Source organism: Paraburkholderia ferrariae NBRC 106233 (genome assembly GCF_000685035.1).
Lineage (GTDB): Bacteria > Pseudomonadota > Gammaproteobacteria > Burkholderiales > Burkholderiaceae > Paraburkholderia > Paraburkholderia ferrariae.
This window is the reverse complement of sequence record NZ_BAYB01000002.1, coordinates 172,238-227,415: the sequence shown is the minus strand read 5'-3', so window position 1 is coordinate 227,415 and position 55,178 is coordinate 172,238. Positions and strand designations below refer to the sequence as shown.

Genomic DNA, 55,178 nt, shown 5'->3' with positions numbered 1-55,178 from the left:
CGCGAAGGCTTCGCAGGATAGCCAGGCATCGGCCTGATAAGGCGCGACACCCGAAGGGTTGTGAAACCACACGCCGCCCTCGCCGCGCCCGTGCAGCAAGATCAGATGGCCGCCCTGGCGCGCGTTGGGCCGCTCGGGGCGGCGAATCTCGGGACTCACCGAAACGATCGCGAGGGTGTCGGCCGCCAGCCGCGCGGCAGTCGCCTCGATCGGCTCGTCGGTCATCACCTCCACGCGCACGCCGAATTCCGCCTCCACCCAGCCGGCGAACGGACGGTAAATGAGCCCGTCCACGCCGCCATCTTCCCTCACGCGATACGCGCCGTGCCGCAAGGCGGCTTCGAGCAGTTCGGCGCGCGTGCCGCGCGCAATCCCCCAATAGTCGAGCGCCGATTCGAGGCAGGCGAGACCGCACAGGCGTTTCGCCCAGAAACGGTAGTCCTCGGGCGCGGCGAAACCGCTGCGGCGCCATTGCGGGTCGCCGCACGGGTCGGCGCCTTCCTCGGCAATGCGCGCCACCCAGTCCGGGCTGCCCCACTGGCTGTAATACGGCACACCATGGTGCCGCAGGGTCGATGTGTTCTTGAGCAGGTTCAAAGGTGTCGGGCGTGCCCCTTGCGTCTCGAACCGGACGGCAGATGCCGGCACGCGCAAAAGGGAAAAAAGGAGAACCGGGAAAACCCTGATCTTCGCAGCGAGACAGATTCGCCGCAACAACTCAGGCGGCTATTCTGAAAGCCAAACGTTTCCGCCCCCAAAATTGTCTTACAAAAAAGCACGAACATCGGTAATTTATGCGTTTAGAATATTATTCAGTTGCATGCGGCCGGTAATACCGCCACGGAGACCCCAGGGCAACGCCAGGCAACACACCATATAACTAGCCAGAAACTGAATCCACGCTTCTCCCAAGGCATGTCGAACGCAGGACACTCACCCGACTCGGTCACGGTTGCGGAGCGCGTGCGCGAGCTGATGAGCCGCCACGGCATCGGCAAGCGCCAGCAGACAACCGAACTTTGCCGGATCCTCAATCTGAGCTTCTCCCAGGGGCACCGCAAACTGCGCGGCAACAGCCCCTGGACACTCGCGCAAATCAAGAAGGTGGCGCAGGCGTTCGACGAGCCCGCGGGCCAGCTTTTCGGCGCGCAGCTGCTCGACCCCGGCATGGTGGGCGCGAGCGCCCAGGAAGCGCTCCTGTGCGTGAGCGCGGCCGAGCTGCCCTGCACCGCCTGGATCGGCGTGCCGCTCGAAGCGGGCAGCCGCCCCGAATTCGTCGCGTACGAAAAACAGGGGCAGTGGCGTGTGGTGCGCCCGGAAGCCTCGCTCTTCTACCAGAACGCGCGCGAAGTCCACAAGATCGAGATCTACCCGCGCCGCGCGGAAGCCGACAAGCCGCTGATCGCCGTGGTGGACGACGACCGCGCCTCCGCCGACAACCTGCGCGACTACCTGGAGCACAGCGGCTACGCGGCCCAGGCGCTGTACGGCATCGCGGCCTTCGAGGAAGCGCTGGACCACCAGGTGTTCGACGGCGTGGTGATCGACTGGCTGTTCGGCAGCCAGACCGCCGCCGACGCGATCCGCCGCGTGCGCGCCTCCGAAAACCCCGATGCGCCGATCTTCGTGCTGACGGGCGAACTGCTCACCGGCAAGGCGAGCGAGTCGGAGATCAGCGAGGTGGTGCGCCACTACAACGTGGCGTGCTATGAGAAACCGGCGCGCATGGCGATCCTCGTCGCCGATCTCTCCAAGCGGCTCAATCGAGGCTGAGCGGCGGGGCGGCCGGTGCCGCGCGCCTCGCGCGCGCCCGTTGCATGCCTAGCGCGTGCCCGTTGCGCGCGGCGCGGCCAGCGCGCGCTGCAGCGCGCCGCGCAGCTCTTCGTAGTGCACGGGCTTGGTCAGATATTCGAAGAACGGGCTCACGTTGCCGCCTGCCGTGAGCGCGGCCACGTCCGCGCTGACCGCGATGACCTGGGGCCGCACGCCGGTGAGCGCGCCCGCGTCGAGCCCGGCGAGGAACGCGTAGCCGTCGCGGCCCGGCATGTGCAGGTCGAGCAGCACCACGTCGCAGGGCTGGGTGGCCACCAGCGCGAGCGCGCTGTCGGCATCCTCGGCATCGAGCGCCGCATAGCCCATATGCGCCGCCATTTCGCAGAGCGACTCGCGCACGAGCGGATTGTCGTCCACCACCAGCACGCGCGGCCGGCCGGGCGCGCCATCGCCCGCGCGCGCGAGCCCGCCGGCGGCCGGCACCGCCACCGGCACGACCGGCACCGTCACGGTGAAGGTCGTGCCCTCGCCCACGCGGCTGTCCGTTTCGATGGTCCCGCCGAACAGATCCACGAGCCCCCGCACGATGGCAAGCCCCATCCCCGCGCCCTCGTAGCGGCGCGAGCGCGATGCGTCGAGCTGCGTGAATTCCTTGAAGATGAGCGGAATCTGCTCGGGCGGCACGCCCGGCCCCGTGTCGCTCACCGCAATCGAAAGGGAACGCCCGGCGAGCGCGAATTCGATGCGCACCTTGCCGCGCGCGGTATAACGAATCGCATTGGTGACGAGATTGTTGGCGATCTGGCGAATGCGGTGCGGGTCCGACACGATCGGCTGCGCGGGCCCGCGCCACGCGTGCTCGAACGCCAGCGAGCGGGCGTGCGCCGCGGCTTCGTTCTGGTCGGCAATCGACTGCAGCAATTCGCGCGGATCGAACTGTTCCTCGCGCAAATCGAGCTTGCCGGCGCCGAGACGCGCGTAGTCGGTCAGGTCCTTCATCTGCGTTTCGAGCTGGCGCGCGGCCGTCTCCAGCCGCAGGATCACCTTGCGGTCCGCCTCGGTATGCGTATTCAGGCCGAGCAGTTCGATCGACGAAACGATGGCATGAAGCGGCGTGCGCAACTCGTGGCTGATCATGCCGAGGAACGCGTCCTTCGCCATGCTCGCCTCGCGCGCGGCGCGGCTCGCCTGGGCCTCGGCCTCGAGCGCCGCGCGCTGCTGCCTCAGGAGACGCGTGCGCCGGTAGCCGTTCATCACGAGCAGCACGGCCGCCGCCGCAAACAGCGCGATCAGCACGATAGCCGCCGCAAACAGCTCGCGACGCTTGTCGATGAAGTCGCGGCGAATGTCTTCGCGCTCGGTGATATCGGCGTAGCGGCGGTTCAGCGAGAGGTCCGTGACCTCGGCCCAATGCTCGCGCAGCACGTTCGCCATCGGCACGGCGCGCGAGGGCGCCCCCGCCAGGGCATCGAGCTGGGCGTCGAACGGCGCGATCGCCGCCTCCAGCACGGCCAGATCGCGCTGCTGGCGTTGCATGAGCGCGGGCATGCCGTTCAAGGTGAGCGTCGAACCGTTCATGACGTTCAGCTTGGATTGCAGCACCGCGTAGCGCAGCCGCACGGTTTCCAGATCGCTGTCCACGCCGTCGGCATAGAGCATGAGCTGGGTTTCGAAGCGCGCGTAGGCGATCTGCAGTTGCGCGGCATCCCAGTACAGGCCGTCGTAGCTGCCCGTGAGGCGCTGAACCACGCGCGGATCGAGCAGGTTCGCGTACAGCAGATAGCCGACGGCCGCGACCGGCGGCGCGAGCGCGACGATCCAGACCAGCACCTGCACGAACCGTCGCAGCGGACGACGCATCACGCCCCGCTCATGGTTTGATGGTCATCGACTTGATCTGCCAGGCGAACTTGGCGTCGCCCGCGGAGCCGTCGAGCTCCAGCGGATACGCGTCGCGCGGATAGATCAGGAACAGCGGGCCGAAGTTGCTGACCTGCAGGCGCTTGCCGTTCATCGCGTAGGCGAGCACCGCGCCATAGCGCCCGGCGTCGGCCACCGGCACGGTAACGGTGTAGTCGTCGAGCGCGTGGATCTCGATCTCGCTGCCGTAGGCGCCCACGGCCTTGAGCACGTCGGAGAGGAGCGGCCCCGTGAAGGTGGAGCGCGGCGTCCAGGTGGTGGAGGTGGAAATCGCGTGCGTGGGCAGCTTGAGCAGTTGCGCCTCGCTGAAGTGATACGACGTATGCGCGGTATTGTTCGTCACGTGCACTTCGCCGTCGATATCGAGCGCGAGCGGCACAGCCGGCGCGGCATGCGCGGCGGCCGCGCCGGCGGCCAGCACCACTGCGGCGGCATGACGCCGCCAGCCTACAGGTCCCCACATGACTTTCATTCCCCTTGCGCGCACGGTGATGCGCTTATTCATCGGCTAACTGGATGGTTTTTTGTTTGCCGCGCGGGCGTCGTGCGCCCGCGCCGCCCGGCGCGGCAGCAGGCCCGCGCGAGCATAGGCATAATATCGTCAAACATTGAACCGACAATAGCCGTCGCGGCTGCGCCACGGGCGCGGCCCGGCCATTTTTGCGCCGCTATTTCCGCTTTCAAAGAAGAGATGAACAAACCCGTCGTGCCGCTCACCTACGAACAACTCGATCACTGGGTCGAATCGCTGCAGCCGCTCCTCGTGGCGGAGGCGTTCGCCGCCGTGATCGGCATTCTGCGCGGCGGCGCGCCACTCGCGCTGATGGTCTCGCACGCGACCGGCGCGAGCGTCGCCTTCCTGCGCTACGACCGCGCGACCCGCGAAGTCCGCTGGGACTCCACGCTGCCACTGCCGGAGCCCGGCTCGAAAGTCCTGCTGTGCGAGGACATCGCGGGGCGCGGCAACACGCTCGTGGATTGCATTGCCTTCCTGAGCGAGCATGGCCTCGTGGTGCGCACGCTCACGGGCGCCTACGACGACCTCTCGCGCCTGCGCCCCGATTACTCGATCGACGCGAGCGGCTATTTCGCGCTGTTCCCGTGGGAGCGCCAGGCCTACACCGACCGCTATCGCGCCGACTGGACCCGCGACGGCACAAAGGAAGGCACGCTGATGGCGGACGACCACGAATACGCGGTGTACGCCATCGACCTCGACGGCGTGCTGCTGCCCGACCTGCCGCTCGCGCGCTACGACGAGAATCTGGAAGAAGCGCTCGCCGAGCGCGACGCGCTGCTGCCGTTCGAGCGCATTCCCGGCATCGACCTGAAGCGCACGCGGGCCATCATCACGGGGCGGCCCGAGATGGACCGTTTGCGGACGCGGGACTGGCTCGCGCGCCATGGCTTCGGGCACCTGGAACTCGTGATGCGCGCGGCCCACGAGCACGACGACACGCCTTCGGGCGCCGCGGCGCACAAGGCGGCCGCGGCGATTCGCTGCGGCGTCACGCATTTCATCGAAAGCGACCCGGTGCAGGCGATTTTCATTGCGCAGCAGGCGCCGCTCTTGCGCGTGATCTGGTGGAACGCGCATACGCGCACCGGAACGCTGATCGGGGCTTCGGCCTGGAGCTAGGCTCGCGCGGTTTCCCCGAGCATCCCCGCCGCGCGCTGCGACGCCACCACGATCAGCTTCATCGTCGCGCGCGTCGCGCCGACAAACAGCTTGCGCGCCGCCCGCTCGTCGAAGGCTTCGAAGTCCACCTCGGTGAGAATCACGCACGGCGCGGACTGCCCCTTGAAGCGATACACCGAGTCGAGCAGCACGTCGCCCTCGCGATACTGAGGATTGCCGAACAAATCGTATTGCCCCGTGAAGCTGCGCAGACGGTGCGGGCCCAGGTGGTCGAGCGCCGTGAGCTGCGAATGCTCGCGCCCGCGAAACGACAGCACGACGATGTCCTGCTTGCGAAAGCCGAGCGCCAGCGCCTGGGTGATCGCGCGCTTGGTGGCGGCGGCCACGGGCGATTCAAACGACAGCCCCGCGGACACCCCGGCGGCCGGCTCCGCCGACGACTCGGCCGCCCCGGCGCCCGCCCGCTCGTCCCAGGTCGAAAGCGCGACCTCCGAACCGTCGAACGGACTGCCCGCCGCAAGCTCGGCTATGGCGGGCGCGGCCGGCCCCGCGGCCTCGCGCAGAAACGCCAGGATGTCGCGCGGGCTGCGGTAGTTGGTGCTCTCGCGCAACACGGTCCAGCCGGGCAGCGCCACCGGCTCGCGCACATAAAGATTCTGCAGCGGGTCTTCGAGCCACCACCACGCCGCCCCCGGCGCCAGCAGCCGTTCGAGCGCCGTCACCCACGCCTGCTGAAAATCCTGCCCTTCGTCCACGATCACCGCGTCGAACTGCCAGCGCGCGTCGATGGGCGCCTGCGCGAAGCGCCGCTCCAGTTCATCGAACACGTTCCGGCCTTCGAAATCGGGCAGATGCCCGCCATCGCGCGCCACCCAGTCGCAAAGCTGGTGATAGTTCGCCACCTTCGCGCCTTCGGGCGCGACCTTCGCGATATGGTCCGCCAGCGGCCGGTTGAAGCACACGTAGAGCGTGCGCTGGCCGCGCGCCACGGCGTCTTTCATGACCTGCACCGCAAGCTGCGTCTTGCCCGAGCCTGCCGTACCGATCACGCGCAGCCGGAACGGCGCGAATTCGAGCCGGCGCGCCCAGGCGGCCAGGCCGCCCGCGAGCCGCGTGACGAGCGTGCCCGCGGCGCCGACCAGCGCGCTGGCGTCGGGCGCGAGCGACAGCTCGTCGGCGAGGAAGTGGTGGATTTTCGCGGCGCACGGCAGACGCGCCTCGTCGGCGGGCAGCGCTTCGAGCACGATGGCGACGAGTTGCGACTTGCGCGCCGCATCGACGATGCGGGCCGGATTCACGCCCGCAATCGCCGGATTGCGCACGACGTGGTCGGGGCAGTACAGCAGTTCTTCGAGCCAGTAGGTGCCCGCGCCGAACGCGGCGGTAAAGCGCCGATGCAGCCCCTCGACCGTGCGCGCGAGCGTCACGGCCACGTTGCGTTCGGTCTGCAGATGCGCCTTCACGAGCCCCGCCGGTGTCTCGCGCAGAAAGCCCGTTTTCTGCTCGACGATCATCACGCGCCCCGCCGGGCTCACGATCACGAAATCGACCTCGCCGAACACGGAAAAGCCTTCGGAAAGGCGCGTCCAGTGCACGCCGTGATAGACCGTGTAGCCTGCCGGCAAGCCGCGCTCGAGGAGCGCCAGCGTTTCGCGTTCGCGCGCGGCGGCGCCAACGGCTTCGAGATGCTGCCAGTTATCCGGGACGATGCGGGCCATGAGCGATCCTCGCTGCGGTTTTCTGCGGCTATTCTAGGGCGTGTCGCGCCGGCATAGCGGCCCCGCGCAATATCTTCCGGCAGGGAACGCGCCGGATCGTGTATCGTTTCGGCCTGCGCAGCCGCTGCGTTTTCAATCCCTTCAAGAGTCAAGGAGAGTGCACCAGATGATCACGATCTGGGGACGCCCCAATTCGGTAAACGTCCAGAAAGTCCTGTGGTGCTGCGACGAACTCGTGGTGCCGTTCCAGCGCATCGACGCGGGCCTGCAGTTCGGCCGCGTCAACGAACCGGAATTCCTCGCGCTGAACCCCAACGGCCGGGTGCCGACTCTCGTCGACGGCAATTTCGTGCTGTGGGAATCGAATTCGATCCTGCGCTATCTCGCCATGGAATACGGCTCGTCGAGCCTGCTCTATCCCGCCGAGCCCCGGGTGCGCGCGCTGATCGAGCGCTGGCTCGACTGGTCGATCAGCACGCTCGCGCCCGCCGAACGCCCGCTCTTCCAGGCGCTCGTGCGCACGCCGGCGGAAAAGCGCGACATGGCCAGGGTCGCCGACGACCTCGATCAGGTCGCCACGCTGTGGAAGCTGCTCGACCGCCATCTGCAAGGGCGTTTCTTCCTCGAAAACGAGCGTTTCTCGCTGGCCGATATCGTGATCGGCTCGTTCGCGCACCGCTGGTTCGGCCTCGAAGGCATCGAGCGTCCGGCGCTGCCGAACCTCGAACGCTGGTATCAGCGCATCGCGCAGCGCGAGGGCTTCCGCAAGTACGTCGGAGTGCCGCTGACCTGATTGCGCCCCGTGGATGGGCCGGGCACGGTCCACCCACGGCGCAAAACCGGCCCAACCGTAGCCCAAGGCCGGCCCGGGCGCGGGTTCGGCGCGCCCCGTATAATCGCTTTATGAAGACAGCAAAACCGGCCCCGCACGACCACGGCCACCATCACGAGCACAGTGGCGACGATCACGCGCACGCCCACGGCGGCGCGGGCGGCGTACAGCCCGCCTCCCTCGAGGCCGCGCTCGCGATGGCGGAAGTCTATTGCCGCGAACGCGGCGAGAAGCTCACGCCGATCCGCCGCAAGGTGCTGGAGTTGCTGCTGGCCTCGGGCCGCGCCACCAAGGCGTATTCGCTGCTCGACGAAATGCGCCAGATCCACCCCGGATCGGCGCCGCCTACCGTCTACCGGGCGCTCGACTTCCTGCTGTCGGCCGGCCTCATTCACCGCATCGAGTCGATCAACGCGTTCGCGGTGTGCCACGACCTCACGCAATGCCAGCACGGGATACTCGTGGTCTGCCAGCAGTGCGGCAACGTGACGGAACTGCACGAGCCCAAGCTGCGCCAGGCGCTCGTCTCGCAGATCGAAGCGGCGGGATACCGCCTCGAAGGCGACGGCATCGAATTGAAGGGTATTTGCGCGCAATGCCAGGCTAGCCAGGCCAGCCAGGCCGCCCAGCCGGCCGGAGCGGCGAACGCCGACGCCTCCGCCTCCGCGAAAACGGCTGCGACTTCCTGAAGCGGCCGGCCGGAGCGGGCGAGCCGAGCGGACACGCCGATCCGGCCCTGCAAGGCACGGCGCCTCTCACCCGGACTGACCCGGACCGATCTCGCCCACCGTCTACAGCGACTGCCTCGCGTCGATCGCGTCCCGCAACAAGGTCACGAGCACCTCGGGCTGGGCCGGCTTCGTCATGAAATGCTGGAACCCTTCGCCGATACTGCGCAGGCGCCAGCTTTCGTCGGTGTGCCCGGTCAATGCCACCGCGACGGCGGGGGCGTGATCCCCGCGTATCTCGTGGTCGCGCAGACGCTGAATGAGGTAGAAGCCGTCCATGCACGGCAGGTCCAGATCGCAGACCACCGCATCGGGCAGCAGTTCGAGCACAGCTTCGACGCCGGCTTCGGCGTCTTCCACCGCCACGACGTGCGCGCCCTCCGACTCCAGCAGCGAGGTGAGCGACGCCCGGCTTTGCGGATCGTCTTCGACGAGGACGATGGTCGCCCGGTCGAGTTTGTGTACTGCGTTCATTGTCTAAGCTTGAATCTTTCTGTCCGTCTTCGTTCGTGAAGCACGCCGCGCCAGGCGCGAAGGGCCGTCGCGGGCCGCACTCACTGCGCAAGTTTAATGCCGCTGCCTGCCGCAGGACGTGTTCTCCCCCACCCTCGCCTCAACCTTCCTGCGTCTTCCGTTTACCGGTTTTTGCAAAGGCTTCGAGCGCGCGCTGGCGGGCAAGCTCGTGTTCGACGACGGGATGCGGATAGTCGTTCCCGAGCTTCACACCGGCCGCTTCAAGTTGTCGCGGCGAAGCCTTCCAGGGCTCGTGGATCAGCGCATCGGACAAGCCGGCCAGCTCGGGCACCCATTGCCGCACGTAGGCGCCGCGCGGATCGAATTTCCGGCCCTGCAAAACCGGATTGAAGATGCGGAAATACGGTGCCGCATCCACGCCCGACCCCGCCACCCACTGCCAGTTGGCGGGATTGCTGGCCGGATCGGCATCGACGAGGGTGTCCCAGAACCAGCGCTCGCCCTCGCGCCAGTCGAGCAGCAGATGCTTCGCGACGAACGACGCCACCACCATGCGCACCCGGTTGTGCATCCAGCCCGTGTGCCAAAGTTCGCGCATGCCGGCATCGACGAGGGGGTAGCCGGTCAGGCCGCGCTGCCAGGCCCTGAGGCCTGCGGGGTCGGTGCGCCAGGGCATGGCGTCGAATGCGGGGCGCAGGTTGCGGGTGGCGAGATCCGCGAAATGGAAGCGCTGGTAATGGCTGAATTCGCGCCAGCCCAGCTCGCCGGCAAACTTTTCCGCCGCGGCCGAGCGGCGCGCCGACGGCTTGCCGTGTTCGGCCGCCCGCAGCGCGGTCCACACCTGGCGCGGCGAAATGGCCCCCACGCTCAGATACGGCGAAAGACGGCTCGTGGCGGGTTCGGCCGGCATGTCGCGCTCGTCGGCGTAGGGGTCGAGGTGGTCGGCGAGGAAATCGGCAAGGCGCGCGAGTGCGGCCTCTTCGCCCGCCGGCCACGCCGCGCGCAGCCCCGCCGACCAGTCGGGCGCGCGTGGCGCCAGGCCCAGATCGTCGAGCTTGACCGCGTGTTTGACCGCCGCTGCCGGTAGCCGTTGAAAAATCATCCGCTCCGGCTCGCCCATCGGCGTGGGCGGATCGCCCTTCAGCCGGCACGCGCGCCAATACGCGGTAAAAACCTGGAAGGGCTGCCCCGACTGGTTGAGCACCGTCCAGGGCTCGTTGAGAAGCAGCCCGTTGTAGCTTTCGACCTCGATGCCCCGCCCGCGCAGATCGGCCTTGATCGCGCCGTCGGTTTCGCGCTCGGCCGCGCCGTAGCGGCGGTTCCAGTACACGGCCCGCGCGCCGGTGGACTCCACGAGCGCGGGAAGCACGGAGGCGGCGTCGCCTTCGAACAGCGCGAGCCGGCCGCCGCGCGCCGCAAGCGCGGCTTCGAGCGCCTGCAGCGACACGTGCAGCCACCAGCGCGCGGCGCCGCCCGGTGCGCGCTCGCCCGCGGCGTGCGGATCGTGGATATAGGCGCAGATCAGCGGCTGGCCGGTAGCGGCCGCGTGCGCAAGCGCGGGATGGTCGGCGAGCCGCAGATCGTCGCGAAACCAGACGATCACGGGAGCAGACTTCGACGATGACGGAGACAGACCCAACCTCGACCGGAAACGAAAACGCGGCGCCGCCCGGGATGGGTCACGCCATCGGGGACGCAGCGTAGCATGGGCCGGTGACGCGCGGTCGATAGCCGCACGGCGGGCGCGGAATCGGTGGGCGGCGCGGCAACGCGGGCGCCCTGCTGCAACGGCGCGGCATCCCCCCAAGCCGCGATTCGATCACGGATTTTCCGGAGTGCGCGTACTACCGGACGAAGTAACCGGCGAAGTAACCGGCGAAATACCGGACGAAGTAACGGCCTGCCCCTGCGGCCCGATCCCCTGCGGCCCGATCCCCTGCGTGACGAGCGCGATGGCATGGCGTGCGATCTCGTTCGGGCCGAGCTGGCGCCGCGCCGGGTCGCTGCGCCAGATGCGCGTGGTCGCGAGCGGCAGCAGCGCGAGGCCGAGCAGCGACTGAAACAGCAGTGACGGTTCCAGCGCCGGATTCAGGCGCCCTTCGCGCTGCCAGCGCGCGATCGCCTCGTGCGCCGCCCGCTGGTGCGACTGGCCGAAGCGTTCGTGCATGCGCTGGCGCAGCAGCCCGCCTTCGCTGATCACCTCGCGCACCCACAAAGGCGCGAACCAAGGATAGCGCGCGCCCACTTCGACAAAGCGCTCCGTAAGCAGCGTGAGCGCGGCAACGGGATCGTCGGGATGCGCCTCGAAGATGCCCTCGGTGGCTGCGCGCAGCGGCACGAAGCGCTCGTCGATCAGCACGTCGATCAACTGGTCGCGCGTCTTGAAATAGTAGTGAACCATCGCGGGCGTCATGTCCGCCGCGCGCGCAATGGCGGCGAGCGGCGTATCGAGAATGCCTTGCCGCGCAAAGAGGGCCAGCGCCGCCTCGATCAGCCGCGTGCGCTGCTCCGCCCCGCCCGGGCCGCCGCTCGGCCGGCCGGGACGGCGGCCCGAGCGCGCTTTGGCCATGCCGGTGTCGTTCCCGGCGGATTCCTGGGAAGCGGCAACGTCGGGGATATCGGGCTCGTTCATCTCTCGTTACGTTTCGGACTTTGACTGCGCATCGGATTTCTCCTATATTAATCGTCAAGTTAATTAATTTCAAGATAACCCCACGTCCATGGAACCCACCACGGAACGCCCCCTGCCGGTCCAGGGCGATGCCGCGCCTGCGGCCGATGCCGCCCATGCGGCACAAGCAACCGCTGGCACCGGCCATCCGCCGGTCCGGCTCCTGTTTCCGGCGCTGATCCTCGTAATGCTGCTCGCGGCGCTCGACCAGACCATCGTTTCGACGGCGCTCCCCACGATCGTCGGCGAACTGGGCGGCCTCGACCGCCTTTCGTGGGTCGTCACCGCCTACCTGCTGACCTCGACTATCGTCGTGCCGCTCTACGGCAAGCTGGGCGACCTGTTCGGGCGCAAGATCGTGCTGCAGGCCGCCATCGTGGTCTTCCTGATCGGATCGGCGCTGTGCGGCGTGGCGCAGGACATGATGCAGCTGATCGTGCTGCGCGCGGTGCAGGGCGTCGGCGGCGGCGGCCTCATGGTCGTGACGATGGCGGCCATCGGCGACGTCATCCCGCCCGCGCAGCGCGGCAAATACCAGGGGCTCTTCGGCGGCGTGTTCGGGCTCGCCACGGTGGTAGGGCCGCTGCTTGGCGGCTTTCTCGTCGAGCATCTGTCGTGGCGCTGGATCTTTTACATCAATCTGCCGCTCGGCGCGGTGGCGCTCGCGGTGATCGGCGCCGTGTTCCGGCCGCGCACCGCGCATGTGAAGCACGTAATCGACTACATGGGCGCCGCGTGGCTGGCGGGCGCGCTCACCTGCCTCATCCTCTTCACGAGCCAGGGCGGCACGATCCTGCCGTGGACTTCGCCGCAGCTCTGGCTCACGTTGCTGCTCGGCTGCGTTTCGGTGGCCGGCTTCATCCACGAGGAACAGCACGCGGTCGAGCCCATCATGCCGCTCGAACTGTTCCGCCATCGCACTTTCGTGCTGTCGAGCCTGATCGGTTTTATCGTGGGCGTGTCGCTGTTCGGCTCGGTGACCTTCCTGCCGCTTTATCTGCAGGTGGTGAAAGGCTCCACGCCTTCCGGGGCCGGCATGCAGATGCTGCCGATGATGGGCGGCGTGCTCGTGATGTCGGTGATCACGGGCCGCATCATCAGCAAGATCGGCAAGTACCGCATGTTCCCGATCGCGGGCACCGCGCTCGTCGGCGTGGCGATGGTGCTGCTCGCGCGCCTGCAGATCGCGACGCCGCTCAATCAGATGTATATCTACATGGGCCTGCTGGGCTGCGGGCTCGGCATGGTCATGCAGGTGCTGATCCTCGCGGTGCAGAACGCCGTGGAATTCCGCCACATGGGCGTGGCCACGTCCGGCGCCACGCTGTTCCGCTCGATCGGCGGCTCGGTGGGCGTGGCGGCGTTCGGCGCCGTGTTCTCGCATGGGCTCAGCACGCGGCTCGAAAAGGTGCTCACGCCGGATGTCGAACTGCCGCAGCCGCTCACGCCCGACGTGATCCACCATCTGCCGCCCGTGCTGCATGCCCAGTACCTCGACGCCTTCGCGGGCGCCTTGCATAGCGTCTATCTCGCGGCGGCGTGCGTGGTGGTGCTCTCGTTCGCGCTTGCCTGGCTGCTGCAGGACATTCCGCTGCGCAAGCACCAGTGAAGCGCCAACGCGCGCCCCGGCACTTCACGCCGTTAGCGCGCTCCGCTCCATCGCGCGCTGCAGCGTGTCGTACACCTTCGGCCGGTTGCATTGCGACACGTTGAATCGCAGAAAATCGCCCGCGCTGTGCGCGACGCTGAACACGTTGCCGGGCGCGAGCACCACTCCGTGCGCGAGCGCCTCGCGCGCCACCTGCGCGGCGTCGAGCCCATCCGGCAGGCGCGCCCACACGAACAACCCCGCCTGCGGCTGCGTCCACGCCGTGATCCCCAGCGCGGCGAGACGCCTGAGCGTTTCGCCCATCGCGTCGGCCAGCCGCGCTCGCAGCGCGTCGAGATGACGCCGATAGGTGCCGTCCACCAGCAGCCGGTGCACGAGATCGGCCGCGACCTCGCCGTTGCCGAACGACACGGCCAGCTTCAGATCGACGAGCGCTTCGCACCAGTCGGCACGCGCGGCGATGAAGCCGCAACGCACCGCCGCCGACATCGTCTTCGAAAAGCTGCCGATGGTGACGACGCGCGAGAGGCCGTCGAAGGCCGCGAGGCGCGGTGCCGGTTCGGTTTCGAAGTCCGCGAAGATATCGTCCTCCACGATCAGCAAATCGTGCTCCTCGGCGAGCTTGAGCAGGCGGTGCGCGACCGTGGGCGAGAGCGAAGCGCCCGTGGGGTTGTGGATTGCCGAGTTGGTGACGTAAAGGCGCGGCCGGTGCTCGATCAGCGCGCGCTCGAAGGCGGCGATGTCGGGGCCGGCGGGCGTGTACGGCACGCTCGCCACGCGGGTTCGATGCGCGCGCAACAAGGCCTGGAAGTTGAAGTAGCAGGGATCGTCCACGAGCACGGTGTCGCCCGGCTCCAGCAGGAAACGGCACACGAAGTCGAGCGCCTGGGTGCCGCCGTCGGTGAGCACGATCTGCTCGGGCGCGGCCTCCACGCCATGCTGGGCGAGGCGCCAGGCAAGCTGCTGGCGCAGCGCGGGCGAGCCGAAGGGCGTGGCGTATTCGGCCAGCGGGGCGCGCGGGTCGCGGGCAAGCGAGCGCAGCGCGCGCCGCACGGCATCGTGCGGCAGCCATGAGGGCGGCAGCCAGCCGCAGCCGGGGCGCAGCGCGTTCGGGTCCGCTTCGAGCGACTGGCGCGTGAGCCAGAGCGGATCGATCTCGCGATCCAGACGCGGGCCGAGCGCCGCGAGCGCGAGCGGCGGCGCATGGCCCGCCACGAAGAACCCGGAACCGCGCCGCGCCACCAGCACGCCTTGCGCAACGAGCCGTTCGTAGGCTTCGACCACCGTCGATTTCGATACGCCCAACTGCTCGCCCATGGCGCGGATGGACGGCACGCGGGCGCCGGCCGCGAGCGCGCGCGCCGCGATGCGCTCGCGCAGCGTTTCCATGACGCGTGCGACCCGCGTGAGCGCGCCGTCTTCCCTCGCCTGGGATGGCGCAAGGCCGGTGTCTGCCATCTTCCTCTCTCCCGCCGTTCCCTATCTGTACCCGGTATGTACCCGGTATGTACCCGGTAGCTGTACTGCTCCGCGATCAGTACAGTTTATCGAAATTGTACTGATCTGTAGCTTACCCGCTAACCCTCCCGCGCGCATCATCGTCAGGCTATCCCGGCCATCCGGCTGTCTTCATCGCTGCCCTTCGTCGCCCGACCCATGCGCAAATCCCTCGATTCCACCACCGACGGCTGGCTCTGCGGCCTCGCCGGCGTCCTGATCTTCAGCGGCTCGCTGCCCGCCACGCGCGTGGCCGTGCTGGGCCTCGACCCGCTCTTCCTCACCGGCGCGCGCGCCACCATCGCCGGCGTGCTGGGCGCGCTCCTGCTGGTGCTGCTGCGCGCCGCACGGCCCGGGCGCCGCGAGTTCCTGCCGCTCGTCGTCGTGGCGCTCGGCGTGGTGGTCGGCTTTCCGCTCCTCACCGCGCTCGCGCTGCGCCACGTGAGTTCCGCGCACGCCATCGTGTTCGTCGGCCTGCTGCCGCTTTCCACGGCGATCTTCGGCGTGCTGCGCGGCGGCGAACATCCGCACCCCGCCTTCTGGCTGTTCTCCGCGCTCGGCAGCGCGGCCGTGGTGGCGTTCGCGCTGCGTCACGGCGTCAGCGCCTCGCCGCTGGGCGATGCGCTCATGCTCGGCGCGATCGTCGTCTGCGGGCTCGGCTACGCCGAAGGCGCCCGGCTCTCGCGGCGGCTCGGCGGCTGGCAGGTGATCTGCTGGGCGCTCGTGATCTCGCTGCCCGTCATGCTGCCGCTCGCCATCGCGCTGCGGCCCGCCTCGTTCGCCGCCGTGGGTGCGCCCGCCTGGTGGGGACTCGCCTACGTGTCGCTCTTCAGCATGCTGATCGGCTTCGTATTCTGGTATCGCGGCCTCGCGCTCGGCGGCATTGCCGGCGTCGGGCAACTGCAGCTGCTGCAGCCGTTCTTCGGCTTTCTGCTCGCCGCGCTCGTGCTGCACGAAGCCGTGCCGCCCGCCATGATCGGCGTGACGGCCGTGGTGATCGCCTGCGTGGCCGGCGCGCGCCGCTTCGGCCGGACCACCCCCGCCTCCGCCCCGCGGCCCGCCCGCGCCGCCGCCCCGCGTGCGTGAGGCGCGCATTTTTGACACGCTTTGCATCCGCGGCCGCGCGAGGCATAGTGGATGACGCCTTCGCAACCCGGACTCAAGACGCATGAACGCACCTCACGTCGCGCAGCCGCTCCTGCGCGACGCCACGCCAGGCGACTTCCCCGCGATAGCCGCGATCTACGCCCACCACGTCCTGCACGGAGCGGCTTCGTTCGAAGAAACGCCGCCCGACCTCGACGAACTCCTGCGCCGCCACGCCGCGGTGCGCGGCCAGGGCCTGCCCTGGATCGTCGCCGAACTGAACGGCAAGGTGGCCGGCTACAGCTACGCGACGCCCTACCGCCCGCGCGCCGCGTATCGCTACACCATCGAAGACTCGATCTACATCGACGAATCGTACCGCGGCCTCGGGCTCGGCCGCCTGCTGCTCGAAGCGCTGATCGCGCGCTGCGAGAACGGGCCGTGGCGGCAGATGATCGCCGTGATCGCCGACCCGCGCGGCGGCTCGCTCGCGCTGCACCGGAACCTCGGCTTCGAGATGATCGGCACGCTGCACGCGGTGGGTTTCAAGCACAACGAATGGCGCGATACGACGCTCATGCAGCGCGTGCTCGGCGCCGGCTCGAGCACGGTGCCCGAAGCCTGATCGCGCGCGGCGCGCACCGCCCAGCCGCTGCGGGCCGCCCCGCGCCCGTAAAATAGATCCTTTCGTCTCGTGCCGGCGACAAGGACTCCCTCATGCAATCTCTGCTAGACCACATTCACCCGTCCAACTGGAGCTTCCTGTGGGACGCGCTCAGCGCCTTCGCGATGCGCCTCGTGGCCGCCGCCGCGATCCTGTGGATCGGCTGGTGGGTGGCGCGCCGCATCGGCCGCTGGTTCGCCGGGCAAGGCAGCATCGACGCGACGCTGCGCCCCATCGTGCGCGACTCCGCCAAGTGGAGCGTGCGCATCGTCGCGCTGATCGGCGCGCTCTCGCAACTGGGCATCCAGACCGCGAGCATCGTGGCCGTGCTCGGCGCCGCGGGCCTCGCCATCGGCCTCGCGCTGCAAGGCACGCTGCAGAACATCGCGGCCGGCATCATGCTGTTGCTGCTGCGCCCCTTCAAGGTGGGCGACTACATCGACGGCGGCAACGGCAACGTGGCGGGCACCGTCGAGGAAGTCAACCTCTTCACCACGCGCCTCACCAAGCCGGACGGCATCTGCGAGTTCGTGCCGAACAGCGCGCTCTGGAGCAACTCGATCCGCAACTACAGCCGCAATCCCACGCGGCGCCTGGACCTCGAAGTGGAGGTGTCGGTGCGCGACGACGTGAACCGCGCTATCGACGCGCTGCGCGCGCTGGCCGACGCCGATCCGCGCGTGCTGCGCGAGCCCGCGCCGCAGGTGATGGTGAGCCGCTTCGACGACAGCACGGCGGTGCTCAACATTCGCGTGTGGGCGAAGACCGACGTGTTCTGGGACATGCGCTGGGATCTGTCGCGCAAGGTGCGCCAGACGCTCAACGACGCGCAGTGCTCGCTGCCGCTGCGCACGCGCGAGCTGCATATCGTCCAGACGCCGCAAGAGCAGCACAGCCCGCAAGCGGCCCAGCAGCAAACGCATTGAAGCGGTACGCGCGTTACCCGACGCCACGCCGACGTCAGCAGACACCACGCCGACGCCACGCGGCACCACGCCGACGCCACGCGGCACCACGCAGCACCAACGGGGCTGCTAATATCGCCTGAACCCGGCGCCCGTGCGCGCCGCCCGACCCGCGCCCGCTCATGATGTCGAACTCCCTGCCGCACGCGCCGCAATGCCTCGCGCCGCGCTTCGCCCGCCATGGCGCACGACCATGCGCACGACAGCGCGCACGGCGATGAAGACGCTTGCCCGCCGCCTGCGCGGCTTCGCCACGCATATCGTGCCGCACGGCTATCTGGCCATGCTGCTCGTGATCGACGGGCTCATGCTGGTGCACCCCGTCGTCGAAAAGGCCCTGCAGCACGTGCGCGGAGGCTGGTTCCAGGACTGGATCACGCTGCTCGACGCGTTCGGCCTGCTCGCGCTGCCGCAGGTGGTGATCGCCGTGGGCCTCGCGATCATGGCGATCGGCATTGCGCTGCGCGCCCGCGTGGCCTGGGTGCTCTCGCTGCTGCTGCTCGCCGCCGCGGCGTTCCTCAGCCTGCGGGGCGACTATCGCAGCGTGCCGCTCTTCGCCTTCACGCTGCTGCTGGCGGTCGCGCTCCTCGTCTACTGGCGCCGCTTCGACCGCACGAGCCTCGCCGCGAGCTCATTGTTCGCCATCCTGAGCATCGGCTCGTTGATGATCTACGCGGTGTTCGGCTCGCTCTATCTGGGCAAAGACTTCGACCCGCCCATCCAGAACTTCGTCACGGCGTTCTATTTCTCGATCGTGTCGATGTCGACCGTGGGCTACGGCGACATCGTTCCGCACTCGGACACCGCGCGGCTGTTCGCGGCTTCCGTGATCGTGCTCGGCATCACCGTGTTCGCGACGTCGATCAGCGCCGTGGCCGGCCCCGTGATCGGCGGCAAGCTGAAACATATCGTGAAGGGAGGGATTTCCAACGTGACCCGCAAGAACCACTACCTGATCGTCGGCGTCTCGCCGCTCGCGCACAGCGTCTACGCGGGGCTCAGGAAGCGCGGCTACGCCGTCACGGTGATCGTGACGCAGAATGCGCCGCACAGCTATCCCGAGAATGCCGACATTGTCGAGGGCGACGCCAGCGACACCGCGACGCTGCACAAGGCGAGCGCGGAAACGGCGCTTGCCGTACTGGCGCTGCGCATGGACGACGCCGAAAACGCCTTCGTGATCCTCGCCATCAAGGAACTCGCGCCGAAGGTGCGCACCGTCGCGCTGGTGAACGACAGCCGCAATCTGCAGCGGCTGCGGCTGCTGCAGCCGGACATGGTGTTCTCGCCGCAACTGCTGGCGGGCGAACTGCTCGCACGCACGCTCAACAACGAGACCATCGACAACGATCTGATTTCGCACCTGCTGTTCGGCCATTCGGAAACCCCGCAGCCGGCGCAGCCCCCCGCACCGGCCGCGCCTTCGGCCTGAACCCTGCCCGCAGCATGCGGACCGCCGGACCCGGAGCGCAAATAGCGACTATCACGCCCGCGCACGCGCAAGGCCGCCCGCATCGCCTATGCTCCTGAATCGGTAAAAGTGCGGTAAAAACGCGGCCCGTGTGCGCGCTTTGCCCGCAGCGCGTTCGTCCCGCGGCGAACGGCGCCATGGCATCCCTTCGTCCGTCCTGTCCTCATTCGCATGTCCGTCCACGCGCAAGCCCGCGGCGATGGCGCCGCGCTGCGCACCGTACTGCGCAGCGTCGGCCAGATCGTCCTGCAACGTCACGCCGGCACCGGCGCCTGCCTTGTCGCCGCGCTCGCGGTATGCGACCTGCGTCTCGCCTGCGCCGCGCTGCTGGGGGCGACGGCCGCCAACGTCTGCGCCGTGCTGGGCGGCCACGCGGACGAAGCGATCCGCGACGGCCTCGCCGGCTTCAACGGCGCGCTCGCGGCACTCGCGGCCTTCACCTTGATCGGCGATACGCCCACCGCCACGGCCGTCGCGCTGCTGGCCGCCACGGCCAGTGCCTGGATCGGCGCGGCGCTCGCCCCGCGCCTCGCGCGCGCGGGCCTGTCCGTCTACTCCACGCCGTGCCTCATCGCCACCTGGGTGTGGCTCGCGCTAAGCGCAGGCGCCCCGGCGGCCCCGCCCGCGCCGGGCCATGCGCTGACCGCGCTGATCGATCCGGGCTGGGCCGCGGCGCCCCACGCCGCCAGCTTCGGCTTGCGCACGCTCGCCGGCGTCCTGAGCGGCGTGGCGCAAAGCGAATTCGCCTCCGGCGCGCCGGCCGGGCTGCTCGTGGTGGCGGGGCTCGCGCTCTCATCGCGGCGGGCCGCCGGCTTCGCGCTGCTGGGCGCGGCGCTCGCAAGCGGCCTCGAACTGGCCTGCGGCACGCCGCTTTCTGCCTTCGACGCCGGCCTGACCGGCTTCAACGGCGCGCTGGCCGCGCTCGCCACGCTCACGCTCGGCACGCGCGCCGCAATCTGTGCGACGATGCTGGCCGCAGCGCTGCATCTCGCCGCCGTCCACTACGGGCTGCCCGCCCTGACCGCGCCCTTCGTGCTCGCAAGCTGGTGCGCCCACGCTACCGCGCGCGGGCTTCGCGGCGGGCGCCGCGACGCGGCTCCGGCGCGCGCCGCCACACACGAACCGCAAGAGACGGAGACGCCCGCGCGCGCCGGCAGCACGCGCACCGCCCCCTCCGCCCTCCGCTGACCACCCGGGAAGGAGCCGCCATGTCATTCGCCCACCGCCCCACCCGCACGGCCGCCGAAACCGGCCCGCGCTCCGCCGCCGAACAGCGGTTGCGCGTCGATCTGGCCGCCGCCTACCGGCTCATCGCGCTCAACGGCTGGGACGACCTCATCTACACCCATGTCTCCGCCGCGATTCCCGGCGAGCCCGGGCGCTTCCTGATCAACCCGTTCGGCCTCGCCTTCGACGAGGTGTGCGCCTCGAACCTCGTGAAAATCGACACGGAAGGCCGCATCGTCGGCCCGAGCGACCATCCCGTAAACGCCACGGGCTTCGCGCTGCACGCGGCGGTGCACCTCGCGCGGCCCGATGCCGTCTGCGTCATGCATCTGCACAACACGGCGGGCATTGCCGTGTCGATCCAGCGCGACAGTCTGCTGCCCGCCTCGCAGCATGCGCTGCGCTTCTACGGCCAGCTCGCCTGGCACGACTACGAAGGTCTCGCCTTCACGCCCGCCGAGGGCGGCCGGCTGACCGCGAACCTCGGCGACCGTCCGGCCATGCTGCTGCGCAACCACGGCACGCTCACCACGGGCCGCACCATCGCCGAGGCCTACGTGCTGATGGCCACGCTCATCAAGGCCTGCGAAATCCAGTTGCAGGCCCAGGCGGGCGGTGTGCCGCTCGTCGTACCGCCGGCCGAGGTCGCCGCCCGCACCGCCGAACAACTGCGCGACGGCGGCGCGGTCGAAGGCGAGCTCGAATGGCCCGCGCTGCTGCGCAAGCTCGACCGCCTCGACCCGTCGTATCGCGATTGACTCCTTCACCCCACTCATCACGGAAGACAACCATGCCGACTTTCCATATCGAACTGTTCGAAGGCCGCACCGTCGAGAAGAAGCGCGAACTCGCCGCCGCGCTCACGGAAACCACCTGCAAGGTGCTCGGCTGCGAGCCGCAAAGCGTCGACATCCTGTTCGTGGACGTGAAACCCGAGAACTGGGCCACGGCAGGCAAGCTGTGGAGCGATCCGCGCTGAGCGGCAGCGTCCCTTCTGCCGCTCGCCTATCCTTAAGATTCCTTAGTATTGCCTCACGCGATCGTCCCGGCCCCGGCGGCACCGGGACGATCCCGCCTCATCCCTGCCGAATCCGCACCTGGTCAGATTGACGCACCCGCGCGGCTGCGCGGTGTATTGACGCACATCGGCGCCGCACTCCCCGCACGCTTTCCTCGCCCCCCTTGCGCATTAGTTGATTTGAGTCAATGCGTTAGCGCATAACCGTGCGTCGCGGCGAGGTCGGCCTGCGACAAGCGAGCGCACGCCGCAGCGCAGCAAACGCGCCGCCATTGGCCTACGCTTACGCCCATCTGCACGACACGCAGGCCGCCTTCCGGCATCGCCCGTCGCGCGGAACCCTACGGCACGCAAGCATCAGGCACGTACATGGACACGTCACTCTCGGCCTTCGATCTGGCCAGGCTGCAATTCGCTTTTACCGTCTCCTTCCATATCGTCTTTCCCGCGCTCAGCATCGGGCTGGCAAGTTTCATCGCCGTGCTGGAAGCCTGCTGGCTCAAGACCGGCAAGACCTGCTACAAGGATCTCTGCCTCTTCTGGTCGAAGATCTTCGCCGTCGCGTTCGGCATGGGCGTCGTCTCCGGCGTCGTCATGAGCTACGAGTTCGGCACCAACTGGTCCGGCTTCTCCGCCTTCGCCGGCCCGGTAACCGGCCCGCTCCTCATGTACGAGGTGATGACCGCGTTCTTCCTCGAAGCCGGCTTCCTCGGCATCATGCTGTTCGGCTGGAACCGCGTGAGCCCGCGCGCGCACTTCGGCGCGACGCTCATGGTCGCCATCGGCACGCTCATCTCCACATTCTGGATTCTCGCCTCCAACAGCTGGATGCAGACGCCCCAGGGCTTCGAGATCGTGAACGGCCATGTCGTCCCCACCGACTGGTTCAAGATCGTCTTCAACCCGTCGTTCCCCTACCGTCTCGCGCACATGGCCATTGCCGCGTTCATCGTCGCCGCGCTCGTGGTGGCGGCGACCGGCGCCTGGCATCTGCTCAAGGGGCGGCGCGATCCGGCCGTCAAGACGATGTTCTCGATGGCGCTCGCCCTCCTTCTCGTGCTGGCGCCCGTGCAGGCCTTCGTGGGCGACGCGCACGGCCTGAACACGCGCGAGTATCAGCCCGCCAAGATCGCCGCGATCGAAGGACTCTGGGACACCGAGCAGGGCGGCACCGCGCTCAATCTCTTCGGTATTCCGGACATGCAGGCCGAAACCACGCGCTATGCCGTTTCGGTTCCGCACCTGGGCAGCCTCATCCTCACGCATAGCTGGGACGGCAAGATCAGGGGCCTCAAGTCGTTCCCGCCCGACGAGCGCCCGAACTCGACGCTCGTGTTCTGGACCTTCCGCGTGATGGTTGGCCTGGGACTCCTGATGATCGTGCTGGGCGCGCTGGGCGGGTTCCTGCGCCGGCGCGGCACGCTCTACGAATCGCGCGCATTCCAGCGCTTCACCTTCGCCATGGGGCCGACGGGCTTCGTCACGCTGCTCGCGGGCTGGATCACCACCGAAGCCGGCCGCCAGCCGTGGGTGGTCTATGGCGTGATGCGCACCGCGCAGGCCGTGTCGCCGCTCACGGCGCAGCAGGTCAGCATTTCGCTGATGGCGTTCGTCTGCGTGTACTTCCTCGTGTTCGGCACCGGCATCTACTACATGCTCAAGCTCATGCGCCACGGCCCCGCGCTGCCGGGCGAGCCGGGCGGCCGCGCCGCGGCCCCCGCACTGCCCGGACACCAGAGCGCGCGCCGCCCCCTGTCCGCCGCCGATCAGCTGATCGACGCCTGACCCCGGAACTTCGATCCCTCCTCAAGCAAGCGTAAAGAGGCAAGCAAAATGGATGTCACCGTCATCTGGGCTGCGATCATCGCGCTCGGCGTGTTCATGTATGTCGTGCTGGACGGCTTCGATCTGGGCATCGGCATCGTGTTTCCGTTCTTCCCCGAAGAGCACGAGCGCGACCTCATGATGGACACGGTCGCGCCCGTCTGGGACGGCAACGAGACCTGGCTCGTGCTCGGCGGCGCGGCGCTCTTCGCCGTGTTTCCGGTGGTGTATGCCACCGTGCTTTCCGCGCTCTATCTGCCGCTCGTGTTCATGCTCGCGTGCCTGATCTTTCGCGGCGTGTCGTTCGAGATTCGCGCGAAGGCCAACCGCACGAAGCATCTCTGGGATCTCGCCTTCATCGGCGGTTCGACGGGCGCCGCGTTTTTCCAGGGCATCGCGCTCGGGGCTTTCCTGCAAGGCATTCCCGTCGCCGACGGCCGCTTCACGGGCGCCCCCTTCGGCTGGCTCACGCCGTTCAGCCTGCTCGCGGGGCTCGGGCTCGTGGTCACCTATGCGCTGCTCGGCAGTTGCTGGCTCGTCGCCAAGACCGAAGGCGACCTCCAGCGCCGTCTGCACCGGCTGGTGTGGCCGCTCACCATGGTGCTGCTCGGCTTCATCGCGCTCGTGAGCGTGTGGACGCCGCTGCAGGACGCCAACATCGCCTCGCGCTGGTTCGACGCGCGGCTCTTCTGGCGGCTCGCGCCCGTGCCGCTGCTGGTGCTGGCCTGCGCGTACTGGATGCATCGCGCCGTGCGGGCGCGCCATCACAACACGCCGTTCATCGCGGCGATCGGCCTCGTGGCGCTCGGCTATCTGGGGCTGCTCGTGAGCCTGTGGCCGTATGCGATTCCGCAAAGCCTCACGCTCTGGGAAGCGGCCGCGCCGCGTTCGAGCCAGATGTTCACGCTGGTCGGCACGGCGGTGATCCTGCCCGTCATTCTGGCGTACACGACGATGGGTTACTGGGTTTTCCGCGGCAAGGTGCGCCATGGCGACACCCATCACTATCATTAAGCGCGCCACGCCGCGCCGCGCACTGCCGGGCTGGCTCTGGTTCGTGCTGCTCTGGTGCGCGGGCGTGGGCGCGGCGGTCTCGCTCGGGTTGGCGTTCAAGGTGTTGATGAACCTCACGCTCTTTGCCGTGAAGTAGGCCCCGTCCGGGGCGGCACACACACACCGCGCGCGCAGCGGCCCGACTCCGCGCTAGACTACCGGCCATCTGTCACTCACACGATAAGAACCATGCAACAGATGACCTTCATGGAATGCGTCAAGCGCACCTGGGCGAGCTCGCGCGAAGCGGCCACGCAGATGCCCGCGCTCATGCTCGGCGCCTTCGCGGCCTATACGGCGCTCGCATGGGTGGCCTTCGCCGGGCGGCCCGTGCCGGGCACGGGCGAGGTGCCCTCGGGCGGCCTCGTGTTCGCAGCCGATGTCGCTTCGCTGCTGAACTCCATCGTCTATCTCGCGTTCATCATCAAGGTGCATCGCTTCGTGCTGCTGCGCGAAGGCGCGGCGCCGCTCTTCCCGTTCGGCGCCAAACCGCTGTTGCGCATGTTCGGCGTGGGCGCCGCGCTCACGCTGGCGCTGGTCGTCACCGGGCTCGTGCTCTACGCCGTGCTGCGGCCGCATTACGCGGGCGGCGAGGCGTTCCTCGGGCTCATCGTGGCCGTCGTGTGGATCTATGTCGCCGTGCGCGTCAGCCTGCTCTTTCCCTCGCTCTCCCTCGGCAACCGCATCGATCTGCGCGCCGCCTGGCACGATAGCCGGGGGCACTTCTGGGCCCTGATCGGTGTGCCGTTCGTCGCGGTATTGCCGCTCATCGCGGTCGGCATCGTCGTGCTGATCGTCATCGGCGTGGCCGGCATCACGCCCGCCTCGCTCGCTTCGCCCGGCCGACTCCTGCTGCTCGCCGTGGGCCAGAGCGTGGGGAATCTCCTGTTCGCGCTGATCACCGCCGCGGGTCAGGCCTGGCTTTATCGGCGCCATGCCGGGCGGCTCCCCGCGCCGCCCGCGGCCTGAGGGCCGTCTGCCACGCGCGCGCGGCGCTATCACAGCGCGGCGCTACCAGACACCCGGCAGGAACCGGTAGCGCACGCGCTGCATGTAGTCCCGATAGCCGGGCAGCCCCTCGGCCAGCGTGCGCTCTTCCTTCACCGCGCGCCAGCCGATGGCCGCCATCATGAAGGGCACGCAGGCAAGCCCCCACCACGAACCCAGCATGAGCGGCGTGCCGGCAATCAGCAGGAGTGCGTACGCATACATCGGATGCCGGATGTGCGCATACGGTCCGGTGTCGGTGAGCGCGTGGCCGCGCTCGCGCTGGATGGCCACGACGGGCGACGCATAGCGGTTCGCTGCGAACACGCCGCGCGTGAGGTAGATGCAGAGAAAGATCGCCGCGGCACCCGCCACGCGCAGCCAGAGCGGCACGTGCGAGGCGCCGAAGCGCACCGCGTCGGCGCCGATCAGCACGAGCCAGGCGCACCAGCCCACCGAGACGGCGATCATGAACACCCGGTCCCACGTGCTCTGACCGCGCGCGGCATACGGCGAAAGGCGCTCGGCCAGCAACCCGGGATCCACGCGCGCGAGCCACAGGCCGATCCAGAGACTCGCAGCGGCGAACTCCGCGAGCCAGAGCCAAGCGGCCAGCCACGCGAGCGTGCCCGCCGCGCCGAACAGCAGCGCGCCCATCAGCGCGAGCCATAGCACCGTCATCCCGATCATGCGTCCGATCATGATGTCCTCCTTCGCTCCGGGCCCGGGCCCGCCCGTGGCCGATCAAGCCCGAGCGCGGCCGGCACCGCTCAGGCCGCCGGGCCGCGTCCCGTGATGCGCGCAAAGAGCGCGTCTGTGTCGAAGTCCGCAGCATCGATGCCGAAGCGCTCGCGCAGACATTCCTTGAGCGCGCCGGCGCTGGCGATCGTCTGCGCGAGGGTGCGGCGGCCCAGGGCGTCGCGTTCGGAATAGTGGTCGTTAAAGAGTGCGGCGCGGCCGTTTTCGCGCACGCCGCACACCACCAGGTTGCCCGTGAAGAACGAATCGGGCGACGTGGACGTGTACCAGTTCGCAACGTCGTAATCCACCCATTCGGCCGGCCGCGATTCGAAGCGGTAAACGTTGGCCCAGGCATCGCCTTCGCGCACTGCGAGCGTCCAGATACCTTCGGACTCCAGATCAAGTCGCGCGGGTTCGAGCGGCGTGGGCTGCGGCTCGCGCACCGCGAACGCAAGCGGCGCGCACAGCGTCGCGCCGCCAAAGCCGACGTCGGCCAGCCACGCGGCGCCCTCCACCTCCACGCGCAGCAGCATATGCGAGCGCGGCGTAACGGCATCGGGCGTGCGCCCGTACACCACGCGCGCGGCCAGCGGCGCGATGGCGAACCCCAGCGCCGCAAGCGCGCGGGCAAAGAGCGTGTTGTGCTCGAAGCAATAGCCGCCGCGCCGCGCATCCACCAGCTTCGCGACGATATCGTCGAGCCGCAGCGAAACGGGCCGCCCCGCGAACGCGTCGAGGCCCTCGAAGGGAATCGCGAGCGGATGGAGGCGGTGGAGCGTGCGCAGCACGTCGAGCGTGGCCGCACGCGGGCCGCCGTAGCCGATGCGCGCGAAATAGCGGTCGAGATCGAAGCGGCTTTCGAGCGGGTTATCAGGCAACGAAGCGGTCATGGGCCGTGCATCCGGAGTGATGCGTGCACGCTATGCATCGAAGCACGCAAGGTCAGTGATGGTCCGATGATATTCGACTTCCATCGCCCCGCCGATCCAACACTTCCTGACAATATGTAATGCAAATCGGGTGTATTGGAAAGCAATTCGTAAACGCACTGAACCCCGCAAGTAATCTTTATGAGAATCATTCTCATTTGTGTTGACTCCTATATTCCCAATGAGTACGATGGGCGTCGTTCGCTGCCTGTTGCGAGGGCGGCGATGCAGGGAATTCATGTGCAGCGGTGCCGGCGCGGATGTTGCGAACAGCAGTGCAACCAGCGCTCCGCCAGCGGGTGGAGACAGCGCGCAAACGGCATCGACATAATCAATAAGGATCTCGATGAAGTTCTCCCGGTCAGTTCGTCCCGCCGCGCTTCGTGGCTACGGGGTCCGGCGCCATCTGCCGGCGCTGCGCCAGCTCACGCTGTCCGTCGCGTTCGCGACGCTCGCGAGCAGTGCGGCCTACGCGCAGTCCAGCCCCGAAACCAACCCCGACGCCACTCCGGAAGCCCCGGAAGCCGACCTCAACATCAAGGCGCAGCCGTCCAGCTTCTGGACCGGCATCTGGAGCCGCCAGAACCTGCTCGGCGACATGGGCGGCCTGCGTCCGTGGCTCGGCAAGTACGGCGTCACGTTCGAGCTGACCGAGACGAGCGAGTACCTCGCGAACCTGCGCGGCGGCCTGAACCGCGGCGGCACCTACGACGGCCTCACCACCGCGACCCTGCAGCTCGATACGAGCAAGGCGCTGGGCATCCCGGGCGGCCTCTTCAATATCAGCGCGCTCAACATTCACGGCTCGAACCTGAGCGCGCTGAATCTCGGCACGCTGAACACGGCGAGCGGCATCGAGGCGCAGGACACCACCCGCCTGTGGGAAATGTGGTACCAGCAGTCGTTCCTCGACAAGCGCGTGGACGTGAAGATCGGTCAGCAAAGTCTCGACCAGGAATTCATGGTGAGCCAGTACGCGGCGCTCTTCGTGAACACGATGTTCGGCTGGCCTGGCCTGCCTTCGTACGACCTGCCGAACGGCGGCCCGGCCTACCCGCTCTCCGCGCTCGGCGTGCGTGCGCGCGCGCAGATCACGGGTTCGCTCACGGGCCTCGCGGGCGTGTTCGACGCCGACCCGCTCGGCAACAACCCGGCCAACCTGAGCGGCACGAACTTCAACCTGCACAACGGTGCAATGGTGATCGGCGAGCTGCAGTACTCGATCAACCAGCCCGCCGAAGGCGACCTCGTGAGCGCAGACAGCAGCAAGAAGCTGCCGGGCACCTACAAGCTGGGCTTCTGGTACAACAGCGACACGTTCACCAACCAGCAGACGTCGGCGCCGATCAAGGGCAACTACAGCATCTATGCCGTCGCCGACCAGATGGTCTGGCGCCCGGACCCCGACGAGCCGCGCAGCATCGGCGTGTTCGCGCGCGTGATGGGCGCGCCGAACGACCGCAACGAGGTGAGCTATAGCGCCAACCTGGGCGTGGTGATGAAGGCGCCGTTCGCCGGCCGCGACAACGACAGCGTGGGCCTGGGCCTCGCCTACATCAAGATCAGCAGCGCCGCGGCCGCCGCCGACCTCGCCAACGGGTTCGTGCAGCGCGGCAGCGAAACGGCGCTCGAAGCGACCTACCAGTATCAGGTCAATCCCTGGTGGCAGCTCCAGGCCGACGCGCAGTACACGTTCAATGCCGGTGCGGGCCAGAACCCGGACAACCAGACGCAGGCGCTGCGCAACACCTTCGTGGTGGGCCTGCGTACCAACATCACGTTCTGAGCGTCCGCATAAACGCAACCGATCGAAACCTGAGCCCATGGCCAACACCAAGTCCTCGCGAGCCCTTCCCGACCTGAGCGCCGAACCCGGCGCCTGCGGCACGCGGCACGCTCGCGGGGCACGGAGATTCACGATGAAACACGCAATGCGCACGCTCCTGCAACGCACGACCCACGCCCGGCGCGCCGCGCTCGCCCTCGCGGCCACGGCCACGCTGGGCGCCGCCCCGCTCGCCGCTCACGCCGCCGCGGACGGCCTCTTGCCGCAGATCCACAGGGACACCACCCTCATCAATACGGTCCCCGACAACGGCGACCAGAACCCGTACGCGATCTTCGTGGCGCCGGTCAGCGCGGGCGCCGTGAAGCAGGGCGACGTGCTGGTGGACAACTTCAACAACGCGGCCAACCTGCAGGGCACGGGCAGCACGATTGTCGATTACCACCCGGACACGAAGCAGATGTCGCTCTTCGCGACGATCCCGCGCGACCTCAAGGAATGCCCGGGCGGCGTGGGCCTTTCCACGGCGATGACCATGCTCAAGTCGGGCTGGGTGATCGTGGGCAGCACGCCCTCCAACGACGGCACCACCGGCACCAAGGGCGCCGGCTGCCTGATCGTGCTCGACAGCAACGGCAAGATCGCCAAAACCATCAGCAGCCCGAACATCAACGACCCGTGGGGCAACATGGCCGTGGTCGACAACGGCGACCATGCCACGCTGTTCGTGAGCAACGCCGGCTTCGGCGTGGGCAGCGCGGACGGCAACCCGCCCGTGTTCAAGCAGTCCACGGTGCTGCGCCTCGACCTCGACATTCCGGACGGCCAGGCGCCGGCGGTGAAGAGCGAGACCGTGGTGGCGAGCGGCTTCGGCGCCCAGGCCGACAAGGGCGTGTTCCTCGTCGGCCCCACGGGCCTCGCGCTCTCGGGCGACAACAAGCTGCTCTATATCTCCGATGCGATCGGCAACCGCATCAACGTGATCGAAGATCCGCTCACGCGCGACACGAGCGCAGGGGTTGGCCGTCAGCTCACCGCAGATGGTATGCTCCACCGCCCGCTCGCGATGGTCGTGACGCCGCAGGGCCACCTGCTCGTCACCAACGCGCTCAACGGCCAGGTCGTGGAGATCGACCCGGTCGCGGCAAAACAGCTTTACGCCCGCTGGATCGATACCGACAAGGCGCAGACCCCCCCGGGCAACGGCGACCTGTTCGGCATCGCGCTGACGCCGGCGGGCGACGGCTTCTACTACGTGGAAGACGACGTCAATACACTCGTGCTGGCCAAATAATCATGTCCTCCGAAGATACCCGCAACCCACCCGAGCGCCCCGCGCGCCGGGGCTTCCTGAAGGCCGGCAGCGCCGCGGTGGCCGCCGGCGCCACGCTCGGTGCAGGTCTCGCCGCACCGGGCTCGGCGCGCGCGGCCATGGAAGCGAACAGGCATGCGGCGCATGCCGACCCGATGCTCGCCGTCGAGCCGTTCTACGCCGAGCACCAGGGCGGCATCGTCACGCCGCAGCAGTCGCACACCTATGTGGCCGCCTTCGACCTCGCCACGACCTCGCGCGGCGACGTGATCAACCTGCTGCGCCAGTGGACCGAGTCCGCCGCGCGCATGACGCAGGGCAATCCGGCCGCCTCGCTGCAGGGCAGCGGCGACGATCACCCCGCCGCCGATTCGGGCGACGTGCTCGACGTGGGCCCCGCCGGCCTCACGGTGACGTTCGGCTTCGGCCCCGGCCTCTTCACGTCCGAAGGCAAGGACCGTTACGGCCTCGCCAGCAAGCGCCCCGCCGCGCTCGTCGATCTGCCGCGCTTTAACGGCGAGCAGCTCGTGGCCGAGAAAACCGGCGGCGACCTGTACGTGCAGGCCTGCGCGAACGACGCCCAGGTGGCCTTCCACGCGGTGCGCCAGCTTGCGCGCCAGGGCTACGGCATCCTGCGCATGCGCTGGGGCCAGGCCGGCTCCCTCACGGGCGCGAAGGGCCAGACGCCGCGCAACCTGATGGGCTTCAAGGACGGCACCAACAATCCGCCCACGACCGACCCGAAGCTCATGAACCAGTTCGTCTGGGCCACGGCTGCCGACGCGCCGTGGATGCAGGGCGGCACCTATACGGTCGTGCGCCGCATCCGCATCACGCTCGAGCACTGGGACCAGATGGAGCTCGGCTTCCAGGAGCAGGTGTTCGGCCGCCGCAAGTACAGCGGCGCGCCCATCGGCAAGGACAAGGAATTCGACGCGGTCGATCTGGACGCGCAGGACAAGGACGGCAATCCGCAGATTCCGGACAACTCGCACGTGCGCCTTTCGAACCGGGCGTCGAACAACGGCGCGCAGATCCTGCGCCGTTCGTACTCCTACAACGACAGCGCAAACTTCTACATCGAGCGCTGGCCGCCGTGGCGCCAGGAAACCGAATATGACGCGGGCCTCATTTTCATCGCTCACCAGAGCGACCCGCGTACGGGCTTCATTCCGATCAACGAAAAGCTCTCGAAGTTCGACATGATGAACCAGTTCACGACCCATATCGGCAGCGCGGTGTTCGCCTGCCCGCCGGGCGCGAAACCGGGTTCGTATATCGGCGCAGAGCTGTTCTCGGCCTGACTCCGGCCCGGCATGCAAGCTCCGGCCGGACCCGTGGATTTGCTCCCCGGGCCCGGCCTCCGGATTTGACCTGAATTTGACCTGATAAAGACGCTCCTCTTCATCAACGGATAACGACACACCATGAAGATCTCGCTCCCCGGCGCGCCGCTGCGTGCCGCCGCCCTGAGCATCGCGCTCGCCGTCGCCGGCACGCTGCCGCTCGCCGCCCACGCCGCGTCGATCACGCTGTACAACGCGCAGCACGAGCAGGTCGTGAACCAGCTCGCGAAGGACTTCCAGCAGCAAACCGGCATCAGCGTGAACATCCGCAGCGACGAAGGTCCGGCGCTCGCGGCGCAGATCATCGCCGAAGGCGACAAGACGCCCGCCGACGTCTACTTCACGGAAAACTCGCCCGAGCTCATGCTGCTCGAAGAGAAGGGCCTGCTCGCCCCCGTGCAGGGCGCAACGCTCTCCGAAATCCCCTCGCGCTACAACTCGCCGGCCGGCCAGTGGGTGGGCGTGACCGCGCGTGAAAACGTGCTGGCGTACAACACCGCCAAGGTGCAGCCCTCGCAGCTGCCGCAAACCCTGTTCGATCTCGCGAAGCCCGAGTGGAAGGGCAAGGTCGGCATCGCGCCGTCCGACGCCGACTTCCTGCCGCTCGTCGACGCCGTGATCGCCGCCAAGGGCGAAGCCGCGACGCTCGAATGGCTCAAGGGCCTGAAGGCCAACTCGCAGATCTTCGACGACGACGAAGGCGTGGTCGCCGCCGTGAACCGCGGCGCCGTGGCCACCGGCATCATCAACAACTACTACTGGGACCGCCTGCACGCCGAGATCGGCGACGGCAAGACGCGCAGCGCCGTGGCGCACTTCGCGAACGGCGACATCGGCGCCCTCGTGAACGTTTCGGGCGCGGCCGTGCTGAAGTCGGCCCACAACCCGGACGGCGCGCAGAAGTTCCTCGCCTACCTCGTGAGCGAGCGTGCGCAGAAACTGATGGCCCAAGGCCACATCAGCTTCGAGTACCCGCTGCGTCCCGGCGTGGCGGCGGACCCGATCAACAAGCCCTTCAACCAGTTGAACCCGCCGTCGCTCACGATCGAGCAACTGGGCGACGACAGCCAGGCCGGCAAGCTGCTGCGCCAGGCGGGCCTGCTTTAATCAACGCAACTGCAAAGCCAGCCTTATCGTGAGTGAAGCTGTCACCACGGCGCCAGCCATGCAGGAATCGCCCGACCACGACACGCCGCCATGCGTCACCGCGCGGCGGCGTGTGCCGCGCGCGCTCGTCGCGGCCGCGCTGCTCGGGCCCCTGCTGGTGCTGCTGCCGCTCGCGCTGACGTTCTGGCGCGCGCTTTCGTTTGGATTCGCCGACGCTGCCGACCTGATCTTCAGGCCGCTCGTCGGCGAACTGCTTGTCAACACGCTCTCCATCACGGTGAGCGCCACGCTCGCTTCGGCCGTGCTCGGCACCGCCGTCGCGTGGTTCGTCGAACGCACCGACCTGCCCGGCCGCCGCGCCTTCGCGCTGCTCGCCGCCGCGCCGCTCGCCATGCCCGCGTTCATCACGAGCTATGCGTGGGTGTCGCTGAGCCTCGATCTTCAGGATTTCCTCGGCGCGTTCATCGTCATCACCACCGCGTATTTCCCGCTCGTCTATCTGCCCGTGGCCGCCGCGCTGCGCGGGCTCGATCCGGCGCTCGAAGAAAGTGCGCGCGCGCTCGGCTGCAACCGCTGGGCCACGTTCTTTCGCGTGGTGCTGCCGCAACTGCGCCCCGCCCTGCTCGGCGCGATGCTGCTCGTCGCGCTCGGCGTGCTGGCCGAATTCGGCGCGTTCCAGCTGCTGCGCTTTCGCACCTTCACGACCGAGATCTACGCCGAGTACCGCACGAGCTTCGACGGCGGCGGCACTTCGCTGCTCGCCTGCGTGCTGATCGTGCTGTGCCTCGCGGTACTCGCACTCGAATTCCGCGTGCGCGGCCGCGCCCGCTACGAACGCGTCGATCGCGGCACGCGCCGCGCCGTGACGCGCCATGCGCTCGGCCGCTGGCGCTGGCCCGTGGCCGCCGCCTTCACCGCGCTCAATATCGCCACGCTGGGCGTGCCGCTCGGCATGATCGGCTACTGGCTCACGCAGCCGGGCGCGGAAGCGATCACGCCCGCCGACGTCTCGCCCGAACTGCTGCTCTCGACGACGTTCGCCTCGCTGCATCTCGGCCTCGTGGCCGCCGTCTTCACCACGGTGCTCGCGCTGCCGCTCGCCTGGCTGCTCGCGCGCTATCCGGGCCGCCTCGCCACCTTCCTCGAACGCACGACGTTCGTGGCGCAAGGGGTGCCCAGCATCGTCATCGCGCTCGCGATCGTCTCGCTCGCGGTGCACGTGCTCACGCCGCTCTATCAGAGCACCACGCTCCTGATCGTCGTGTACGGCATCCTCTTCCTGCCGTTCGCGCTCGTGAGCGTGCGCGCCGCGCTGCTGCAGGCCCAGCAGCGGCTCGAAGACACGGCCCGCTCGCTCGGCCTCGGCTGGCTCGAAACGCTGCGCCGCGTGGTGCTGCCGCTCGCGGGACCGGGTCTCGGCGCCGCGGCCTCGATGGTGTTCATCTCCGTCGTCACCGAACTGAACGCGACGCTGCTGCTCTCGCCCATCGGCACGCGCACGCTCGCGACCCAGGTGTGGATCGACACTTCGACGCTCGCGTTCGCCGCCGCCGCGCCCTATGCCGCGCTGCTCACGGCGCTCTCGCTCACGGCTTCCGGCCTGCTGTTCGCGTTCGCGGGGCGCTCCGCGCTCGCCGCGCACTCGCCCACGCCGCCCGAAGCTGCGCCCTGACCGTCTTACCCGTACCGCCCATGAGCACTCTTCGCATCTCCGGCCTGCAAAAGGCGTTCGACGGTCATCCCGTGCTGCACGGCATCGATCTTTCCGTGAAGTCGGGTTCGCTCGTTGCCCTGCTCGGGCCTTCGGGCAGCGGCAAGACCACGCTGCTGCGCGTGCTGTGCGGCTTCGAGCGCGCCGATGCGGGCACCATCGAAATCGACGGCAAGCGCGTGGCGGCCGAAGGCCTGCACCTGCCCACCGAGCAGCGCCATATCGGCTACGTGCCGCAGGAAGGCGCGCTCTTTCCGCACCTCACGGTGGCCGAGAACATCGTGTTCGGGCTGCCGCGTTCGCAGCGCCGCGCGCGGCATCGCGTGGCCGAACTGCTCGAACTCGTCGGACTTCCGGAGTCCTATGCAATGCGCGCGCCGCAGCAGCTTTCGGGCGGCCAGCAGCAGCGCGTGGCGCTCGCGCGTGCGCTCGCACCGTCGCCCGGCCTCGTGATGCTCGACGAACCGTTCTCCTCGCTCGACGCCGCACTGCGCATCGAAACGCGCGAAGCCGTGGCGCGCGCGCTCGCCGCAGCGGGCGCGACCGCGGTGCTGGTGACGCACGACCAGGCCGAAGCGCTCTCGCTCGGCCACGAAGTTGCGGTGCTGTGGCGCGGGCGGCTGCTCCAGACGGCTTCGCCGCAGGCGCTCTACCGGCACCCGGTCACGCGCGAACTGGCGACGTTCATCGGCGAAGCCGTGCTGCTGCCGGGCAACGTGAGCGGCTCGCGCGCCCACTGCGTGCTCGGCACGCTGCCCGTGGTGGAGGGTTCCTCGCACACCGATGGCGAAGTGGACGTGATGCTGCGCCCCGAACAGATCGAAGTGCTGCCCGAGACCGCACAGCGCGAAGGCGCGCTCGATGCGCTCGTGCGCGAGATCAGCTTCCAGGGGCAGGATGCGGCGCTCACGCTGCAATTGATCGACTCGCCCACCACCGTGCGGGCGCGCGTACCCGGCTACCGCACGCCGCGTCCGGGCGAGCGCGTGCGGCTCGCCGTGGGCGGCGAAGTGAGCGTCTATCCCCGCTGACGCCGCACCGCAAGATCCTGAACCATCTGTTGTGCCAGGTAATCGCAGGTGGGCCGGTTCGACTTGACGCTGCGCGCGACAACGATATCGAGCGGCTCGATCTTCGGCAGCCCTTCGTCCGCCCCGAGAATCGCGAAACGCGGCGGCACGCTGCAGCGCGTGAGCGCGACGACGGCAATGCCCGCCTCGACCGTCGCCAGCAACCCCATCAGACTTGCGCTGCTATAGGCCGCGCGATAGCGGATGCGCGCCGCGTCGAGCGCCGCCACCGTATGCACGCGCGCCACGCTGCCGTGCTCGTAGAGCCCCACCGGCAGCGGCGACATGGCGAGCGGCGCGGGGTCGTCCGCCGCGCCTACCCAGACCATGTCCTCGCTGCGCACGAATTCGCCGCGCAGCTTGCGGTCGCGCGTGACGAACGCGAGATCGATCTTGTTGTCCGCCAGCATCGGCCCGAGCGCGACGCTCTGCGCGCAGACGATCTCGATCTCCACATGCGGATAGAGCGTGGAGAAGCGCCGCAGCACGGGCGAGAGCAGCGCGGCCATGTAGTCGTCGGGCGCGCCCAGCACCACGCGCCCCGTCACCTCCGGCCGCACCAGCGCCGACCACGCCTCTTCCTGGAGTTCCAGCGCGCGCCGCGCATATTCGAGCAGCGTATTGCCGGGCCGCGTAAGTGCGAGATTGCGCGTGTCGCGCGTGAACAGCGTGGTGCCGAGCATCTGCTCGAGCCGCTTGACCTGCATGCTCACAGCCGCCTGCGAGCGGTGCACGACGGCCGCCGCCCGCGTGAAGCTGCCCGCGTCGGCCACGGCGACGAAGGTCCGCATGAGGTCGAGGTCGAATTCCGGGCTCATGATTTATCAGCCGCGTTGATGGAATTGTTCAATTTAATTCGTTTGCCTGTAGAGCGCAACTGACGAATACTGGGCCGGTTTTCAGCGTCCTTTTTCCTTTCGCTGCGCCTGCCCCTTTCGTCATTGCGGACTCCCACCATGCAACCCCTGCCCCAGACCAGCCAGCGACAAGGCGCGATCATGCTCGCCAGCGGCGGGCTGCTCATGGGCACGATCGGCGTTTTCGTGGAAGAAGCGCGGCTCTCCGCCATGACGCTCGTGTTCTTCCGCTGCCTCTTCGGCATGCTCTCGCTCGGGGCGTTCTGCGCCTGCAAGGGCTGGCTCTCGCCGCGCCAGTTGAAGAGCCAGTTCACGCGGCGCACGCTCGGACTCGCGCTGGCCACGGGCGTGCTGATGGTCACGCAATGGGTGGCCTTCTTCGATTCGATCCATCGCACGAGCATTGCGGTCTCCACCGTCGTCTTCCACGTGCAGCCGTTCTGGGTCGTGCTGATGGGGGCCGCGCTCTTTCACGAGCGCCTGGGGGCGGACCGGCTCGGCTGGATCGGCATTGCATTCGTGGGCCTCGTGCTGGCCTCGGGCGTTCTGGCCGAAGGCAGCTTGCAGGGGCATCAGCGGTATCTGATCGGGATTGCCGAGGCGCTGGGCGGCTCGGTGCTCTATGCGAGCGTCACGCTGATCGCGAAGAGCCTGGCGGGTTTTCGGCCGCACCTGCTTACGATCACGCAATGCGCCGTGGGCACGATCTGCCTGCCGCTGATCGCACCGTTCTTCGCGCCACTCGAACTCGCGCATATTTCGGCCGCGCAATGGGGCTGGCTCGTCGGCATGGGGGTGCTGCACACGGGGCTTTCTTACGTGCTGATCTACGGCGCGCTGCCGAAGCTCACCACGCCCGTGATCGCCGTGCTGTTGTTCGTTTATCCGCTCACGGCGATTGTGGTCGATGCGGTGGTGTACGGACGCGCGTTGAGCGTGCCGCAACTCGCCGGCATGGTGCTGATCGTGACGGCGAGTCTGGGCGTCAATCTAGGATGGCGGCTGGTGCCGCCGATGTTGGCGAGAGCGCGGCGTTAGGAAACGGCGCGTTGCCGCTGGCGTAACGCTATCTGGCTAGCTCGATAGTGCCGCTCGGCATGCCTCGCCGCCACCACGCTCGCCAGGCTTTCTCAACGCCCGGGACGGGAAAACACGTTGACGAGATTCCCGTCCGGGTCGCGCAACAAGAGCGAGCGATTGCCCCAAGGCATCAATGTGGCCGGCATCACGACGGTTGCCCCGGACGCATTCACCCGTTCGAACACCGCGTCAACGTCCTCCACTTCGAACTCCAGGATTGCCGATTGATTGGCTGCGGCAATCGCCGCACCGACGTTGAAAAGCTTGATCAGGTGCTCGGACGAAATCGCCAGCGTCACGCCCTCGAATCGCATTTCGGCAAATCCATCGGCCAGACGTACAGCCTCGATCCCGGAAAGCCGCTGATAAAACGCCACCAGCTTCTCGACATCCGGGGTAACCACTCGAACCGATGCGAACTTCATTTTTCGCTCCTCGACAAGAAAGGAGCCTCAGTCTACCGGTCCATACTGTCAAATTCTGGCAGTATGGTTTGGCTGGCAACCTGATTTAACTTGCACCAATCACGGAGCAAGGTCGAGCCGAGTGCATCGGCAAGCGTCTGGCCGCGCACGCGTGCGATACCGCCGCTCAACGCAGAGATGCGTTACTCATCGGTTTTATTTGAATGGCGCTTTTTGAGGGTTATAAGACCTTTGCGCCACTCCCTTCGCGTTCCATACTTCGTGTGCAAGATCAATCACGAAGTGGAAAGGAACGGAAAATGAGGCTCAAGAACAAGTCAGCTTTGATTACGGGCGGTACCAGCGGCATCGGCCTCGCAACGGCGAAGCTGTTCATTGCAGAAGGCGCCCGGGTAGCGGTTACCGGTCGCGACGACGCCGTGTTCGAGCGCGTGAAGGCAGAGCTTGGCGAGCATGCACTCGTTCTCAAGGGCGACGTACGTTCGATCACGGACATGCGAGCGATTGCCGCTGAGGTAAAAGAGAAGTTCGGCGGCCTGGATATCGTATTCGCCAACGCGGGCTGGGCTTTCCCGTCCGCCGTCGACGACATCGACGACGCGCTCTACAGCGAGATCATGGACATCAACGTCAAGGGCGTGGTGTTCACGCTTCAAGCGGTTCTGCCGGATTTGCGAGAAGGTTCCTCAGTCATCCTCAATACGTCGTTCGTCGCGCAGACCGGCCAGCATGGCATCTCGTTGACTGCGGCGGCGAAGGCCGCCGTGCGGTCGCTTGCCCGCAGTTGGTCGTACGAATTTCTCGGCCGCAAAATCCGCTTTAACGCGATCGCACCCGGTGCAATAGACACGCCGCTTCTCGGCAGGTGGGGCATGCCCGACCAATGGGTTCGCGACCGTAAGGCCGAGTTCGCCCAGGCCATTCCGGTGGGCCACATGGGCAAAGCCGAGGACATTGCCTACGCGGCACTCTATCTCGCCAGCGACGAATCCTCTTACGTTGTCGGCACCGAACTGGTCGTCGACGGCGGCGCCTCGCAGCTTTAAGCCTGCGGTTCTCGACCCTTGAGCCGGACCAGCCATCCCGGCTCATCGCCGGCTCGATCACACGTCCGCCACGCCTTTCTTCGCGGCGGCTTTTCAATCTGGCCCAACCTCGTTGCGCTCGCAGAGTGGGCCGAAATGCAAGGAGAAGCTATCTTGACCAACAGTAGCGAAAACAACGCCTCCGAAAAGCAACTCACTCGAGCGGGCCGTTCGCGCCGCGATGTTCTCAAGTTTGGAACCGTCGCCACACTCGGCGCCGTGCTGGGTGGCGCAGCGTTGCCTGGACACGCCGCGCCGGCTCTTGCGCAGGCGGACAGCGAGGGGATACGCGCCCCGAATGACCCGCTCAATATTCTGATCGTCAATTACGACGGGGGTACGCTTCTCGACTTCGCCGGCCCCAGCGAGATTTTCCACCGGCTGCCGAATACGCATGTTCGCTATGCGAGCCTCAATGGCGGCAACGTGACCCTCGAATTTGGCGTCGTGTATGGCAAGACTGAAAGACTGGCCGATATCGAGCAGACAGACGTGATTCTGGTCCCCGGCGGGTCCAATTTGAGCGCGCCGATGCGCCCGGAGTACCAGGCGCAAATCCGGCGTATTGCAGAAAGCGCCAAGCACGTTACTTCGGTGTGCAACGGATCGCTCGTGCTCGCCGCGACGGGCATTCTCAAGGGTAAGCGAAGCGCCTGCCATTGGGCCTTCATCAACAAGCTGTCCGAATATGGCGCCATTCCCGTTCCCGACCGCTACGTGGAAGACGACAACGGCCGGTTCATGAGCGGCGGCGGCGTGACGGCGGGCATCGACTTCGCCCTTCGCGTTGCAGCGAAGTTGCGCGGTCAACAGGCTGCCGAATTCACGCAACTCGTGATCGAATACGATCCCGCTCCGCCGTTCCACTCCGGGCATCCCAGAGACGCGCGGCCCGAAGTCATCGCGATGGTCGATAAAGAATTGCCCGGTGCGTCCAGGGGGCTCGCGCGAATTCCAGGCGTTCTCTGAAACGCCTGCAGACAATCTGCGCAAAGCCATCGGCAGGTCTCGATGAAGGCCGCCGCCCTTTCAATTCAAGCCAGAACCGGAAATCATTCGATGCAACAGATCCGTCTTTGTACGGCTGCTCTTGCAGCCTGCGTCTCCTTTTTCTCGTTTGCGGCGCCGGCTATTGCCGGTGATGCGCAACGTCCGCCCGAAGCGGCGATCAAAGCCGAAAACGCGCGATGGGCAGATGCTTTTGCGCGAGGAGACTACGAGGCGATCGGCCGCCTCTATACCCGCGATGGCACACTCTTGCCGCCCGGCGGCGACAAAGTCACGGGCAGCACGGCGATCACCGGGTACTTCGCCAAGGGATATGCCGGATTAAAGCCGCACACCGTATCGTTCAGCCATGACGAGTTCTACGGTAACAATCAGATCGTGACGGAAGTTTCGGATGCGGAAATTCGCGACCAGAGCGGAAAGCTCACATTCCGCGGCAAGCAGATCCTCATCTTCGTGAAACAGGGCGGCGCGTGGAAGTTGCATCGCGACATGTGGAACGAATACGCTGCCCTGAAAACTGACGAGAATTGACCATGCAGTGCGCTGATCGGCCGGCGGTCGATCAGCGTGCTGCGTTCGACCGGCTCTCGCGCCGGATCGCTTGCGGCGGGTGCCCATGCAGTTTGACGAAAGCCCGCCGCATCCGTTCCGGATCGGTGAATCCCACAGCCAGCGCAATCTGTTCGATCGGTTCGCTGCCGCCCTGCAGGCGCAGCCTCGCAGCTTCAACGCGCAAGCGCTCGACCGCCTTCGCGGGTGTTTCACCGGTCTCCCGGCGAAAGGCTCGGCCGAACTGCCGCAAACTTAAACTCGCGGCATCGGCGAGCCGTTCGACAGGCAGCGCTTCAGCCAGATGTTCCCTGGCAAAATTCAGCGCGATGCGGATGCGATCCGATTCCGGCTCCATCTGCGACATGGCAGAGAATTGGGACTGCCCGCCTGGCCGACGATACGGAACCACCAAAAGCCTGGAGACAGCGCGCGCAATCTCCGCGCCCATATCTTTTTCTATCATGCCGAGCGCCAGGTCTATTCCGGAGGCGATGCCCGCCGAGGTCCAGATGCGGCCATCCACGATATAGATACTGTCCCCCTCGACCCTGGTGCGAGGAAAGCGCGACTGCAATAGCGCAGCGTATCGCCAGTGCGTCGTGGCTCGCAAGCCATCCAGCAAACCGGTTTCCGCAAGCAGAAAGGCCCCCGTACACACGCTGGCCACCCGCGTCGCCCTGGCGCCCAGCTTCCTGGCAGCGGCGATATTTTCCGGTGTCTGCATCGGACCGATATCGCCGCCCACAAAAACGACGGTGTCGAACCTGCGCCTTCCGGGCGGCTTTGTCTCGATCGCAAGGCCCGTATTGCCTGGCACCGGGCCTCCGGACTGCGAGATGACCTGAAGATCGTACGGCGTATGGCCCGCGACTGTGGCCACCTGATTAAAGGCCGAGAGTGGGCCGCCAAGATCAAGCGCATCGTGGCCACGACAAACGAAAAATCCGATTCGATGCATGACGAAGTCGCTAACAGAAAATCCGGGAATGGCGTATTTTACTTTGAACCCTCGATTAGCGCCATTTGGCCTGAAATGAGGGAAAAACGACCTTTACGCCTTCACCGATTATCGGTCGACCCGATGCCGAAGCCGTACCGCTAGCTGCCGGCGGCACGCAAATCGCCGGCTCGTTCCAGCGGCTGGCGTTTCTCGTCACCATCGATCAGGGTTGGCGTTTGCCGCGGCCACCAGCGGGCTTGCCAGCCGGCTTGCGTGAACCCGAAGCGGGCTTGCCAGCAGGTTTGCTGCGTGGCTTTTGCACGCTGAATGGACTACCGCTGGTGAAGCTTGTAGCATTACCCGCAGCCACAGCGCGCTGCGCGGCAGGCTTGCTTTTGTTTTCGCCGCTTTGCGGGCGCGGCGTTTTGCTGCGCACCTGCACGGCGCCCGGCGCCGCTTGCGGCACTTTGGGCTTCTTCGGTTTTTTGGGTTTCTTGATGATCTGGCCCGTCGCGCTGGTTTCCGGCACACGGTGGTCTGCTTCGAAACCCGGCTCTTCCTCACGGCGCAGCGTCTGCTTGATCAGCGCTTCAATCGCGGCCAGTTGCGGCGCTTCGTCGGCACACACGAGGGACACCGCCACGCCGCTCGCGCCCGCGCGGCCGGTACGGCCAATACGGTGCACATAGTCTTGCGCGACGATCGGCAGATCAACGTTGATCACCAGCGGCAGGTCGTCGATATCCAGTCCGCGCGCAGCCACATCGGTGGCGACCAGCATATGGACTTCGCCCGTCTTGAAGCGCTCCAGCGCACGCAGGCGCGCGGGTTGCGGTTTGTCGCCGTGAATGGTGTCGACCGCATAGCCCGCGTCGTCCAGCATGGCCGCCAGGTAATCCACACCACTGCGGGTTTTGACGAACACCAGCGCGTGCGTCCACTTGTTCTGAGCCACGAGGTGCATGAACAGGTCAGGCTTGTTCCTTTTATCCACCGGCACTATCCACTGCTTTATCTTGCTGGCCGTGGCATTGGGCGGACTGACGCTGATATTGACAGCGTTGCGCAGAATACCCGCCGCCATGGCGCGGATATCGTCGGTAAACGTGGCGGAGAACAGCAGCGTCTGGCGCTCGGCGGGCAACGCAGCAAAAACGGCATTGAGTTCGCGCGCAAAGCCCAGATCCAGCATGCGGTCGGCTTCATCCAGCACCAGCGTTTGCACCTGATCGAACTGCACGGCGTTCTGGCGATTGAGATCCAGCAAGCGGCCCGGGGTGGCAACGAGCACATCCACGCCTTTGCGCAGCTTCATCATTTGCGGGTTGATACTCACGCCGCCGTAGGCCGCCAGAAATCGCAGGTCGAGTCCTTTGCCGTAAGCGATAAAGCTTTGCAGCACTTGCTCGGCGAGTTCACGAGTAGGCACCAGCACCAGAACGCGCGCGCGGTTGCTGGATACCGCCGGACCTTGTTGCACCAGCCGTTGCAACAGCGGCAGTGCAAAACCGGCTGTTTTTCCGGTGCCGGTTTGTGCCGCAGCCATGACGTCCTTGCCACTGAGCACGGCAGGAATCGCCTTCGCCTGCACCGGCGTAGGCGCCGGGTAATTGAGTTCCTGCACGTTACGCAGCAAGGGATCGATCAGGCCAAGCGAGGCAAAAGACATTGGCATATTCCGGGTTAAAACCACAATTCTAGCTGTTGCCGCGCGAATTTCGCCTCGCCGGTTCAACGGTCAAAAAGGCGCACCACTTTCTTCGCCCCTCTCCCCTGTGTTTTTTTAAAAAACGGGGACCACAGGTGCCGATAACGTGTCATTATCACTAAACATGAAAGGTTCCGCGATGTGTCATCGTACAGAACCCTTTCATGTGCTAGCGTAGGTGCCCAGAGCCAGCAGGATGTTTCGGTCGAACACCAGAAGGATGCTCATGGAATTCAAGAATGGCGCTGTACTCGAAGCTCTTCGCCTTGCTTTGTATCGGCAAATACCGTGGCACAAGCGGCCGGCAATCTTCACGCTGCTTCGCTCGCAGGGTTTGATCCAGACCATAGACCAGAAACCGCCTCCTGGTACAAAGCACCTCCCCACCATCCAGATTGCCACCCTCACGGATAAAGGACAGAGGGAAATCCAACGTATCGAAGCGTCAAAGCACGTTTCTGGATGGCTGGACGATGATTACTTCGCAACGTTCCTTGCGGAAGTGGTGCTTGCCTGATCCCCGCGCCCTTAATGGTCGCTTGCCGATGTGACCGGGGGATGGGACGAAGGCGAAAGCGCCATTCAACATGGCTGCGCAGGCGTGGTGCCGAATCGCTGCTCGACGGTGGCCAGCATCACGCCGTCCCGACTCAATGGGCGCGAGGCCAATCCTTCACGTAGTCGGCTACGTCCTGCCAATTCATCCATGACGGCGCGCGGCAAACTGTCGTCGCTTTCGTCAGCATTCCAAAATTTCAACCTCTTTCTTCTGTTCATCCGCATCCTTGCGTGTAGTTGCTTCCTGAAACCGCCGCTGATTGCCGGCGATTTGGGAGATCCAGTCGAAAGACCCTTCATGGCCGACTACTGCGCGACACAGTGCACACGGCAACCCGAACGGGCCACGTAGCCTGAGCGGCAAGGCACGCCGCGCTCAGAGGAAACGCCTGATCAGCATCGTCACCCACCGCCAGGCACCGCCGCAGCCGGCGGCCCGGCAGCGCGCATCGGGATCCGCCAGAAGGCGGCCATTGGCGTCGCTCACCGAACTCGAGTTGCGCAGGAAGTACGCCACGCTGTCTTGCAAGGGGTCGAGCCCGTCCTTGGGGATATCTATCCACAGGCCGTTTTCGGTATTCAAGCGGGCCGACAGCGAATCGAAATTGAAACTGCCGAGATAATATCGATGGCCGTCGATGAGGACCAGCTTGGCGTGCATCATGCGGTTGTCCCGGTCGGAATATTCGCGCACCTCGATCCCGGCATTCACCAGGCCGGGCAGATCGTCGGCATAGGCGCGCCCGACTGCGGGGAATTCCTGCGTGATGCTCGCCAGCGAGGCGCTCACCAGGATCACGTGGACACCTTCGCGCTGCTTGCGCTCAAGCGCCTCGCGCAGTTCCGGCACCAGGATCAGGTAGGGGTTGATGATCACGATCTCGTGCTGCGCCGTATCGAACGCTTGCAGCATGTCCTGCAAGGTGCCCGGCGAGCGCTTGTCGGGCCAGTCGTGGACATAGTGCAGGCGCTCGCAGGCAATCGGCATCCAGGCGGGATCAAAAGACGCCCCGGGAGCGGGCGCAGCGGCGGGATCATCGAGCGGATCGGAGGCAGGTGGCGTATCGGCGGCGGCCGGGTCTGTCGCGTGGGCTTCGGCATCGAGCGGAGCCAGCAGCCATTCGCGCCAATAATGGATGCGCGCCGGGTCCAGCGTCGCATAACCCTGCGAGTCGCGATAAGGACTTGCGACTTTGAGGAATTTTTCCGGCTCGGGGCGAACCACTTCCGGGCTATTCCAGAACAAGGCGAAATGCTGGTACATGGCGTGCAGGGAGGAAGCCTCCTCGCCGGCGTCGCCCGACACCATCAGATCGCGCTCGCTGAGCCAGTTGCGAAAGCTCGCATCCCAGATCGAGGTACTGCCAATCACGGCCGTGTCGCCGACCAGGAACAGCTTGTCGTGCATGCGATGCGAAATCTCGACGAGATCGGATCGTGGATGGAAGATTCGGAGTTCGATGCCGGGAGCCACCTCGTGCAGGGCGACGATGAGCTCGTCCTCGAACGGGTAGTGCGGCTCGGGGCCGATGCCGTCGATCAGCAGCCTGACCGGCACGCCTCGGCGCGCAGCCTCGACCAGATGACGCAACAGCAGGCCGCCGGTCTGATCGATTTCGAAGATGTAGGCGAGGATGCGGATCTGCTCGGCAGGCGTGGCGCGGTCGACCAGTGCAATCCGCGACTGCATCAACTGACCGTCGTCAAGACTGGCGACCAGGTCGACACATTGCGCGTGGCCGTGCTGAGAAGAGGCAAACACGCATGCCAGAATGAGCGCCAGGCTTCTCGTTGTGGTCATGATGTGGCGAACGGGTTCGATGCGTCTCAGGCCCTACGTCCTTGAAAGTCTGGAAGGGTCTGGAAGGCTTTGTCGCGTTAGCACGGTCAAGTAGCTCGCCGTTAATTCGAGAACGTGAACAGAACGGCGAGCCCAGGATAGTTACCGTGGACAAGAGCGGCGCGACAAGAGCGGCGTGAGTCTGGCCGCGCTTCAAGCACGCAGTGGACAGGACATCAGCGCAGTTGAAAGAATGGCTTTCCAGAATGTCCGATTGTCGCCCATTTATGAGCGCTGTTCCAACGACCGCTCATGATCGGCCAGCGTCCGGCGACAGAGCGTGACGATCGTCCCGGGTGCGGCCTTTCATGCGAAGCACATAAGCAACCGGGAAGAGGCATTCGCTGACCTGATCTCGCCGCCGCAAAGCTGCCCATCGGAGTTCTGCCACCCCGAAGGCCGAGGAGCCTGTCGAAATGAGCCGCCTTCGTTCGTCGTGTAAGGTAACCCCCTTTAGGAGACTGCCATGCCCCGTTACATGATCCAGGTTCGCGCCACCGCCATGAGCGAGGCCGGCGACTTCCCCGATGACCCTACGCTCGTGCCGCGCATGATGGCCTTCCACGACGAGATGGCCAAGGCCGGCGTGCTGCTCGACGGCGCCGGTCTGCAGCCCAGCAGTCAGGGATTTCGCGTGCAGTACGACGCCGCCGGTCAGGCGAACATCATGGACGGTCCCTTCGCCGAGACCAAGGAGCTGATCGCCGGCTACACGCTGATCGAGGTGCGATCCCACGACGAAGCGCTGGCCTGGGCGCAGCGCTTTCCGGCGCCGTTCCCCGGCCAGCCCTGTTGCATCGAGGTGCGCCCGCTGATGGGCGGCGTCGATCTGCCGCCTGACGATGCGGAGCGCATCATCCGCGAACAGCTAACGGCCATCAAGCAGGGCAGATGACGCCGTCCATCGAGGCCGTCTGGCGCCTGGAAGCCAGGCGCCTTACCGGGGCGTTGCTGCGTGCAGGTGCTGATCTGGCCTTGGCCGAAGACTGCGTGCAAGACGCGCTGGTGGCCGCGCTGCAACGCTGGCCGGCCGAGGGCTGGCCCGCACGCCCCGGCGCCTGGCTGATGACCGCAGCGAAGCACCGCCTGCTGGATCGAATGCGCCATGTGCAGATGGCGTCGCGGGAACAGCAAGCGCTGGGGGACGACACCGATGCGCTGGAGGCCCACCTTGCGCCGGACCCCTTGGACTTGTTGCTGTCCGACGAGGCCGACGAGGTGGGCGACGACGCATTGAGGCTGATGTTCATCGCCTGCCATCCCAAGCTGTCGCGCGAGGCGCAATGGACGCTGACCTTGCGCCTGGTGGCCGGACTGACGGTGGCCGAAATCGCGCGCGCCCTGTTCGCCAAAGAGGCCACCATCGCTCAGCGCATCACGCGCGCCAAGGCGCAACTGGCTGGAGAACGCTTCGAACTGCCGCCGGCATCCGGGCGCGCCGCGCGTCTGGAGGGCGTCTGCACGGTGCTGTACCTGATGTTCAACGAAGGCTATGTCGCCAGCAGCGGCGCCGAGTGGACGCGGCCGACCCTGTGTCTCGAGGCGCTGCGACTGGCGCGACACCTCGCCGCGTTGCTTCCGACCGAGGCAGACGCGCAGGCCCTGCTGGCGTTGATGGAGTTGCAAGCCTCACGCTTGCCGGCGCGCACGGATGCGCTGGGCCGTCCAGTGCTGTTGCTGGAACAGGACCGGCGTCGCTGGGACCACCTGCTGGTGCGACGTGGCCTGGAGGCATTGGCTCGCTGCCGCAGCCTGACTGCGTTTCGACCGGAGGGGCCGGGCACCCTCGCCCTGCAGGCCGAACTGGCGGCGGTGCATGCCCGTGCCAGCGACGCTGAAGAGACCGACTGGCCGCAATTGCTGCGGCTCTACGACGCGCTGCTCGCGTTGCAACCGAGCCCAGTCGTTGCGCTCAACCGCGCCGTTGCGCTGAGCCACGCCATCGGCCCGGCGCAGGCTCTCCCGCTGGTGGAGGCGCTGCCGCTGACCGGCTATCCGTGGTGGGCCAGCGTGCGAGCCGACCTGCTGCAGCGCCTGGGCCGCGTCGAGGAAGCGCGTGAAGCCCTGAGCCAGGCCATAGCCTGGACCGGCAACGAGCGTGAGCGCGTGTTGCTATTGGAGCGCCTGGGGCGTATGTAGGGGAAGGTCCGGGCCGGTTCGAGGTTTCAGAGCATACGAGAGTCGAAAGAGAGGGACTGGAGTCATTACGGAGGCGCGCATGGTCTCGGGGAAGTTGTTGTCCATGAACGGGCTGGTATTGTCGGCTCGTGGCGGATGCGGTCGGCGGCAGTCGATCCATGTGCGCCATTGGGGTTTATATAGCCAAACGACCGCTTCGAGGCACCAGCGGCCATCGTTGGAGGATTGGGCCACTCACGCGGTCGTCGCTCACTTGACCAATGCATTGCCCAGGCAGCCAAGTCGACGGGCAAAACGACATCATGCCTGCACGGTCAGTACTCAAAGCTTATGTTGATTGAACAAAAATTTCAGCGAGATGCTTTTGAAGCAGATCTTCCACTTTTGATTTTCCCTCAATTGTGTTGTTATAGAAAATCGTTCTAAATCCGGAAATATCAAATGGCAGCCGAGTTCCCCGCTGTGCCAGTAAGATGGTCGGCTTCCGCAGGGCATGTGCGTAACCAACTTCATAGAAGACGTTTGCATTTACAGGAGTGACATCAGCGATGATAACGCTCGATTCGGCAATCTGTTGCTCTATGTCCGACAGAATTTGTCCGGGGCCATGTCGCTCGTCGGCACGCACAGTGTTGACCTCTGCATTCTTGCAGACAGGCTTGATGACGTGAGTATAGAGATCGTTGAATGTCTCGCTGAACTCCATAATAACGAAAGCATTCCTTATTTCAGACAATACTTCAAAATTACTGATCGTTATATCGCCTTGCCCCAAAAACCATGCCCCGGCTCTTAATCTGTTTATTGTTTCTCTGATATCGAAATTTATCAAAGAGATACCATCTACGCTTGCTTCAATTTTCGACCCATGCATTCTCACTTCAAGTTGATAGTCGCGCTCGGCTTGAAGGTTGCTTTGGCTGCCAACCAGTTGATAGTCAATCCACCTGGGAGTTAGGCCTCCCTGCATGTTTTGCTGATCTCCAGGGTTCCAGGCTCGCAAGGAGCAGAACGGCCCCATACCTAACATAACGGTAAGATGCGCGCCTGTTACCGGGTTCGCGGCAAGCGTGAGCCCGGCACCCATCTTGGGATGAAGTGTTGCGAAACGTACAACGCCTCGAATTTTTCCCCCGCTGAACCGCGCGTCGCAAAGCGCCTGTGCGGCGATGCCGCCATCACTCCGTTGCTCCCCGGTCAGGGCATCGGGATACGGGACAGTCTCTCCTTTAAATGAAATGCTTGTTGGACTTGTTTCCGTAATGGGGCCAAAAAGTGGAATCCAGCGATAAGTCATATGGGCTCTCCGCATCGACCGTGCCAGACACAATAGCAGAAGTGGATTGACAGCCAAAGGGACCAAGGAGGACGGCGATTTGACCTGATCCGCGCAAATGTCCGTTGCCTGGCTGGAGCCGACGCTGGAGCAGCGGCATGGAAGTGTCGGACAATGACCGCAAGTGGCCGACCAGCGTCCCACGACCGCGCGAGACGGTCCCGTCGGCTGTGTCATCGTGCAGATGGCATAGCACACGACCCCAAACGGACGGTCGCCATCTGGAAAGCCCAGCGACAGCTTACGAGAACCTGCGATCATTGGCTCGCGCAGGAGCGTGTCCTCGAAACCGACCGCTCTTCGAAGCGGCACTTCACTCTGTGCATCAACCTCTCGCTCGGCCGCCCTCGCACGTGCGAAAATAGAAGGAACTGACTCGCGTGAGGGAAGGACGATGCCACTCACTCAAGGATACTGGTTCCCCTCGAAACGACGCGGATGGGGTTGGGGATGGCCAGTGCGCTGGCAGGGTTGGGTCGCACTGGTCGTGCTCGTCGGATTGGTATGGACCGACGCGGCATTCTTTCATCCGGCCGTGCATCCGGTGGCGTTCGGCTCTATCCTCGCAGTGCTAGTCACGGGCTTTACAATTGTCTGCTGGATGAAAGGCGAACCAACCCGATGGCGCTGGGAAAGGGATTAGCGCGCAGTTGCGGCCGGTGCCGACAATCTGCCTAACCCCGCTGTTCGAGAGTCTGGCTGCGAGCGGCGTCCAGGGGTGAAAAGCGGTCGTGCCTGTCGTCGCTATCTCAGTGCCCTCTTTTCATCCTCCCTGGCAAGGCTGATCATGTTGATCCAGCCGCCGTAAACTCCGGGACGCCCGCGTCGGCCATCGATGGTTTTCGGAGTTGCACCAGCCGTTCGAGTGACTGATTTGTACACGGGCGAGCGGCGGCAAGTGGCCGGCCACTGCCTCACCCCGTACCCACTCTTAGCTACTGCGAAACCACACCATGTTTGTCACCACACATGCAAGTGGCCCCAGGTTCCAGGCTCTGATCCTTCAGAGGGCAATGAAAGCCTGACTTGCGCAGACAAGTTTTCGCGCCCGCGGCAGCAGGAGCAGCCGTATTTGCTGCGACATCGGCCTCCGAAGCCGTTGCAACAGCCGGTGCCTGCTCACTGGTTGCGGGCTCAGCCGCGTTGCTTTGCGCCCATACAGCCGAGCTCGCAAAAAGGAAAGCAACTAGCAAGGTTCGCGGTTTCCTCCCGAATGTGTTATCTACCGCCCCACGCAGTCTTCTTTTGCCGCTGACGCGGCATTCCGCTTGATAGAAAACGCTCGGAGCGGTGAACGCCGGGAATTCCGAAACACTTCTGAACCCATTTCCTCGAAGCGCCAGTTAGGCAAGGAAAGGAGGCGGTTTAGTCAAGTTATGCGCCGCTCCTTTCGAAATGACTACAGCAATGTGCGCTACCGCCCATTGCGTTGCGCTCATGCATTTTGAATAATTTTTTCGGCTCGCAGACTGCAACAATCAATTTGCAATGCTAATCGTTAACGAAAAACATTCTACAGATTCGGCCAAGTCAAGCCGTCCGCGCAGGCGGGTGCCGACAGGCCAGAATTCGAACCTGCCCGATTCAGCGCAGCAAATCCATTTCAGCGCCCACGGCCGACCCTGAGCGCTTCGATCACAAGCCGAACCGCCAGCGATGACTGGCGCGCCGGGTAATAGGCGTGATGACCGGCGAAGGTGGGATGCCACTCTTCAAGCACAAACTGAAGCCGCCCCTCCTGGACAAACGGTTCGACGAGCGCCCGCGGCAGGTAGGCCAGACCGAACCCGCCCAACGTCGCCTCCAGCATTTGATAAGTGTTGTTGAAAACGAGTTGCCCGCCGACCTTGACGTCAACCTGCTTCCGTCCTTTACGAAGCTCCCACGGCATCAGGGCATCCCGCGTCGGCAATCTCAGGTTGATGCAATTGTGGCTCGTTAAATCGCGAGGCACCTGAGGCTCCGGCCGTCCATCCAGATAGGAAGGAGACCCAACGATGGCAAGGGTCTCGTCAGGTGCGATACGAACCGCAATCATGTCCCTCTCGATCTGGTCTCCCAGGCGCACCCCGATGTCGTAGCGCTTCGCCACAATATTCGACAAGCCATAGTCATTGATCAATTCAACGTGGATGTCCGGATATTGCAGCAAAAGCGGTTTCAGTTTCGGCCAGACATACTGGTTGGCCGCGTAATCGGTGGCGGTGATCCGCACTGTGCCTGCAGGCCGGTCGCGAAGCTCGACCAATGTCTCGAGTTCCGCCGCGATTTCGTCGATCCTCGGGCCGACGGCGTCCAGCAGTCGTTGACCCGCTTCGGTGGGCGCCACGCTGCGGGTTGTACGCGTCAACAAGAGCAGGCCCATCTTCTGCTCCAGCGCGCGCACGGTTCTGCTGAGGGCGGATTGCGACACCCCAAGCTGGGCGGCGGCCCGCGTGAAGCTGCGCTCCCGGGCGACTGCCATCAGCGCGAGTAGATCGTTCAGGTCCTGGGCGGCCATTTATGCTCCCATGCATAAGCTTATGCCGATTTTGCCACCTAGTCGTGGCGTGCGCCAGGAATCTAAAGTTCCAGTCAGGCGGCGCACGTGATCGGCCGCAGAATCGAGGAGCCTTTTCATGAATTCACCCAGGCAAGTGACGGCGGCCCGCAAGCTATTCGGCGACTTCTCGCCCAAGCTGGCCGAACTCAGCGACGACGTGCTCTTTGGAGACGTCTGGGAGCGGCCCCAGTTGTCGAAGCGCGATCGCAGCCTCATTACCTGTGCTGCGCTGGTGGCGCTCGGCAAGACCGAACAGATGGGCTTCCATTTTCCCCGCGCCATCGAGAACGGCGTGACGGAAGATGAACTCATCGAAATGATCACCCACATGGCCTTCTATGCGGGCTGGCCCAACGCCATGTCCGCGGTGATGAAGGCCAAGGAACTGTTCGCGCCGAAGGCCTGAACCAGAGCCAACCGATCGAAGGAAACACGATGGAACTCAAACGAGCTGGCACCCTGACCTCCGTAAAGGGGCCTGCAGAATTTTTCACGGGCACCGTTCGTGTCGAGATGCTGAACCATCCGCCCGCGCCGTCGCGCGTGTCGTGCGCGAGCGTGACGTTCGAGCCCGCTGCGCGCAGCAACTGGCACACGCATCCGCTGGGCCAAACGCTGATCGTCACCGCAGGCTGCGGCTGGACACAATGCGAAGGCGAACCGATCGTGGAGATCCGTGCGGGCGACGTCATCTGGTGTCCGCCGGGCCACAAACACTGGCACGGGGCGTCGGCCACCACCGCGATGACGCACATCGCCATTCAGGAAGCGCTGGAGGGCAAGAATGTCGTCTGGCTCGAACCCGTTACCGACGAGCAGTACTTCGCCGGCCCTCAGGGACACGACGACCACAAGCATTAACGCCTCACCTGGGCACGGAAGCGAAAACCACCTCGTCCTTCAGGAGCGTTCGGACAGGCTTCGTTCGACAGGATACTGGCTTCTCCCGCCAGCATCCTGGCCCATCAACGGTTGGCAACCGGATCGAGGCCCGTTGCCTTCACAACGGACTGCGCATCCGGTGAAGCGAGGTACTCCAGGAACTGCTTCGCCTGCGCCGGATGCGGCGCATTCACGGGTACGCCCGCCGCGTATCGCGTGATCGACTGCACCGACTCTGGAATGCGACCCACAAAGGTCACGCCGGGAACAGGCAAGAGCTCGCTGACCTGCTGGAAGCCGATCTCATACTGCCCGTTCGCCACAACGCTCGCGACCGGAATTTTCGGAACCATCCGCGCCTTCTCTTTCATCTGCTCCTCGATCCCCAGCTTGCGGAACAATTGCTGCTGGATGTAGACCCCGCTCGCGCTATCCGAATAGGCAACCGACTTCGCACTGAGCAGCGTTTGCTTGAGCGCCTCCACCGTACCGATGTCCGGTTTGCTCGCCCCGCTTCGCACCACCATGCCGATGCGCGAATCGGCCAGTTCAACCCGGGAAGAAGGAATCACCTTGCCCCGCTTGATGAGGTCGTCGAGTGCATAGCCGACCATAATCACCACGTCGGCCGATTCGCCATGATCGAGTCGATTGGGGATGGCCTCGGGCGTCTTCCCCATCGAAGGCCCGAGAATGGTGTCGAATGTGTCGCCGGTCGTAGCGGCATACTTTGGCGCGAGTTGCCGATACGCCGCGGTAAAGCCGCCGGACGTCATCACACGGAGTTCCGCTGCATGCGCGGGCAGGGCAGCGGAAGCGGCAATGCAAAGGGAGGCCAGAAGCGTTTTGAATTTTGACTTCATCTTCTTGGGGAAAAACCGGAGTTAACGGACGCGGCAACGACACGCGCTTCGATACTGTGGTGACTCAGCGACCACCTGCCGGATGATGCCTTACCCCGGCAACGCCTCTCCCTTCGTCTCCGGCGCAAACGGAATGACGAGCAGGCCCACCACGAACGCAAGCGCCGTGAGCGCCACCGGCACGCCCAGCGTATGCATGTGCAACACCGCAGCGCCCAGCAGGAAGTTCACCCCCGCTCCCACGAACCGCCCGAACGACGTGCAGAACGCAAACGCCGTGGCACGCACGCGCGTTTCGAACTGCTCCGGCAGCCAAAGGCTGAAAAGCGCGAAATTGCCGCCAAAGAAACCCAGCACGAAGAGCAGCGCAATGAACGGCACGAGTCCGTTCTCGAGGTAGTAGGCCCAGCCGAAACTCGCCGCAATCGTCACCGCCATGCCCGCGAAGTACACCGCGAGCGTCCACTTGCGGCCAATGCGCTCGGCAAGCGGCGGCAGCGCAAGGCAGCCGAGGATCGTGCCGATGGACAAGATCCCGGTCGCAATCGAAGCCGTGCGGATCGCTTCGGCCTTGCTCGCGCCCGCCTTCGTCGCAAGCTGGATCACGGCGGAAGGCTCATACACGGCACCGGCCCACAAACCGATGATCGCGACGGTGAGCAGCGCGCAGGCCACCACCGTGCGCTTACGATAAGCACTGCTGAAGATCTCGCGCAGCGGCCGCGCCGGCGCACGCGCCACGCCCGCTTCTGCCTTGCGCCACTTGTCCGGTTCCTCCACGCGCATGAGCACGAGGATCGCCACCACCACGGGTATCGCGCCCGTGAGAAACATCGCGCGCCAGCCGAAGTGCACGCCGATCGTGTAGTTCAGCGCAGCGGCAATGAAAAAGCCCGCGTAGTAGCCGGTCTGCAGATAGCCCGCGCCCATCTTGCGGCGATCCTCGGGCCACGATTCGGCCACATAGGTGCCCGCCAGCGCCCATTCGCCGCCGATGCCCACACCGGCGAGGAAGCGATAAATGGCAAGCGCCCACACGCTTTGCGCGGTCGCCGAAAGACCCGTGAAGATCGCGAACATGAAGATCGTGCCGGCCAGCACGCGCGTACGGCCGAAGCGGTCGGCCAGCGGCCCCCAGATGAACGAAAGCCCCCAGCCCACCAGGAACAGCGCGAACAGGATCGAGCCCGCAAGTCCGATGTTCGGCGCGGTCGCGGCATAGCCCGAGCGCGGCAGGAGCTCGGTCAGCGCGGGCGTGAGCACGAGCGCGTAAATGAACGAGTCCATGCCGTCGAGCGTCCAGCCGGCCCAGGCGCCCCAGAAGCCTGCGATCTGCGAACGGTTGAGCGGCGTCTTGCGCTGCGGCCGCCGCTCTGCACCGGTAATCGAATTCATGAGTTCGTCTCTCCTGTAGACGGCTATTCGTCTGAAGTAAAACCTTACTAACCCCGTTTACGGCGGCTTCGTCTCCGGCTTGATAGGGCTTTGCCGGGACTTTCGCTTCATCGTTTTTATATATAATATTTGATCTTATGAACGACGCAACGAATGGTTTTCCCCTGGATGGCGCCGCCGTGACCGCCGCAGTCGCCGGCTTGCCGGCCGCGGCCACGCCACGCACGAGCGCCACGCACATGGTCGCGAATGCCCTGCGCGACGCCATTGTGGCCGGCACGCTCGCGCCCGGTGCCCCGCTGCGCCAGGACGCCATCGCGCGCCACTTCTCGGTCAGTGCAATTCCCGTGCGCGAGGCGCTGCGTCAGCTCGCGAGCGAAGGCTGGGCGAAGATCGAGGTCAACAAGGGGGCGAGCGTCGCGCCGCTGTGCGCCGACGAAGCGCGCGAGATCTACGAAATCCGTTCCGCGCTGGAGAGCCTCGCCCTTGGCCTCGCCATGCCGAAGCACACCGCGCAGTCGCTGCGCGCGGCACGCGCGCTGGCCGACGAAGCGAAGCGCGAACGCGATCCGTCGCTCTACGTGGCACGCAACGAAGCCTTTCATATGAGCCTCTACGCGCCCGCGGGCCGCCCGCATCTGCTGGAGATGCTGGCCTCGCTGCACCGGCGCGGCGAACGCTATCTGCGCCTGAAGTTCGGCTTTCCCGAGTACAAGGGCGAGTCCGACGCCGAGCACATGCAGATTCTCGAAGCCGTGAAGCGCGGCGACGTAGCCGCCGCCCAGGCGCTCGTGGCCACGCATCTGC

At 66.1% G+C, this 55,178-nt stretch carries 52 protein-coding genes (2 of these 52 running past the window's edge); 32 read left to right on the top strand and 20 right to left on the bottom strand.

The window, feature by feature from the left end; genetic code table 11:
• Positions 1 to 597, bottom strand: partial view of a C39 family peptidase gene (locus BFE01S_RS01325; RefSeq protein ID WP_028224036.1) — the 5' portion only. 45 nt of this gene lie to the left of the window's left edge; only the first 597 of its 642 coding nucleotides appear in the window; its start codon is at positions 595 to 597; the stop codon falls past the left edge of the window.
• 318 nt (positions 598 to 915) lie between these two features.
• Here BFE01S_RS01325 and BFE01S_RS01320 point away from each other — a divergent pair, with 318 nt between their 5' ends.
• Positions 916 to 1,773, top strand: a complete 858-nt coding sequence (locus BFE01S_RS01320; protein WP_028224035.1) for a helix-turn-helix domain-containing protein — start codon at positions 916 to 918, stop codon at positions 1,771 to 1,773.
• Between the two features lie 48 nt (positions 1,774 to 1,821).
• On the opposite strand, the gene BFE01S_RS01315 is transcribed toward BFE01S_RS01320, so the two are convergent.
• Together BFE01S_RS01315 and BFE01S_RS01310 are read right to left on the bottom strand one after the other, a co-directional pair.
• Positions 1,822 to 3,633 (bottom strand): ATP-binding response regulator, encoded by a 1,812-nt coding sequence (locus BFE01S_RS01315; protein WP_028224034.1) that lies wholly within the window; start codon positions 3,631 to 3,633, stop codon positions 1,822 to 1,824.
• A 10-nt stretch (positions 3,634 to 3,643) separates the two neighbouring features.
• A complete protein-coding gene (locus BFE01S_RS01310; RefSeq protein ID WP_042336964.1) occupies positions 3,644 to 4,165 on the bottom strand; it encodes a molybdopterin-dependent oxidoreductase in 522 nt (173 codons plus the stop codon).
• Between the two features lie 219 nt (positions 4,166 to 4,384).
• Here BFE01S_RS01310 and BFE01S_RS01305 point away from each other — a divergent pair, with 219 nt between their 5' ends.
• Positions 4,385 to 5,332 carry a phosphoribosyltransferase gene (locus BFE01S_RS01305; RefSeq protein ID WP_028224032.1) on the top strand — a complete coding sequence of 316 codons (948 nt, stop codon included), beginning with the start codon at positions 4,385 to 4,387 and terminating at the stop codon, positions 5,330 to 5,332.
• Here BFE01S_RS01305 and BFE01S_RS01300 read toward each other — a convergent pair.
• Positions 5,329 to 7,050 carry an ATP-binding domain-containing protein gene (locus BFE01S_RS01300; protein ID WP_028224031.1) on the bottom strand — a complete coding sequence of 574 codons (1,722 nt, stop codon included), beginning with the start codon at positions 7,048 to 7,050 and terminating at the stop codon, positions 5,329 to 5,331. The genes BFE01S_RS01305 and BFE01S_RS01300 overlap by 4 nt on opposite strands.
• A 166-nt stretch (positions 7,051 to 7,216) precedes the next feature.
• Between BFE01S_RS01300 and BFE01S_RS01295 the strand changes: the two genes are divergently transcribed.
• Both BFE01S_RS01295 and BFE01S_RS36970 read left to right on the top strand, forming a co-directional pair.
• On the top strand, positions 7,217 to 7,843 hold the full coding sequence (locus BFE01S_RS01295; RefSeq protein ID WP_028224030.1) for a glutathione S-transferase family protein: 627 nt from the start codon (positions 7,217 to 7,219) through the stop codon (positions 7,841 to 7,843).
• 110 nt (positions 7,844 to 7,953) lie between these two features.
• Entirely contained in the window at positions 7,954 to 8,571 is a 618-nt protein-coding gene (locus BFE01S_RS36970; RefSeq protein ID WP_042336963.1) for a Fur family transcriptional regulator, read from the top strand.
• A gap of 102 nt (positions 8,572 to 8,673) precedes the next feature.
• On the opposite strand, the gene BFE01S_RS01285 is transcribed toward BFE01S_RS36970, so the two are convergent.
• From BFE01S_RS01285 to BFE01S_RS36965, 3 genes are all read right to left on the bottom strand, one after another.
• Positions 8,674 to 9,084 (bottom strand): response regulator, encoded by a 411-nt coding sequence (locus BFE01S_RS01285; protein ID WP_028224029.1) that lies wholly within the window; start codon positions 9,082 to 9,084, stop codon positions 8,674 to 8,676.
• Between the two features lie 139 nt (positions 9,085 to 9,223).
• Positions 9,224 to 10,687 (bottom strand): cryptochrome/photolyase family protein, encoded by a 1,464-nt coding sequence (locus BFE01S_RS01280; protein ID WP_407668169.1) that lies wholly within the window; start codon positions 10,685 to 10,687, stop codon positions 9,224 to 9,226.
• A 216-nt stretch (positions 10,688 to 10,903) separates the two neighbouring features.
• Positions 10,904 to 11,716 carry a TetR/AcrR family transcriptional regulator gene (locus BFE01S_RS36965; protein ID WP_063834397.1) on the bottom strand — a complete coding sequence of 271 codons (813 nt, stop codon included), beginning with the start codon at positions 11,714 to 11,716 and terminating at the stop codon, positions 10,904 to 10,906.
• Positions 11,717 to 11,804: 88 nt separating this feature from the next.
• Between BFE01S_RS36965 and BFE01S_RS01270 the strand changes: the two genes are divergently transcribed.
• Positions 11,805 to 13,364, top strand: coding sequence for an MDR family MFS transporter (locus BFE01S_RS01270; protein ID WP_042336962.1), 1,560 nt, complete (start codon positions 11,805 to 11,807; stop codon positions 13,362 to 13,364).
• 24 nt (positions 13,365 to 13,388) lie between these two features.
• On the opposite strand, the gene BFE01S_RS01265 is transcribed toward BFE01S_RS01270, so the two are convergent.
• Positions 13,389 to 14,822, bottom strand: a complete 1,434-nt coding sequence (locus tag BFE01S_RS01265) for an aminotransferase-like domain-containing protein (RefSeq protein ID WP_028224026.1) — start codon at positions 14,820 to 14,822, stop codon at positions 13,389 to 13,391.
• Between the two features lie 198 nt (positions 14,823 to 15,020).
• Here BFE01S_RS01265 and BFE01S_RS01260 point away from each other — a divergent pair, with 198 nt between their 5' ends.
• The 11 genes from BFE01S_RS01260 to BFE01S_RS01210 all read left to right on the top strand — a co-directional run bounded on the left by BFE01S_RS01260 (position 15,021) and on the right by BFE01S_RS01210 (position 25,138).
• Positions 15,021 to 15,947 (top strand): DMT family transporter, encoded by a 927-nt coding sequence (locus BFE01S_RS01260; protein WP_042336960.1) that lies wholly within the window; start codon positions 15,021 to 15,023, stop codon positions 15,945 to 15,947.
• An 82-nt stretch (positions 15,948 to 16,029) separates the two neighbouring features.
• Positions 16,030 to 16,572, top strand: a complete 543-nt coding sequence (locus BFE01S_RS01255) for a GNAT family N-acetyltransferase (RefSeq protein WP_028224024.1) — start codon at positions 16,030 to 16,032, stop codon at positions 16,570 to 16,572.
• Positions 16,573 to 16,664: 92 nt separating this feature from the next.
• The gene (locus BFE01S_RS01250; RefSeq protein ID WP_028224023.1) at positions 16,665 to 17,537 is read left to right on the top strand and encodes a mechanosensitive ion channel family protein; all 873 of its coding nucleotides are present in this window, start codon (positions 16,665 to 16,667) and stop codon (positions 17,535 to 17,537) included.
• 256 nt (positions 17,538 to 17,793) lie between these two features.
• Positions 17,794 to 19,008, top strand: a complete 1,215-nt coding sequence (gene kch, locus BFE01S_RS36960) for a voltage-gated potassium channel protein (RefSeq protein WP_042337048.1) — start codon at positions 17,794 to 17,796, stop codon at positions 19,006 to 19,008.
• A gap of 210 nt (positions 19,009 to 19,218) precedes the next feature.
• Complete coding sequence (locus BFE01S_RS36955) at positions 19,219 to 20,235, top strand: urea transporter (protein ID WP_063834396.1); 1,017 nt, start codon at positions 19,219 to 19,221, stop codon at positions 20,233 to 20,235.
• Between the two features lie 20 nt (positions 20,236 to 20,255).
• Positions 20,256 to 21,032, top strand: a complete 777-nt coding sequence (locus BFE01S_RS01235) for a class II aldolase/adducin family protein (RefSeq protein ID WP_028224022.1) — start codon at positions 20,256 to 20,258, stop codon at positions 21,030 to 21,032.
• Positions 21,033 to 21,064: 32 nt separating this feature from the next.
• Entirely contained in the window at positions 21,065 to 21,253 is a 189-nt protein-coding gene (locus BFE01S_RS01230; RefSeq protein WP_028224021.1) for a 4-oxalocrotonate tautomerase, read from the top strand.
• Positions 21,254 to 21,661: 408 nt separating this feature from the next.
• Complete coding sequence (locus tag BFE01S_RS01225) at positions 21,662 to 23,077, top strand: cytochrome ubiquinol oxidase subunit I (protein WP_028224020.1); 1,416 nt, start codon at positions 21,662 to 21,664, stop codon at positions 23,075 to 23,077.
• 48 nt (positions 23,078 to 23,125) lie between these two features.
• Positions 23,126 to 24,130: a cytochrome d ubiquinol oxidase subunit II gene (gene cydB, locus BFE01S_RS01220; protein ID WP_028224019.1), complete on the top strand. Its 1,005-nt coding sequence runs from the start codon at positions 23,126 to 23,128 to the stop codon at positions 24,128 to 24,130.
• Positions 24,105 to 24,266, top strand: a complete 162-nt coding sequence (locus tag BFE01S_RS44910; protein WP_169742581.1) for a hypothetical protein — start codon at positions 24,105 to 24,107, stop codon at positions 24,264 to 24,266. The genes cydB and BFE01S_RS44910 overlap by 26 nt, the downstream gene beginning before the upstream one ends.
• A 92-nt stretch (positions 24,267 to 24,358) precedes the next feature.
• A complete protein-coding gene (locus BFE01S_RS01210) occupies positions 24,359 to 25,138 on the top strand; it encodes a hypothetical protein (protein ID WP_028224018.1) in 780 nt (259 codons plus the stop codon).
• 42 nt (positions 25,139 to 25,180) lie between these two features.
• Here BFE01S_RS01210 and BFE01S_RS01205 read toward each other — a convergent pair whose 3' ends face one another.
• Both BFE01S_RS01205 and BFE01S_RS01200 read right to left on the bottom strand, forming a co-directional pair.
• Entirely contained in the window at positions 25,181 to 25,858 is a 678-nt protein-coding gene (locus tag BFE01S_RS01205) for a methyltransferase family protein (RefSeq protein WP_028224017.1), read from the bottom strand.
• A gap of 68 nt (positions 25,859 to 25,926) precedes the next feature.
• On the bottom strand, positions 25,927 to 26,787 hold the full coding sequence (locus tag BFE01S_RS01200; protein WP_042336959.1) for an arylamine N-acetyltransferase family protein: 861 nt from the start codon (positions 26,785 to 26,787) through the stop codon (positions 25,927 to 25,929).
• Positions 26,788 to 27,172: 385 nt separating this feature from the next.
• On the opposite strand from BFE01S_RS01200, the gene BFE01S_RS01195 reads away from it, so the two are divergent.
• The 6 genes from BFE01S_RS01195 to BFE01S_RS01170 all read left to right on the top strand — a co-directional run bounded on the left by BFE01S_RS01195 (position 27,173) and on the right by BFE01S_RS01170 (position 35,119).
• On the top strand, positions 27,173 to 28,612 hold the full coding sequence (locus tag BFE01S_RS01195) for a carbohydrate porin (RefSeq protein WP_028224015.1): 1,440 nt from the start codon (positions 27,173 to 27,175) through the stop codon (positions 28,610 to 28,612).
• Positions 28,613 to 28,745: 133 nt separating this feature from the next.
• Positions 28,746 to 29,906 carry an NHL repeat-containing protein gene (locus BFE01S_RS01190; RefSeq protein ID WP_245621000.1) on the top strand — a complete coding sequence of 387 codons (1,161 nt, stop codon included), beginning with the start codon at positions 28,746 to 28,748 and terminating at the stop codon, positions 29,904 to 29,906.
• 2 nt (positions 29,907 to 29,908) lie between these two features.
• On the top strand, positions 29,909 to 31,228 hold the full coding sequence (gene efeB, locus BFE01S_RS01185; protein WP_028224013.1) for an iron uptake transporter deferrochelatase/peroxidase subunit: 1,320 nt from the start codon (positions 29,909 to 29,911) through the stop codon (positions 31,226 to 31,228).
• 123 nt (positions 31,229 to 31,351) lie between these two features.
• The gene (locus BFE01S_RS01180; protein ID WP_028224012.1) at positions 31,352 to 32,377 is read left to right on the top strand and encodes an iron ABC transporter substrate-binding protein; all 1,026 of its coding nucleotides are present in this window, start codon (positions 31,352 to 31,354) and stop codon (positions 32,375 to 32,377) included.
• A 58-nt stretch (positions 32,378 to 32,435) separates the two neighbouring features.
• On the top strand, positions 32,436 to 34,049 hold the full coding sequence (locus BFE01S_RS36950; protein ID WP_042336958.1) for an ABC transporter permease: 1,614 nt from the start codon (positions 32,436 to 32,438) through the stop codon (positions 34,047 to 34,049).
• Between the two features lie 20 nt (positions 34,050 to 34,069).
• A complete protein-coding gene (locus BFE01S_RS01170) occupies positions 34,070 to 35,119 on the top strand; it encodes an ABC transporter ATP-binding protein (protein WP_028224011.1) in 1,050 nt (349 codons plus the stop codon).
• Here the strand turns inward: BFE01S_RS01170 and BFE01S_RS01165 are convergent.
• Positions 35,107 to 35,976: a LysR family transcriptional regulator gene (locus BFE01S_RS01165; RefSeq protein ID WP_028224010.1), complete on the bottom strand. Its 870-nt coding sequence runs from the start codon at positions 35,974 to 35,976 to the stop codon at positions 35,107 to 35,109. The genes BFE01S_RS01170 and BFE01S_RS01165 overlap by 13 nt on opposite strands.
• Positions 35,977 to 36,114: 138 nt before the next feature.
• Here BFE01S_RS01165 and BFE01S_RS01160 point away from each other — a divergent pair, with 138 nt between their 5' ends.
• Entirely contained in the window at positions 36,115 to 37,053 is a 939-nt protein-coding gene (locus BFE01S_RS01160) for a DMT family transporter (protein WP_028224009.1), read from the top strand.
• 92 nt (positions 37,054 to 37,145) lie between these two features.
• Here the strand turns inward: BFE01S_RS01160 and BFE01S_RS01155 are convergent, their stop codons facing one another.
• Positions 37,146 to 37,520, bottom strand: a complete 375-nt coding sequence (locus BFE01S_RS01155; protein ID WP_028224008.1) for a VOC family protein — start codon at positions 37,518 to 37,520, stop codon at positions 37,146 to 37,148.
• Between the two features lie 299 nt (positions 37,521 to 37,819).
• Between BFE01S_RS01155 and BFE01S_RS01150 the strand changes: the two genes are divergently transcribed.
• From BFE01S_RS01150 to BFE01S_RS01140, 3 genes are all read left to right on the top strand, one after another.
• Positions 37,820 to 38,566 carry an SDR family oxidoreductase gene (locus BFE01S_RS01150; RefSeq protein WP_028224007.1) on the top strand — a complete coding sequence of 249 codons (747 nt, stop codon included), beginning with the start codon at positions 37,820 to 37,822 and terminating at the stop codon, positions 38,564 to 38,566.
• Positions 38,567 to 38,719: 153 nt separating this feature from the next.
• On the top strand, positions 38,720 to 39,574 hold the full coding sequence (locus tag BFE01S_RS01145) for a DJ-1/PfpI family protein (protein ID WP_028224006.1): 855 nt from the start codon (positions 38,720 to 38,722) through the stop codon (positions 39,572 to 39,574).
• A gap of 90 nt (positions 39,575 to 39,664) precedes the next feature.
• Positions 39,665 to 40,147 carry a YybH family protein gene (locus BFE01S_RS01140; RefSeq protein ID WP_028224005.1) on the top strand — a complete coding sequence of 161 codons (483 nt, stop codon included), beginning with the start codon at positions 39,665 to 39,667 and terminating at the stop codon, positions 40,145 to 40,147.
• Between the two features lie 31 nt (positions 40,148 to 40,178).
• On the opposite strand, the gene BFE01S_RS01135 is transcribed toward BFE01S_RS01140, so the two are convergent.
• Together BFE01S_RS01135 and BFE01S_RS01130 are read right to left on the bottom strand one after the other, a co-directional pair.
• On the bottom strand, positions 40,179 to 41,126 hold the full coding sequence (locus BFE01S_RS01135) for a GlxA family transcriptional regulator (protein WP_028224004.1): 948 nt from the start codon (positions 41,124 to 41,126) through the stop codon (positions 40,179 to 40,181).
• A gap of 205 nt (positions 41,127 to 41,331) precedes the next feature.
• Positions 41,332 to 42,777, bottom strand: a complete 1,446-nt coding sequence (locus BFE01S_RS01130) for a DEAD/DEAH box helicase (protein ID WP_028224003.1) — start codon at positions 42,775 to 42,777, stop codon at positions 41,332 to 41,334.
• A gap of 265 nt (positions 42,778 to 43,042) precedes the next feature.
• On the opposite strand from BFE01S_RS01130, the gene BFE01S_RS01125 reads away from it, so the two are divergent.
• The gene (locus BFE01S_RS01125) at positions 43,043 to 43,333 is read left to right on the top strand and encodes a hypothetical protein (RefSeq protein ID WP_042337042.1); all 291 of its coding nucleotides are present in this window, start codon (positions 43,043 to 43,045) and stop codon (positions 43,331 to 43,333) included.
• A gap of 65 nt (positions 43,334 to 43,398) precedes the next feature.
• Here BFE01S_RS01125 and BFE01S_RS43815 read toward each other — a convergent pair whose 3' ends face one another.
• Together BFE01S_RS43815 and BFE01S_RS01120 are read right to left on the bottom strand one after the other, a co-directional pair.
• The gene (locus BFE01S_RS43815; RefSeq protein WP_156966861.1) at positions 43,399 to 43,593 is read right to left on the bottom strand and encodes a hypothetical protein; all 195 of its coding nucleotides are present in this window, start codon (positions 43,591 to 43,593) and stop codon (positions 43,399 to 43,401) included.
• Positions 43,594 to 43,750: 157 nt separating this feature from the next.
• The gene (locus BFE01S_RS01120; RefSeq protein WP_245620999.1) at positions 43,751 to 45,175 is read right to left on the bottom strand and encodes a phospholipase D-like domain-containing protein; all 1,425 of its coding nucleotides are present in this window, start codon (positions 45,173 to 45,175) and stop codon (positions 43,751 to 43,753) included.
• Positions 45,176 to 45,680: 505 nt separating this feature from the next.
• On the opposite strand from BFE01S_RS01120, the gene BFE01S_RS01115 reads away from it, so the two are divergent.
• Complete coding sequence (locus BFE01S_RS01115) at positions 45,681 to 46,109, top strand: YciI family protein (protein ID WP_028224000.1); 429 nt, start codon at positions 45,681 to 45,683, stop codon at positions 46,107 to 46,109.
• Positions 46,106 to 47,353 (top strand): RNA polymerase sigma factor, encoded by a 1,248-nt coding sequence (locus BFE01S_RS01110; RefSeq protein WP_028223999.1) that lies wholly within the window; start codon positions 46,106 to 46,108, stop codon positions 47,351 to 47,353. Before BFE01S_RS01115 ends, BFE01S_RS01110 begins: the two co-directional genes overlap by 4 nt.
• A 328-nt stretch (positions 47,354 to 47,681) precedes the next feature.
• On the opposite strand, the gene BFE01S_RS43810 is transcribed toward BFE01S_RS01110, so the two are convergent.
• Positions 47,682 to 48,650, bottom strand: a complete 969-nt coding sequence (locus BFE01S_RS43810) for a hypothetical protein (protein WP_156966860.1) — start codon at positions 48,648 to 48,650, stop codon at positions 47,682 to 47,684.
• A gap of 1,642 nt (positions 48,651 to 50,292) precedes the next feature.
• The gene (locus BFE01S_RS01100; protein WP_028223998.1) at positions 50,293 to 51,189 is read right to left on the bottom strand and encodes a LysR family transcriptional regulator; all 897 of its coding nucleotides are present in this window, start codon (positions 51,187 to 51,189) and stop codon (positions 50,293 to 50,295) included.
• 118 nt (positions 51,190 to 51,307) lie between these two features.
• Between BFE01S_RS01100 and BFE01S_RS01095 the strand changes: the two genes are divergently transcribed.
• Both BFE01S_RS01095 and BFE01S_RS01090 read left to right on the top strand, forming a co-directional pair.
• Entirely contained in the window at positions 51,308 to 51,637 is a 330-nt protein-coding gene (locus tag BFE01S_RS01095) for a carboxymuconolactone decarboxylase family protein (protein WP_028223997.1), read from the top strand.
• Between the two features lie 29 nt (positions 51,638 to 51,666).
• The gene (locus BFE01S_RS01090; RefSeq protein ID WP_028223996.1) at positions 51,667 to 52,092 is read left to right on the top strand and encodes a (R)-mandelonitrile lyase; all 426 of its coding nucleotides are present in this window, start codon (positions 51,667 to 51,669) and stop codon (positions 52,090 to 52,092) included.
• Positions 52,093 to 52,196: 104 nt separating this feature from the next.
• Here the strand turns inward: BFE01S_RS01090 and BFE01S_RS01085 are convergent, their stop codons facing one another.
• Both BFE01S_RS01085 and BFE01S_RS01080 read right to left on the bottom strand, forming a co-directional pair.
• Positions 52,197 to 52,976, bottom strand: coding sequence for a substrate-binding domain-containing protein (locus BFE01S_RS01085; RefSeq protein WP_028223995.1), 780 nt, complete (start codon positions 52,974 to 52,976; stop codon positions 52,197 to 52,199).
• A gap of 90 nt (positions 52,977 to 53,066) precedes the next feature.
• Positions 53,067 to 54,371, bottom strand: a complete 1,305-nt coding sequence (locus BFE01S_RS01080; RefSeq protein ID WP_028223994.1) for an MFS transporter — start codon at positions 54,369 to 54,371, stop codon at positions 53,067 to 53,069.
• A 137-nt stretch (positions 54,372 to 54,508) separates the two neighbouring features.
• Between BFE01S_RS01080 and BFE01S_RS36940 the strand changes: the two genes are divergently transcribed.
• Positions 54,509 to 55,178 carry the 5' portion of a GntR family transcriptional regulator gene (locus tag BFE01S_RS36940; protein WP_042336957.1) on the top strand. The gene runs 101 nt beyond the window's last position, so the window shows 670 of its 771 coding nt (coding positions 1-670); the start codon lies at positions 54,509 to 54,511; the stop codon falls past the right edge of the window.

What these genes read in the sequence shown, in the direction of transcription:
- BFE01S_RS01285 (WP_028224029.1), bottom strand. Translation starts at nt 9,084, where the DNA reads ATGAACGCAGTACACAAACTCGACCGGGCGACCATCGTCCTCGTCGAA.
- BFE01S_RS01140 (WP_028224005.1), top strand. Translation starts at nt 39,665, where the DNA reads ATGCAACAGATCCGTCTTTGTACGGCTGCTCTTGCAGCCTGCGTCTCC.
- BFE01S_RS36950 (WP_042336958.1), top strand. Translation starts at nt 32,436, where the DNA reads ATGCAGGAATCGCCCGACCACGACACGCCGCCATGCGTCACCGCGCGG.
- BFE01S_RS01205 (WP_028224017.1), bottom strand. Translation starts at nt 25,858, where the DNA reads ATGATCGGACGCATGATCGGGATGACGGTGCTATGGCTCGCGCTGATG.
- BFE01S_RS01210 (WP_028224018.1), top strand. Translation starts at nt 24,359, where the DNA reads ATGCAACAGATGACCTTCATGGAATGCGTCAAGCGCACCTGGGCGAGC.
- BFE01S_RS01305 (WP_028224032.1), top strand. Translation starts at nt 4,385, where the DNA reads ATGAACAAACCCGTCGTGCCGCTCACCTACGAACAACTCGATCACTGG.
- BFE01S_RS01130 (WP_028224003.1), bottom strand. Translation starts at nt 42,777, where the DNA reads ATGTCTTTTGCCTCGCTTGGCCTGATCGATCCCTTGCTGCGTAACGTG.
- BFE01S_RS01085 (WP_028223995.1), bottom strand. Translation starts at nt 52,976, where the DNA reads ATGAAGTCAAAATTCAAAACGCTTCTGGCCTCCCTTTGCATTGCCGCT.
- BFE01S_RS01160 (WP_028224009.1), top strand. Translation starts at nt 36,115, where the DNA reads ATGCAACCCCTGCCCCAGACCAGCCAGCGACAAGGCGCGATCATGCTC.
- BFE01S_RS01155 (WP_028224008.1), bottom strand. Translation starts at nt 37,520, where the DNA reads ATGAAGTTCGCATCGGTTCGAGTGGTTACCCCGGATGTCGAGAAGCTG.
- BFE01S_RS01150 (WP_028224007.1), top strand. Translation starts at nt 37,820, where the DNA reads ATGAGGCTCAAGAACAAGTCAGCTTTGATTACGGGCGGTACCAGCGGC.
- BFE01S_RS36965 (WP_063834397.1), bottom strand. Translation starts at nt 11,716, where the DNA reads ATGAACGAGCCCGATATCCCCGACGTTGCCGCTTCCCAGGAATCCGCC.
- BFE01S_RS01115 (WP_028224000.1), top strand. Translation starts at nt 45,681, where the DNA reads ATGCCCCGTTACATGATCCAGGTTCGCGCCACCGCCATGAGCGAGGCC.
- BFE01S_RS01300 (WP_028224031.1), bottom strand. Translation starts at nt 7,050, where the DNA reads ATGGCCCGCATCGTCCCGGATAACTGGCAGCATCTCGAAGCCGTTGGC.
- BFE01S_RS01180 (WP_028224012.1), top strand. Translation starts at nt 31,352, where the DNA reads ATGAAGATCTCGCTCCCCGGCGCGCCGCTGCGTGCCGCCGCCCTGAGC.
- cydB (WP_028224019.1), top strand. Translation starts at nt 23,126, where the DNA reads ATGGATGTCACCGTCATCTGGGCTGCGATCATCGCGCTCGGCGTGTTC.
- BFE01S_RS36970 (WP_042336963.1), top strand. Translation starts at nt 7,954, where the DNA reads ATGAAGACAGCAAAACCGGCCCCGCACGACCACGGCCACCATCACGAG.
- BFE01S_RS01315 (WP_028224034.1), bottom strand. Translation starts at nt 3,633, where the DNA reads ATGCGTCGTCCGCTGCGACGGTTCGTGCAGGTGCTGGTCTGGATCGTC.
- BFE01S_RS01225 (WP_028224020.1), top strand. Translation starts at nt 21,662, where the DNA reads ATGGACACGTCACTCTCGGCCTTCGATCTGGCCAGGCTGCAATTCGCT.
- kch (WP_042337048.1), top strand. Translation starts at nt 17,794, where the DNA reads ATGAAGACGCTTGCCCGCCGCCTGCGCGGCTTCGCCACGCATATCGTG.
- BFE01S_RS01200 (WP_042336959.1), bottom strand. Translation starts at nt 26,787, where the DNA reads ATGACCGCTTCGTTGCCTGATAACCCGCTCGAAAGCCGCTTCGATCTC.
- BFE01S_RS01260 (WP_042336960.1), top strand. Translation starts at nt 15,021, where the DNA reads ATGCGCAAATCCCTCGATTCCACCACCGACGGCTGGCTCTGCGGCCTC.
- BFE01S_RS01090 (WP_028223996.1), top strand. Translation starts at nt 51,667, where the DNA reads ATGGAACTCAAACGAGCTGGCACCCTGACCTCCGTAAAGGGGCCTGCA.
- BFE01S_RS01135 (WP_028224004.1), bottom strand. Translation starts at nt 41,126, where the DNA reads ATGCATCGAATCGGATTTTTCGTTTGTCGTGGCCACGATGCGCTTGAT.
- BFE01S_RS01250 (WP_028224023.1), top strand. Translation starts at nt 16,665, where the DNA reads ATGCAATCTCTGCTAGACCACATTCACCCGTCCAACTGGAGCTTCCTG.
- BFE01S_RS01120 (WP_245620999.1), bottom strand. Translation starts at nt 45,175, where the DNA reads ATGACCACAACGAGAAGCCTGGCGCTCATTCTGGCATGCGTGTTTGCC.
- BFE01S_RS01310 (WP_042336964.1), bottom strand. Translation starts at nt 4,165, where the DNA reads ATGAAAGTCATGTGGGGACCTGTAGGCTGGCGGCGTCATGCCGCCGCA.
- efeB (WP_028224013.1), top strand. Translation starts at nt 29,909, where the DNA reads ATGTCCTCCGAAGATACCCGCAACCCACCCGAGCGCCCCGCGCGCCGG.
- BFE01S_RS01320 (WP_028224035.1), top strand. Translation starts at nt 916, where the DNA reads ATGTCGAACGCAGGACACTCACCCGACTCGGTCACGGTTGCGGAGCGC.
- BFE01S_RS01100 (WP_028223998.1), bottom strand. Translation starts at nt 51,189, where the DNA reads ATGGCCGCCCAGGACCTGAACGATCTACTCGCGCTGATGGCAGTCGCC.
- BFE01S_RS44910 (WP_169742581.1), top strand. Translation starts at nt 24,105, where the DNA reads ATGGCGACACCCATCACTATCATTAAGCGCGCCACGCCGCGCCGCGCA.
- BFE01S_RS01265 (WP_028224026.1), bottom strand. Translation starts at nt 14,822, where the DNA reads ATGGCAGACACCGGCCTTGCGCCATCCCAGGCGAGGGAAGACGGCGCG.
- BFE01S_RS01080 (WP_028223994.1), bottom strand. Translation starts at nt 54,371, where the DNA reads ATGAATTCGATTACCGGTGCAGAGCGGCGGCCGCAGCGCAAGACGCCG.
- BFE01S_RS01190 (WP_245621000.1), top strand. Translation starts at nt 28,746, where the DNA reads ATGAAACACGCAATGCGCACGCTCCTGCAACGCACGACCCACGCCCGG.
- BFE01S_RS01095 (WP_028223997.1), top strand. Translation starts at nt 51,308, where the DNA reads ATGAATTCACCCAGGCAAGTGACGGCGGCCCGCAAGCTATTCGGCGAC.
- BFE01S_RS01125 (WP_042337042.1), top strand. Translation starts at nt 43,043, where the DNA reads ATGGAATTCAAGAATGGCGCTGTACTCGAAGCTCTTCGCCTTGCTTTG.
- BFE01S_RS01295 (WP_028224030.1), top strand. Translation starts at nt 7,217, where the DNA reads ATGATCACGATCTGGGGACGCCCCAATTCGGTAAACGTCCAGAAAGTC.
- BFE01S_RS01230 (WP_028224021.1), top strand. Translation starts at nt 21,065, where the DNA reads ATGCCGACTTTCCATATCGAACTGTTCGAAGGCCGCACCGTCGAGAAG.
- BFE01S_RS01170 (WP_028224011.1), top strand. Translation starts at nt 34,070, where the DNA reads ATGAGCACTCTTCGCATCTCCGGCCTGCAAAAGGCGTTCGACGGTCAT.
- BFE01S_RS01110 (WP_028223999.1), top strand. Translation starts at nt 46,106, where the DNA reads ATGACGCCGTCCATCGAGGCCGTCTGGCGCCTGGAAGCCAGGCGCCTT.
- BFE01S_RS36955 (WP_063834396.1), top strand. Translation starts at nt 19,219, where the DNA reads ATGTCCGTCCACGCGCAAGCCCGCGGCGATGGCGCCGCGCTGCGCACC.
- BFE01S_RS43810 (WP_156966860.1), bottom strand. Translation starts at nt 48,650, where the DNA reads ATGACTTATCGCTGGATTCCACTTTTTGGCCCCATTACGGAAACAAGT.
- BFE01S_RS01165 (WP_028224010.1), bottom strand. Translation starts at nt 35,976, where the DNA reads ATGAGCCCGGAATTCGACCTCGACCTCATGCGGACCTTCGTCGCCGTG.
- BFE01S_RS01195 (WP_028224015.1), top strand. Translation starts at nt 27,173, where the DNA reads ATGAAGTTCTCCCGGTCAGTTCGTCCCGCCGCGCTTCGTGGCTACGGG.
- BFE01S_RS43815 (WP_156966861.1), bottom strand. Translation starts at nt 43,593, where the DNA reads ATGAACAGAAGAAAGAGGTTGAAATTTTGGAATGCTGACGAAAGCGAC.
- BFE01S_RS01235 (WP_028224022.1), top strand. Translation starts at nt 20,256, where the DNA reads ATGTCATTCGCCCACCGCCCCACCCGCACGGCCGCCGAAACCGGCCCG.
- BFE01S_RS01270 (WP_042336962.1), top strand. Translation starts at nt 11,805, where the DNA reads ATGGAACCCACCACGGAACGCCCCCTGCCGGTCCAGGGCGATGCCGCG.
- BFE01S_RS01255 (WP_028224024.1), top strand. Translation starts at nt 16,030, where the DNA reads ATGAACGCACCTCACGTCGCGCAGCCGCTCCTGCGCGACGCCACGCCA.